Raw genomic sequence first — 55,208 nt, forward strand, 5'->3', positions numbered from 1 at the left:
AAAGGCCTGGTGCTGATTACCCAGGATGACCCAAGCCACGACAACGTCAGCCTGAAAGTGGGGCATGGTGAAGAACAGCCGTTCATTTACCAGGTGCAGATGCGTGGCTACTTCACGCCATCGTTCGCCCTGGGTGGGCTGGGCACGCAGGAGTTGAAGAACCGCCGCTACTACCGAGCGGAGGTGTACCTGAGCGAAGGCAGCCAGAACTACGACCTGGTTGGCTACAGCAAGGAGCAGATCATCAACGACATCCTCGACCAGTACGAGCGGCACATGCAGTTCCTGCATCTGGTCCGCTGACCAGGCGTTCCTGCTCTGGCCTCTTCGCGGGTAGGCCCGCTCCCACAGGTACATCACAGGTTTCGAAGCCGGTGCCGGACCTGTGGGAGCGGGCGTGCCCGCGAAGAGGCCAGAACAGGCAACAACTAAAAGGGCACATCCCCGAGGATCGTCGCCCGGTGCATCACCCGCCGATTGGGCCGGTAGTCATCCACGGCAAAATGCTGGGTCACGCGGTTGTCCCAGAACGCCACGTCATGCTCCTGCCAGCGCCAGCGAATGCTGAACTCCGGCCGTGTGGCATGGGCGAACAGCAGCTTCAGCAACGCCTCGCTCTCCAGCTCGCTCAGCTCATTGATGCGCGTGGTAAACCCCTCATTGACGAACAACGCCTTGCGCCCGCTCACCGGATGCGTACGCACCACCGGGTGCGACAGGGGCGGGTTGTTGCGCCGCGTGGCTTCCCAGCGCGCCAGGTCTTCAGCGGTGGTGCCAAAGCGTTCCAGCGGGAACGACTTGGTGAAGTCGTGAGTGGCGGTCAGCCCGTCGAGCATGCCCCGCAGCGGCGCCGACAAGGCTTCAAAGGCAGCGATGCCGCTGGCCCACAAGGTATCGCCACCGTAGGCCGGCAACTGCTTGGCACTGAGCACCGCACCCAGTGCCGGGGTTGGCAGGAAGGTCACGTCGGTGTGCCACACGGCGTTGTCGCGCACATCAGTGACCGCCGTGTCGAGCACCAGCACCTGCGGGGTGTCCGGCACATTGGGGTAGATCGGGTGAATGTGAAGGTCGCCGAAGCGGGCGGCAAAGCGCGCCTGTTGTTCCGGGTTGATCGGCTGGTCGCGGAAGAACAGCACCTGGTGCTGCAGCAGCGCCTGTTCAATGGCGTCGCGTTGTGCTGCGGTGATGTCGCGGCTGATGTCCACGCCGCTGATCTGGGCGCCGAGCGCCGGGCTGAGGGGAGTGATGGTCAGGCTCATGTCAGTCTCTTCAATCAGGCGCCAGTGTGCTGGCGTGGACAATGGGGTTCAGTGGCTTTGCCCGTGCCAGGGCACCAGCTTGCGTTGCAGGGCGCGCAGGCTCATTTCCAGTGCGAAGGCGATCAAGGCGATCAGCAGGATGCCCAGCACTACTACGTCGGTAACCAGAAACTGCGCCGCCGACTGCACCATGAAGCCCAGGCCACTGGTGGCGGCAATCAGCTCGGCGGCGACCAGCGTCGACCAGCCAACCCCCAGGCCGATGCGGATCCCGGTGAGGATGTCGGGTAGCGCGCTCGGCAGGATCACGTGCCGGATCAGCTGAGCCTTGCTTGCGCCCAGCGACTGCGCTGCACGCAACTTGGCCGGGTCGACGGTACGTACGCCGGTGGCGGTGGCAATGGCGATCGGCGCAAAGATCGCCAGGAAGATCAGCAACACCTTCGACAGCTCGCCGATGCCGCACCAAATGACAATCAGGGGCAGGTAGGCCAGCGGCGGGATCGGCCGGTAGAACTCGATCAGCGGGTCGAGGATGCCGCGTGCCACGCGGTTGTAGCCGATGGCGATGCCCACCGGGATGGCCGTCAGCGTGGCGGCCAGCAGGGCCACGCCGATGCGCCCCAGGCTGGCGCCCAGGTGCTGCCACAGGCTGGCATCCATGTAACCCTGGGTCAGCAAGGTCCAGCCCTTGGCCAGGATGTCGCCGGGCGAGGGCAGGAACAGCGGCTCGACCCAGCCGGCGGCAGTCACCAGCCACCACGCCAGCAACAGGCTGGCGAGGGTCAGGGTGCTGATCCAGCGGGTGGAACGCGGGCGGCGCAGCTTGATGGCTGGCCGGGGTTGGGCGTCGTGTTTGCCGGTAACCGGCAGGTCCAGGCTGCTCATGCGCGCTCCTGCAGGCTTTGGCGTTGGGAAAACACCCGCGCCAGTACGTGCTCGCGGGTTTCGATGAAGGCCGGGTCGGACTTGATCGCCCGGGCCGATTCGCCAGCGGCATAACGCTGGCCGAAGTCCAGTTGCAGGCGTTCCACCACGCGCCCCGGGTTGGGTGCCAGCAGAACCAGTTCGCTGGCCAGGAATACCGCTTCTTCGATGTCGTGGGTAATCAGGAACACCGGCTTGGCGGTGCGCTGCCATACCTGCAGCAGCAACGCCTGCATCTGCTCGCGGGTGAAGGCATCGAGGGCGCCGAACGGTTCGTCCATCAATAGCACCCGTGGGTCGGCTGCCAGCGCCCGGGCCAGGCCCACGCGTTGCTTCTGGCCGCCGGACAACTGCCAGATGCGCCGCTCGCCGAAGCCGGCGAGGTCGACCAGGGCCAGCATCTCGCGGGCTTTGGCTTCACGCTCGGCGCGTGGTACGCCGGCCAGCTCCAGGCCGAATGCGACGTTGCCCAGCACGTTCTGCCATGGCAGCAGCGCGTCGTCCTGGAACACCACACCGCGCTCGGCTCCAGGCCCTTGCACCGGTACACCGTCGAGGGTGATGCGGCCGCCACTGGGGGTAACGAAGCCGGCGATCAGGTTGAGCAGCGAGGTTTTGCCGCTGCCGGATGGCCCCAGGGCCACCAGCAGTTGGCGCGGCCCCAGGCTCAGGTTGATGTCGGCCAGCACCGGGGTGGCGGCACCGGGGTACTGTGCGCTGATGCGCTCCAGTTCGAGCAAGGCCATGGCGGGCTCCGGTTCAGTTTGGAAGGAACTTGGCGCTGACGTACGGCGAGTAGTCCGGCAGTACGGCGTCAACCTTGCCTTGCTGCTTGAGGAAGTTGGCCGTGTCGGTCAGTGCCTGGGTGGTGGGTGCGCCCAGTGCGCTGGCCTGGTCGGCGGCCAGTGGGTAGACGTTGCCCTGCAGCAGCACGGGAATGTCGCTGGCCTTGGCGCCGGACAGCTCCACCAGTTTGTCTACGTTGCCCTTGTCAGCCAGCCAGGCTTGCGGGTCTTTGCGGTATTCGGCGTAGGCATCGAGGGTGACCTTGGCGAAAGCCTTGACCACGTCGGGGTGCTTCTCGGCGAAGTCCTTGCGCACGATCCAGGCATCGAAGGTGGGTGCGCCTTTTGCGGCCAGCTCGCCCGAGGTGATCAGCACCTTGCCGTTTTCCTTGGCCACGCCCAAGGCCGGGTCCCAGACGTAGGTGGCGTCGATGTCGCCGCGTTTCCAGGCGGCAATGATCGCAGGGGGCGCGAGGTTGAGTATCTGCACCTTGGAGGGGTCGATGTTCCAGGTCTTCAGGGCTGCCAGCAAGCTGTAGTGGCCAGTTGAAACGAAGGGCACGGCGACTTTCTTGCCGACCAGGTCTTGTGGCGTCTTGATGCTGTCGCGGGCGACCAGTGCCTCGCCTGCGCCAATCTGCGTTGCGATCAGAAACGTCTCGACCGGCAGCTTGCGGGTGGCGGCGGCGGCCAGTGGGCTGGAGCCCAGGTAGCCGATCTGCACGTCACCGCTGGCTACTGCGGTGATCACATCGGCGCCGTTATCGAACTTGCGCCAGTCAATGCTGGCCTTGCTGGCTTTTTCGTAGTCGCCATCCACCTGCGCCACCTTGGCGGGGTCGACGGTGGTCTGGTAGGCGACGGTCAGGTCGGCCGCCTGGGCCAGCCAGCTGGCGCTGGCGAGGGTCAGGGCGGCGAACAGGCGCAGCGGGGCATGCGGGATCATGGTGGACCTCTCGTCAGGCAAACTGGGGTATGGCGAGAAGGCTAAATGATCTAAGAAATTTAAAATAAATAACTTTTTTGCATTAGCTTAGGAGGTAAAGCTGTAGGAGCGGCCTTGCGTCGCGATGGGGCGCGAAGAAGCGGCCCTGACGATGGCTGCTGCGACGCTGAGCGTTTAGGGCCGCTTCGCGCCCCATCGCGACACAAGGCCGCTCCTAAAAAGCCTGCGAAGGGTCATAACCTGGGTCAATGGCGAAATCAGATCAGGCTGCTAGGCTTCTCCGTCCCTATAGAACATTAAGGAATTAGGTTATTAGCAAACGTTTGCAAATAGCTAAATGCTATTAGAACCCGTATAGCTACAACGATTGGTTGCAAAGGTTCGTTACATATTCCCTAAAAATCTTAGAAATTCACAAAACGGTCATTTTGGATTTATAGGATTGTCATTATCCTGTAGCGCAGGTGGCGCCTTAGACCAAAGTCGAGAAACGTTTAGAAACGTTTGACTTACCAGTCACACTTTGGGACTAAATCGCCAATCCACGGTGAGCGGGGCACAAGACCCTGCCGCCAGAGATACACAAAAATTAGAACGTAGAGGAGCACAACATGTACAAGTCCAGCCTGGCCGTGGCCGTGGCACTGGGGGTTTTTGCCCAAACAGCAGGCGCTGCCGGTTTCGTGGAAGACAGCAAACTGTCCCTCAGCTCGCGCACCATGTATTACGACAACGATAACCGTGATGCCCATGCAAGCAGCTCCACTAACTTCAAGCGTCCAGATCAGCGTGAAACTGGCCAGGGTTTCAAGCTCGACTATATCTCAGGCTTCACCGAGGGTACCGTTGGCTTTGGTGTTGACGCCCAGGCCCTATGGGGTATCCACCTGGATGGCGGCCGCGGCTATCACAAAAGCGGCTTCATGCCAGACGCCAGCAATGGCTCGTCGGTTAATCAGTGGGCCCGCGTTGGCGCTAACGCCAAGGCGCGTTTTTCTAAGACCGAAGCCCATTTTGGTAGCGCTCTGGCGCCGAACCTGCCGATCTTAGTCGCGAACGATGGCCGTGTGCTGCCGCAAACCTTCGAGGGTGGCACTATCCAGTCGAAGGAAATCGACAACCTGACCATCAACGCCGGTCAGCTGACTCACGCCATGGGCCGTGCGTCGAGCAACCGTACTGGCCTGTCGGTCGCTGGCGCCACTGCCGACAGCAACAAGTTCCGCTACGGCGGCCTGGACTACAAGCTCACTCCAGACCTGACCCTGCAGTACTACTACTCGAACCTGGAAGACTTCTACAAGCAGCACTTCCTGGGTGCCACCCACGTCTTCAAGATCGCCGACGACCAGTCGTTCAAGACCGACCTGCGCTACTTCGACAGCAGCAGCGACGGCAACAACGGTCACGGCGGCGGCTACAACTTCAGCAACAACGGTGGTTACGCCAAGAACACTGGCAAGGTCGACAACAAGACCTGGTCGGCCATGTTCACCTACACCCTGGGTGGCCACGCGCTGATGCTCGGTCGTCAGCAAGTCAGCGATGACGGCGGTTTCGTCTGGCTGAACCAGGGCAACGTGGTTGACGGTAACGGTCGCCCTGAAGGTGCTGGCGGTGCCAGTTTCTACCTGTTCACCGACAGCATGATCAACCAGTTCGCCCGTGCCGGTGAGAACACCAACTTCGGCCAGTACTCGTATGACTTCGCTTCGCTGGGCGTTCCGGGCCTGAAGGCTTCGGTTTCCTACCTGCGTGGTGACGACATTCGCTACAAGAGCGGCCACGGCACCTACAACGAATGGGAACGTGACGCCCGCGTCGACTACACCATTCAGCAAGGTACCCTCAAAGGTCTGGGCTTCAGCCTGCGCCAGGGTGTGTACCGCGGTGGCAGCAACGAAGCCAGCGCGGACCAGGACCAGACTCGCTTCATCGTGAACTACACTTACAGCTTCCTGTAAGCCGTAGCGACACCAAAGAGCCTCGCCTAGTGCGAGGCTTTTTTACGTCAGAAACTTTGTATGCTTTATGGTTATAAATAAATTGTTATTTATTCTTTTTGTTTTTGGATCATTGCAGGCAAAGTTCATTCACACGCTGACCAGAACCCAGCCCAGGAGCCGCAGCCCATGAGCCTAAAACTCGGCGATATCGCCCCCGATTTCGAACAGGATTCCAGCGAAGGCAAGATCCGTTTCCACGAGTGGCTGGGTAACAGCTGGGGGGTGCTGTTCTCCCACCCGGCTGACTTCACCCCGGTATGCACCACTGAGCTGGGCCTGACTGCCAAGCTCAAGGACGAATTCGCCAAACGCGGAGTCAAGGCCATTGCCTTGTCGGTCGACCCGGTCGATTCGCACCACAAATGGATCGCCGACATCAACGAAACCCAGAACACCGTGGTCAATTTCCCGATCATCGCCGACGCCGACCGCAAGGTTTCAGACCTTTATGACCTGATCCATCCGAACGCCAGCGACACCCTGACCGTGCGCTCGCTGTTCGTGATCGACCCGAACAAGAAGGTGCGGCTGACCATCACCTACCCGGCCAGTACCGGGCGCAATTTCAATGAAATCCTGCGGGTGATCGACTCGCTGCAGCTGACTGACAACCACAAGGTGGCCACGCCAGGTAACTGGCAAGACGGCGACGACGTGGTGATTGTGCCTTCGCTCAAGGACGAAGAAGAGATCAAGCAGCGCTTCCCCAAAGGGTACCGGGCCGTCAAACCCTATCTGCGCCTGACCCCCCAGCCCAATCGTTAACGCATTCCTCGTTGCATCGCTCTTAGCCTCACAGGGATTTTCGGGCCGTTTCGACGGCCTTTTTTTTGCATTTTTACCGTTACCCGCCCCCTGTAGGAGCGGCCTTGTGTCGCGATGGGCCGCAAAGCGGCCCCAAGATCGCGACGCCAATAAATAACGATAAGGAATAAATAAATAAAAAAATATGATTTCTAGATATATAAACTGACTGCTAATGTCACCCCCAACAGAACACAAGGAAGCGCTGCAATGTTGGTCGTCTCAATCGGTGGTAGCCCAAGTCCACGTTCACGCTCCGGCGTGCTGCTGGAGCGTTCGCGCCAGTGGCTGCAGCATCGCGGCGTCGAAGTGGTGACGTTCCAGGTACGTGACTTCCCTGCCGAAGACCTGCTGCATGCCCGTTTCGACAGCCCGCAGGTACAGCACTTCCAGCAACTGGTGGCCCAGGCCGATGGCCTGATCGTCGCCACACCGGTGTACAAGGCATCGTTTGCCGGTGCTCTGAAAACCTTGCTCGACCTGCTGCCGGAACGCGCTTTGGCACACAAGATCGTGTTGCCGATCGCCACCGGCGGCAGCATCGCCCACATGCTGGCGGTGGATTACGCACTCAAGCCCGTGCTGTCTGCACTCAAGGCGCAAGAGACCCTGCAAGGGATCTTCGCTGACGACAGCCAGGTCGCTTATGCAGAGGGCAGCAAGCCCGCGCAACTGCTACCCGCGCTGGAAGAACGCCTGCAGGACTCGCTGGAAACCTTCCACGTTGCCCTGGCCCGTCGGCCGCGCCCCGTGGCCCCCGGTGTACTGAACGAACGCCTGCTCAGTGCTCGCTGGAGCATCTGACCGGTTTTATCCGCTTTACCACCTTACTCGCCCGCCAACGAGGCAAGCAGGTGCAACCCGAACCCTATCGCACAGGAGAGCGCCATGCGCACAGTCTTCTTGCGTCGCGGTCTGGTCGCCCTGTTCGCGGCGGCTGTGTCCTTCGGCGCCATCACCCAAGCCCAGGCCGAGAGCCTGCGGATCGGTTATCAGAAATACGGCACCCTGGTGCTGCTCAAGGCCAAGGGCACGCTGGAGAAGCGCCTGGCCGAGCAGGGCGTACAGGTGCAGTGGACCGAGTTTCCCGGCGGCCCGCAGCTGCTTGAAGGGCTGAACGTCGGCTCAATCGATTTTGGCGTCACCGGTGAAACACCACCGGTATTCGCCCAGGCCGCCGGCGCCGACCTGCTCTATGTGGCCTACGAACCGCCCGCGCCGCACAGCGAAGCGATTCTCGTGCCCAAGGGTTCGCCGGTACAGTCGGTGAAGGATCTCAAAGGCAAGAAAGTTGCCCTCAACAAAGGCTCCAATGTGCACTACCTGCTGGTGCGTGCACTGCAAGACGCGGGCCTGCAGTACAGCGACATCCAGCCGGTTTACCTGCCGCCGGCCGACGCCCGAGCAGCCTTCGAGCGCGGCAGTGTCGACGCCTGGGTGATCTGGGACCCGTACCAGGCCGCCGCCGAGCAACAGTTGCAGGCGCGCACCCTGCGTGACGGCAAGGGCCTGGTCGACAACCATCAGTTCTATCTCGCTACCCGCAACTACGCGACCGAGCACCCAGCGGTGATCAACACCGTTATCGAGCAAGTGCGCGCCGTGGGCGAGTGGTCGCAGGCCAACCCGCAGGAAGTCACCGACCAGGTGGCGCCGCTACTCGGCTTGCCTGCCGACATCACACTTACCTCGGTCAAACGCCAAGGCTACGGCGCCGCGCCCCTCAACCCGGAGGTAGTGGCGGCGCAGCAGAAGATCGCCGACACCTTCCAGGCGCTCAAGCTGATACCCAAGCCGTTGAGCATCAAGGATGTGATCTGGACACCCCCGGCCAAGGTCGCTAGCGCGCCTTGAATGATGCGCCCATGCCGGGGCACCGCCCCGGCTCGTGCCCCCCTTGAGGAGACAACTCCAATGAGTCTGAACATTTTCTGGTTCCTGCCCACCCACGGTGACGGCAAGTACCTGGGCACTGCCGATGGCGCCCGCGCGGTCGACCACGGTTACCTGCAACAGATCGCGCAAGCTGCCGACCGGCTTGGTTTTGGTGGGGTATTGATCCCGACCGGGCGCTCCTGCGAGGACTCCTGGCTGGTCGCGGCCTCGCTGATCCCCGTGACCCAGCGCTTGAAGTTTCTGGTGGCCCTGCGCCCCGGCATCATCTCGCCAACCGTGGCGGCTCGGCAGGCAGCCACCCTCGATCGCCTGTCCAACGGCCGGGCGCTGTTCAACCTGGTCACCGGCGGCGACCCTGACGAGCTGGCCGGTGACGGCCTGCACCTGAACCACCAGCAGCGCTACGAGGCGTCGGTCGAGTTCACCCGTATCTGGCGCAAGGTGCTGGAAGGCGAAAACGTCGATTATGACGGCAAGCACATTCAGGTGAAGGGCGCCAAGCTGCTCTATCCGCCGATTCAGCAGCCCCGCCCACCGCTGTATTTCGGCGGTTCTTCAGAAGCTGCCCAAGACCTGGCGGCTGAACAGGTCGAGTTGTACCTGACGTGGGGTGAGCCACCGGCAGCCGTGGCCGAGAAGATCGCCCAAGTGCGCAAAAAGGCCGCTGCTCAAGGCCGCGAAGTACGTTTCGGTATCCGCCTGCACGTGATCGTGCGCGAAACCAACGAAGAAGCCTGGGCCGCCGCCGACCGCCTGATTTCGCACCTGGACGATGACACCATTGTCCGTGCGCAGGCCTCGCTGGCGCGCTTCGACTCGGTGGGCCAGCAGCGCATGGCCGCCCTGCACGGCGGTAACCGCGACAACCTGGAAGTCAGCCCCAACCTGTGGGCTGGTGTTGGCCTGGTGCGTGGCGGTGCGGGTACCGCGCTGGTCGGTGATGGCCCGACCGTGGCCGCGCGGGTCAAAGAGTACGCCGAGCTGGGCATCGATACCTTCATCTTCTCCGGCTACCCGCACCTGGAAGAGTCGTACCGAGTGGCCGAGCTGCTGTTCCCGCACATTGACGTGAACCGCCCGGAACAACCCAAGGCGGGTGGCTACGTGAGCCCGTTCGGCGAGATGGTAGCCAACGACATCCTGCCCAAGTCCGTCGCGCAGAGCTGAGGGCCAGGCCATGAGTCGTGCAACTTCCAACAACCTTGCCCAGCGGCTGGCGCCATGGGCGCTGCCGGTGCTGCTGCTGGCCGCCTGGCAGCTGGCGGTCAGTGCTGGCTGGCTGTCGACGCGCATCTTGCCGGCGCCTAGCGCCGTGGTCAGTGCTGGCGTCGAGCTGGTGCGTAGCGGTGATATCTGGACCCACCTGGCCATCAGTGGCTGGCGTGCCGGGCTGGGCTTCGTCATCGGCGGCAGCATCGGCCTGGTGCTGGGCTTCATCACGGGCCTTTCGAACTGGGGCGAGCGACTGCTCGACAGCTCGGTGCAGATGATACGCAACGTGCCGCACCTGGCGCTGATCCCGCTGGTGATCCTGTGGTTTGGTATCGATGAGTCGGCGAAGATCTTCCTGGTCGCGCTGGGCACGTTGTTCCCGATCTACCTGAACACCTACCACGGCATTCGCAATGTGGACCCGGCGCTGGTGGAAATGGCCCGCAGTTATGGGTTGTCCGGCTTCAGCCTGTTCCGCCAGGTGATCCTGCCGGGGGCGCTGCCGTCGATCCTGGTGGGCGTGCGCTTTGCCCTGGGCTTCATGTGGCTGACCCTGATCGTTGCCGAAACCATCTCGGCCAACGCGGGCATCGGCTACCTGGCCATGAACGCCCGTGAATTCCTGCAGACCGACGTGGTGGTGCTGGCCATCGTTTTGTACGCCGTGCTCGGCAAGCTCGCCGACCTCGCCGCCCGTGGCCTGGAGCGTGTGTGGTTGCGCTGGCACCCAGCCTATCAAGTGGCGAAGAAGGGGGGCGCATGACCGTGCTCAAGGAACGGCCGCCACGCCTGCTGCGTGGCATCCCGCTGGCCGCCAACGGCGTGCGCAAGGCCTTTGGCCAGCGCGAAGTTTTGAAAGGTATCGACCTGCACATTCCGGCCGGCCAGTTCGTGGCCATTGTTGGCCGCAGCGGCTGCGGCAAGAGCACCTTGCTGCGTTTGCTGGCCGGGCTCGACCAGCCCACTGCCGGGCAGTTGCTGGCCGGGGCCGCGCCGCTGGACGAAGCGCGCGAAGAAACCCGCCTGATGTTCCAGGACGCACGCCTGCTGCCTTGGAAGAAGGTGATCGACAACGTGGGCCTGGGTCTGTCTGGCGACTGGCGCTCGCGAGCGCTGGATGCCCTGGAGGCGGTTGGCCTGGCCGACCGCGCCAATGAGTGGCCGGCGGCGCTTTCAGGTGGCCAGAAGCAGCGCGTGGCGCTGGCCCGGGCACTGATCCATCAGCCGCGCCTGCTGTTGCTGGACGAGCCGTTGGGCGCGCTGGATGCCCTGACCCGTATCGAGATGCAGCAACTGATCGAACGCCTGTGGCGTCAGCACGGCTTTACCGTGCTGCTGGTTACCCACGATGTCAGCGAGGCCGTTGCCGTGGCTGACCGGGTGATCCTGATCGAAGACGGCGAGGTCGGGCTCGACCTCACTGTCGACCTGGCACGGCCTCGGGCGCGTGGTTCGCACCGCCTGGCTGCGCTGGAAAGCGAAGTGCTCAACCGTGTGCTGTCGGCCCCGGGCGCTGCGCCCGAGCCGGATCCTGTAGCCCCTCTGCCCACGCAACTGCGTTGGGCGCACTGAACCCCCAGAAGCCAAAAGGAAGCCAATCATGACTATCAAAGCCATCAACGTTCGCAACCAATTCAAAGGCACTGTGAAAGAAATCCTCGAAGGGCCGGTACTGTCGGAAATCGACGTGCAGACGGCTTCGGGCATCGTCACTTCGGTGATCACTACCCGCTCCGTGCGTGAGCTGGAGCTGCAGGTGGGCAGTGAAGTGATTGCCTTTGTGAAGTCGACGGAAGTGTCTATCGCCAAGCTGTGATGAAAGTGGCCCGCGGGCCGCTTTGCGACCCTTCGCGGGCACGCCCGCTCCCACAGGGGATCGCGCATTTCTTGAGTGTGGGAGCGGGCGAGCCCGCGAAGGGCTGCAAAGCAGCCCCAATACCGCTTAACTCGCGGGGCTGCTTTGCAGCCCGATCGCGACACAAGGCCGCTCCTACAGGTACTGCACAGGTTTTCGGCCTTGTGCCTTTCCCTGTGGGCGCCGGCGTGCCGGCGGTGAGGCCACCAACTTCAACGCTTGATTAGAAACGGCGGCAGATACAACCCCAGATACGCCTCGAATACCCGCTTGCCTTCCTCGGCCATACGCGGGGTGATCGCCTCATGCAGCTGCACCGAGCGCGCATACACCCGGTCGCTGAGCTCCATGGCCAGGGCAAACACATCCACATCCAGCGGCATCACCGGCAGGTGAAAATGCTGGTCGAACAACTTGTACATCAGGTCGCCCAGTTCCATGTCGTGCTGCCGATCGGCTTGCACCACTTCACTCAGCCCGTGCTGGGCCAGAATCAGTTGCCGCGCTGCTGCATCCTGGTTGTAGATATCCAGCATGCGCTGCTCGATCAGCCGTGACAGCTCATGCCAGGTACTGAACGCCTGGCTGTCGATCGGTGCCCTCAGAGCCTCACGGAAAGCCCGGTGCACGTCGGCGGTCAACGCCTCGAGCAACGCCGGCACGCTGGCGAAGAAGTGATAGACCGACGACGGCGGAATCTGCGCACGCTCGGCCACGCTGTAGATCGACATTGCCGCCACCCCCACCTCGGCCAGTAGTTCGCGGGCAGCCGCCAGGATCGCTTCGATCCTGGCCTGGCTGCTGGCGCGCGGTTTGCGCGGGGTAGCGGTACGCGTCATCAGTTGCTGATCGCCAGGATGCTGGCTTGATAGGCACCCACGAACAGGTCGAAATCACCGACTTCTTCCTGCTCCAGCTCGGCCTGCCTGGCCAGCGACTCGCGGGCCAGCGTCTCGTAGGTTTGTTGCTGCTCCTGGCTCAGCGGCTGTTCACGGAAGGTCTCGGCGTGAATACGGCTCTGGCGCAGCGAAAACTGCACGAAGCTTTCGTCATGCTCGGTCATGCGCGCCAGCACCTGGGCCGAAGGCGTCAGCGAGGCGTCATCGACCTTGGCCTGTTGCGCATCCAGCGCCTTGCTGTGGGCGTCGGTATCTTCGGCCTGGTCCAGTAGCTCGGCCAACTGTCGAATACGCTCGATCAGCTCGCCGGCCCACACCTTCAGGCTGACCGGCTGGCCGTTGCGCTGCAATTCCAGGCCCGGGCGGCGACCTTCCTTGACCACGGCCAGGAAGTTGCTGGTGCACTGGCCACACTCGGCATTGCCCAGTTGCGGGCTTTCTTCCAGGGCACAGAACAGCAGGAATGCATCGAGGAAGCGCGCCTCGGTCAGGTCGATGCCAACGGGCAGGAACGGGTTGATGTCCAGGCAGCGCACTTCCACATACTGCACCCCGCGCGAAGTCAGGGCCTGGATCGGCCGCTCGCCGGTATAGGTGACGCGCTTGGGGCGTATGCTCGAGTAGTACTCGTTTTCGATCTGCAGGATGTTGGTATTCAGTTGTACCCACTCACCGTCGACGTGCGTGCCGACCTCGACATAGGGCGGGTAGGGCGTGCCCACCGCCTTGCGCAGGCTGTCGGTGTAGCTGGCCAGGTTGTTGTAGCAAGGCGTGAGGCCCGCCTGGGCGTTGCTCTGGTAGCCCAGGTCGCTCATGCGCAGGCTGGTGGCGTAGGGCAGGTACAGGGTTTCGGCGTCCAGCTCTTCGAGCTGGTGCGGGCGGCCACGCATGAAGCCTTTGTCCAGGGCCGGCGAGGCGCCAAACAGGTACATCAACAACCAGCTGTAGCGGCGGAAGTTGCGGATCAGCGCAATGTAGGCCGACGACTGATAGTCGCGGTCGGGCTCGCTGCTGCCTTCGGCAGCACGCAGCAAAGGCCACAGAGCCTCTGGCAGCGAGAAATTGTAATGGATGCCGGCGATGCACTGCATGGTGCGGCCATAGCGCAAGGCCAGGCCTTTGCGGTAGACGTGCTTGAGCTTGCCGATGTTCGAGCTGCCGTACTCGGCGATCGGGATGTCCTCTTCGGCCGGCAACGTGCATGGCATCGATGGGCTCCACAGGTACTCGTCGCCCAGCTTGCTGTAGACGAAACGGTGGGTCTGTTCGAGGCTTTCGAGCACTTTAGCCGGGTCGGCCAACGCGGGGGTGATGAATTCCAGCAGCGACTCGGAATAGTCAGTGGTGATCTGCTCGTTGGTCAGCGCCGATCCCAGTGCATCCGGGTGCGGGGTCTGGGCCAGGCGACCTTCGTCGGTCACGCGCAGGCATTCGCGCTCAATACCGTGCAGGCACTGCTTGAGCAGGGGAAGATTGGCGCCGAGCAGGCTCAGGCGGCGGTTGAGGAGTTCGCTCAAGATGTATTCCTTCACGCGTCAGTCGCCCCAATATGGGGGTAGAGATAACGGTCTACAAGGGTAGGGAGAAAGGAACTGGCGTTGTCGCCTGGTTTACGCGGATCCAGCAGTGCCAGCGCACTGCTGAAAATACCGCAGATACTGCTTGGTGAGCTAGAGAACCGCAAAGGTTCCTTGCGCCTTGGCCACCAGTTTGTCGCCCTGGACTACGTCGGCGTCGACCACCAGGGTACGCCGCCCGGCATGCAGCACGCGGGCGGTGCACAGGACCTCGCCGTCACTGACGGCGCGCATGTAGTTGATCTTGCATTCGATGGTGACGCTTTGCTGGTCAAAGCCATGGTTGGCCGAACAGGCCAGGCCCATGGCGATGTCCACCAGGCTGAAAATAGCCCCGCCGTGCAGCTTCTGGCCACGGTTGCGCAACTGCGGCTGCAGCGCCAGGGCGACCTCGGCAACGCCGGGCTCCAGGCGTTGCAGGCGGCAGCCAAGGAGCTGGCTGAAGGCGCTTTCGACATATTCGCGTGGAATGTCCATCACTTCTTCTTCAGCTGCTTGGCGTTGGCGAACAGCGCGGCCATGGCGTTGTTGGCCGGGGCCGCGGTAGCGGTTTCACGTTGGCGCGGCGCCTGTTGCTGGCGGTTGCCTGCCGGTCCACGGTTACCGCCGCGGTTGCCTTCGACCTTTTCGCCCGGGGTGTCGCTCATGCGCATCGACAAGCCTACGCGCTTGCGCGGGATGTCCACCTCCATGACCTTGACCTTGACCACGTCGCCGGCCTTGACCGCCTCGCGCGGGTCCTTGACGAACTTCTCCGACAGCGCCGAGATATGCACCAGGCCGTCTTGGTGTACGCCGATATCGACGAAGGCACCGAAGTTGGTGACGTTGGTCACCACGCCTTCGAGGATCATGCCTGGCTCCAGGTCCTTGAGGTCTTCGACGCCATCCTGGAAGGTGGCGGTCTTGAATTCCGGGCGTGGGTCGCGGCCGGGCTTGTCCAGCTCCTGCAGGATGTCGGTCACGGTCGGCAGGCCGAAGGTTTCGTCGGTGAAACGCTTGGGGTCCAGGCGCTTGAGGAAGCTGCTGTCGCCGATCAGCGAGCGAATGTCGCGGTCGGTATCGGCGGCGATGCGCTGTACCAGGGGGTAGGCTTCGGGGTGAACCGCCGAGGCGTCCAGCGGGTTGTCGCCGTTCATCACCCGCAGGAAGCCGGCAGCCTGCTCGAAGGTTTTCTCGCCCAGGCGGCTGACCTTTTTCAGCGCCGCGCGGGTGGCGAACGGGCCGTTGGCGTCGCGGTGCGCGACAATGTTCTGTGCCAGCGTGGCGTTAAGCCCGGAGATGCGCGTCAGCAGCGCCACCGAGGCGGTATTCACATCCACGCCCACGGCGTTCACGCAGTCCTCGACCACGGCGTCCAGGCCACGGGCCAGCTTCAACTGCGAGACGTCGTGCTGGTACTGGCCAACGCCGATGGATTTCGGGTCGATCTTCACCAGTTCAGCCAACGGATCCTGCAGGCGGCGGGCAATCGATACGGCGCCGCGGATCGATACGTCCAGGTCCGGGAATTCGCGGGCGGCCAGTTCCGATGCCGAGTACACCGACGCGCCGGCTTCGGAAACCATGACCTTGGTGATTTTCAGGGCTGGATATTTCTTGACCAGTTCGGCGACCAGCTTGTCGCTTTCGCGGCTGGCGGTACCGTTGCCGATGGCAATCAGCTCTACCGAGTGTTTGGCGCACAGCGCGGCCATGATGGCGATGGTCCGGTCCCAGTCGTTTTTCGGGGCGTGCGGGTAGACCGTGGTGTGGTCCAGCAGCTTGCCGGTGGCGTCGACCACGGCGATCTTGCAGCCAGTGCGCAGGCCAGGGTCGAAGCCCAGTGTGGCGCGCGGGCCGGCCGGGGCCGCCAGCAGCAGGTCGTGCAGGTTGTGGGCGAACACGTTGATCGCCTCGCCTTCGGCGTTGTCGCGCAGTTCGCCGAACAGGTCGGTTTCCAGGTGGGTGTAGAGCTTGACCTTCCAGGTCCAGCGCACCACTTCAGCCAGCCATTTGTCGGCCGGGCGGCTGCGGTTCTCGATGCCGACGTGGTTGCTGATCATCAGCTCGCACGGGTGCAGGGTACCGGGCAGTTCTTCGCCGACTTTCAGCGAAGCGCTCAGCACGCCCTCGTTGCGCCCGCGGAAAATTGCCAGGGCGCGGTGCGAAGGGGCGGTGCGCAACAGCTCGTCATGGGCGAAGTAGTCGCGGAACTTGGCGCCTTCCTCTTCCTTGCCGGCCACCACGCGGGCACTGAGCACGGCTTCCTGCTTGAGGAAGCTGCGCAGTTTGTCGAGCAACGCGGCGTCTTCGGCAAAGCGCTCCATGAGGATGTATTTGGCGCCTTCCAGGGCGGCCTTCACGTCGGCCACGCCCTTGTCGGCATCGACGAAGCGTGCCGCTTCGCTTTCCGGGGTTAGTGACGGGTCGTTGAACAGGCCGTCGGCCAGCTCGCCGAGGCCGGCTTCGAGGGCGATCTGGCCCTTGGTGCGGCGCTTCTGCTTGTACGGCAGGTACAGGTCTTCGAGGCGGGTCTTGGTGTCGGCCAGCTTGATTTCGCGGGCCAGTTCCGGGGTCAGCTTGCCCTGCTCCTCGATGCTGGAGAGGATGCTGGCGCGGCGTTCGTCGAGTTCGCGCAGGTAGCGCAGGCGCTCTTCCAGATGGCGCAGCTGGGTGTCGTCCAGGCTACCGGTCACTTCCTTGCGGTAACGGGCGATGAAAGGCACGGTCGAGCCTTCGTCCAACAGGCCCACGGCCGCCTCGACCTGCTGGGGGCGTACGCCCAGTTCCTCGGCGATACGGCTGTTGATGCTGTCCATGTAAACCACCTGACATTTGTGAATACGGGGGTCGCCTATGGGCTTTCGCCCGGCGGCGCAGGATGAAAGCGGCGCATTATACCCATCGCAAACCGCTTGCGGTGATGGCGCCCGGCCAGTCGGAACTGGCGCCCGGGGAAAAATCTGCTAACAATGCTCACGGCACGCGTTGCAATGGCTACGCCATAATGCGCGGCGATCTCAGAGGAGTTATTCATGACCGGCACGCCGAACACCGCAGAAGGTGAAAAGATTCTCATCGTCGACGACGATCCAGGGCTGAGCAGCCTGCTGGAACGTTTCTTCACCAGCAAAGGCTACCGAGCCCGCGCGGTGCCCAACACCGAACAGATGGACCGCCTGCTGTCCCGCGAGGTCTTCAACCTGGTGGTGCTGGACCTGATGCTGCCAGGCGAAGACGGCCTGTCGGCGTGCAAGCGCCTGCGCCAGCACAACAACCAGATCCCGATCATCATGCTCACTGCCAAGGGTGACGAGCTCAGCCGCATCAAGGGCCTGGAGCTGGGTGCCGATGACTACCTGGGCAAGCCGTTCAACCCGGACGAGCTGATGGCCCGGGTCAAGGCCGTGCTGCGCCGCCAGGCACCCACCGTGCCAGGGGCACCGGGTAGCGAAGACGAGTCGGTCACCTTCGGCGACTACGAGTTGTCGCTGGCCACCCGCGAACTCAAGCGTGGCGACGAAGTGCACATGCTCACCACCGGTGAGTTCGCCGTGCTCAAGGCGCTGGTCATGCATGCCCGTGAGCCGCTGACCCGCGACAAGCTGATGAACCTGGCCCGTGGCCGTGAATGGGATGCCCTGGAGCGCTCCATCGACGTTCAGATTTCGCGCCTGCGGCGCATGATCGAGCCCGACCCGTCCAAGCCCCGCTACATTCAGACCGTGTGGGGCGTGGGCTACGTGTTCGTGCCGGACGGAAACGCCGGAAAGTGATGCCTGACCGTCGATGAAAACACCGCTCTGGTTTCCGCAAAGCTTCTTCGCCCGCACCCTGTGGCTGGTGTTGATCGTTGTCCTGTTCTCCAAGGCCCTGACCCTGGTCTACCTGCTGATGAACGAGGACGTACTGGTCGACCGGCAGTACAGCCACGGTGTGGCGCTGACTTTGCGCGCGTATTGGGCTGCCGACGAAGAAAACCGCGACAAGATCGCCGAGGCGGCAGGCCTCATTCGTGTGACCGGCTCGGGCGTGCCCGAAGGCGAGCAGCACTGGCCCTACAGCGAAATCTACCAACGCCAGATGCAGGCCGAGCTGGGCGATGACACCGAAGTACGCCTGCGCATTCATGCGCCGCCGGCGCTGTGGGTAAATGCGCCGAGCCTGGGCCCGGGCTGGTTGAAGGTGCCGTTGTACCCGCACCCGCTACGCGGGCAGAAAATCTGGAACGTGCTGGGCTGGTTCCTGGCCATTGGCCTGTTGTCCACCGCTTCGGCGTGGATCTTCGTGCGGCAGTTGAACCAGCCGCTCAAGCGTCTGGTGTTCGCCGCCCGCCAGCTGGGCCAGGGGCGCAGCGTGCGGTTGCCGATCAGCGACACCCCCAGCGAGATGACCGAGGTGTACAGGGCCTTCAACCAGATGGCCGAAGACGTCGAGCAGGCCGGGCGTGAACGCGAGCTGATGCTGGCCGGGGTTTCGCATGACTTGCGTACACCGCTCACGCGCTTGCGTTTGTCGTTGTCGTTGCTCAACAGCGACAACGACCTGAGCGACGATATGGTCCGTGATATCGAAGACATGGACGCGATTCTCGACCAGTTCCTGGCGTTTATCCGTGATGGCCGGGACGAGCCGGTCGAAGAGGTCGACCTGGCGGACCTGGTGCGTGAGGTGGTCGCCCCCTACAACCAGCCGGAAGAACGTGTGCGCCTGTGCCTGGAGCCGATCCCGCCGTTCCCGCTGCGCCGCGTGTCGCTCAAGCGCATGTTGGGCAACCTGATCGGCAACGCCTTGCACCACGCGGGCAAAGGGGTCGAGGTGGCAGCCTATGTCTCGGGTGACGAAAGTGCGCCGTACGTGGTGCTGAGCGTGCTGGACCGCGGTACCGGCATTGACGAGTCGGAGCTGGAAACCATCTTCAACCCGTTCATCCGGGGTGACCGGGCGCGGGGTGGCAAGGGGACCGGGTTGGGGTTGGCCATCGTCAAGCGTATTGCGGCGCAGCATGGCGGCAATGTCGAGCTACGCAACCGGTCCGGGGGCGGTATCGAGGCGCGGGTGCGGTTGCCGTTGGGGCTGTTGCTGCCGCGTAACGCCGTTTGAGTTTGGTTGGCTGTGCCGGCCCTGTCGCCGGCAAGCCAGCCCCCACAGGTCATGCACAAGGTCTGAAAACTGTGCAGTACCTGTGGGCTTGTCGGCGCTAGGGCCGGGTGAATCAGCCTTTCCCTTTGGTCCGGGTCTGATTCGGCCCGCCATTCTTCTCCAGGTGCTCGATGATCATCCCGGCCACGTTCTTGCCAGTGGTCACTTCAATGCCTTCCAGGCCTGGCGATGAGTTCACCTCCATCACCAACGGCCCATGGTTGGAGCGCAGGATATCCACGCCCGCGACACTCAAACCCATCACCTTGGCTGCGCGAATCGCGGTGATGCGCTCTTCGGGGGTGATCTTGATCAGGCTGGCGACCCCGCCACGGTGCAGATTGGAACGAAACTCACCGGGCTTGGCCTGGCGCTTCATCGAGGCAATCACCTTGTCCCCCACCACGAAGCAGCGGATGTCCGCACCGCCGGCCTCCTTGATGTACTCCTGCACCATGATGTTCTGCTTCAGGCCCATGAACGCCTCGATCACCGACTCGGCTGCCTGCGGGGTTTCGCACAGCACCACGCCGATACCCTGCGTGCCTTCCAGCACCTTGATCACCAGGGGGGCACCGTTGACCATGCGGATCAGGTCGGGAATATCGTCGGGCGAGTGGGCGAAACCGGTGATCGGCAGGCCAATACCGCGCCGTGACAACAGCTGCAGCGAGCGCAACTTGTCGCGCGAGCGGGCGATAGCCACCGACTCGTTGAGCGGGTACACGCCCATCATTTCGAACTGGCGCAGCACCGCACAGCCGTAGAAGGTTACCGAGGCGCCAATACGCGGGATCACGGCATCGAAACCTTCCAGCGGCTTGCCGCGGTAGTGGATCTGCGGCTTGTGGCTGGCAATGTTCATGTAGGCCCGCAAGGTATCGATCACCACCATTTCGTGGCCACGCTGAGTACCGGCTTCGACCAGGCGGCGGGTGGAATACAGACGCGGATTGCGCGACAGCACAGCGATCTTCATGCAGCACCTGTGACAGGGGAAAGGGTGGCCGGGAAGGCCGGTTTGTCTTGCACGTACTTTACGCCTGGGTTGACCACCAGCTGGCCCTGCACCAGGGCCTTCGAGCCGAGCAGCAGGCGGTAGCGCATGCTCTTGCGGCAGGCCAGGGTGAATTCGACCTCCCACACACGGTCACCCAACGCCAGTGGCGTGCGAATGACATAACGGGTCTGGGCATGCCCGTTAGAGCTGCGGATGATCTTTCTGTTCACCAAAGGTGCTTCGCAGCGGCGATGGCGCAACTGCACTACTGTGCCCAGGTGGGCGGTGAAGCGCACCCAGGGTTGGCCATTACGCTCGAAGGGTTCGATATCGGTGGCGTGCAGGCTGGAGGTGCTGGCGCCGGTGTCGATCTTGGCGCGCAGCCCGGCCACACCGAGGTCGGGCAAGGCGACCCACTCACGCAGGCCGATTACAGTCAAATGGTCAAATGTCTTCACTAAGCACACCCTGCGAATGAGGTGGTGAACTGTAAGCACGGCGGGGACTTTTTGCATCCGTAAGTGAAGGTAGTACAGTTCAATGAAAGACAGAATCCGAGGTAACGCAATGGCACAAAAAGCCGAAGAAGACGATAAGGTGCGCCTGGACAAATGGCTGTGGGCGGCTCGTTTCTACAAGACGCGGGCGTTGGCCAAGGCCGCGATCGAGAGCGGCAAGGTGCATTGCCGGGGCGAGCGTTGCAAGCCGGGCAAGGAGCCGCGCGTGGGCGACGAATTCGTGCTGCGTACCGGCTTCGATGAGCGCACCGTGGTGGTGAAGGCGTTGTCGGTGGTGCGGCGTGGGGCGCCCGAGGCGCAGACGCTGTATGAAGAGACTGAAGAGAGTGTGCGGCGCAGGGAGCAGGCAGCCGAAATGCGCAAGGCAGGGGCGATGGGGGTAACTACCGATGGCCGGCCGAACAAGAAGCAGCGGCGGCAGATTCACCAGCTGCATGGGAACTTCGAATAGCCGAGGCCGCTTCTACAAGGGTGCAGGCAGTGCTGTAGGAGCGGCCTCGTGTCGCGATGGGCTGCGCAGCAGCCCCCAGGGGTCTAGCGGACTACCGCCAACCGCCCGACCAACGGCAATTTCGCAGCAATCGAGAACAACGGCGCCGTCCAGCGCATCAGTGCCGCGCTACCCTTGGCCGCCAACGGCGTGTAATAGCTCCAGCCCAACGCCAGCACTGCCATCAGCAGCCCGCCGATGTAGTCATCCTGCCCCCAGTGCGCGCCGGCCACCAGGCGCGGCAGCATGAACAGCACCGCCAGCGCCCAGATCACCACGAACTGCATCAGGCGGCGGCTGAACACGCTCATGAACAATGCCCAGATCAACAACACCGAGGCGTGGTCGCCGGGGAAACTCTTGCTGGAGCGGTCCTTCAGCTCCCACTTGGCTTCCAGGTGGGGGTAGTAGTCGCTCAGGTGCACCACGTCGTCGAACATCATCGAGGGGCTCTTGTGTTGCCAGCCCGCGGCATCCACCCACTTGGAAAACAGCGCGCGAATCACCACTAAGAGAAGCAGCGTGACCAGAAAGCCGAAAAACGCCTGGCGAACCTGCGCTGCCTTGAACACCCAATCACCGCGGATCAGCAGTGCCAGCAGGATCAGGCCGACCACGATGTCGAACGGGCGCATGCTGCCCACGGTCCAGATATAGCGCCAGGTGGTGTTGTCAGCCAACGGTGCATTGAGGCTGTGGAACAGCCACTCGTCGAAAGTCAGGCACAGGATCTGGCCAAAAGGCCATAACCAGAAACACAGTAGAGCGATCGGCAGCAGCGTGCAGGCTGCCAGCGGTCCCCAGGACCACCTTGCTTGGAACAGTGGTCGATTATCCATAAGATACCTCTATCTCCTATAAGGGAAACGAGCGCCTGAAGGCGCTCTGCGATGGGATTACTGATTCCCTTTCATTATTTTGTCATCATTTTCAGATAGCCAGACAACCATGAGCGACTTGCCAGAAAAAGATTTCACCCAACGTTTCATCTTCGACGAGCGCGATGTGCGCGGCGAGTGGGTGTCTCTCGATGACAGCTACGCTGCAGTGCTGGCGCGTCATGAATACCCACAGCCGGTGCAAACCCTGCTTGGCGAGCTGATGGCCGCCACCGCTTTGCTGGTCGGTGCCTTGAAGTTCGACGGCCTGCTGATACTGCAGGCGCGCTCCGCCGGGCCGATCCCGCTGCTGATGGTCGAGTGCTCCGGTGACCGTGATATCCGCGGCATGGCCCGATACGAGGCGGATCAGATCCCGGCCGACGCCAGCCTGGCGCAGCTGATGCCCGACGGCCACCTGACCCTGACCATCGACCCGGTCAAGGGCCAGCGTTATCAGGGGACCGTCGACCTCGATGGTGCCAACCTCTCGGAGTGCTTCACCAACTACTTCGTTCAGTCCCAGCAGTTGAACACGCGGTTCTGGCTGAATGCCGAAGCTGGCAAGGCGCGCGGCCTGCTGCTGCAGCAACTGCCACGCGATCGCCAGCCGGACGATGAAGAGCGCGAAGACAGCTGGCAGCACGTGGTTGCCCTGGCCCAGACCCTCAAGCCGCAAGAGTGGGCAGAAGCCAATGAAACCCTGCTGCACCGCCTGTACCACGAAGATGCCGTGCGCCTGTTCGATGAACAGCCGCTGCGCTTCAAATGCAGCTGCTCACGCGAACGTTCCGGCAATGCCCTGGTCAGCCTGGGTGAGCATGACGCCAAGGCACTGGTGCAAGAGTGCGGTGGGCAGGTAGAGATCGATTGCCAGTTCTGCAACCAACGCTATTTCTTCGACGCCAGCGATGTGGCGCAACTGTTTGCCGGCGGCGGCACGGACGTAGCCTCAGAAACTCGCCACTGAAACGTTTAAGCTCAGGAAAATCTCCTGTCGAATTGCGCAAAAACGCAGTTCTGACAGGAGGGGCCTACTTTTTTTGGGCTTTTCTGGCATAATCCGGCCACTTTTTTCGCTGTAGTAGTTTTTTCGGAACAACTACAAAACGTTTGGAGCACTCGGCCTCGGGCCGGATGGGGTATCTCATGACGCAAGCCAATAACACCGTGTACACCGACCTGAGCGTCGATGAGCTGGTAAAAGAAGCGCTGCAACGCGGTGAAGGTGTACTAGCCGATACCGGCGCGCTGGTCGTGGAGACCGGTCACCGTACTGGCCGTTCGCCGGCTGACCGTTTCATCGTCGAAGAGCCTTCCACCCAGGACGCCATCGCCTGGGGCCCGATCAACCGCAAGTTCCCGGCCGACAAGTTCGATGCCCTGTGGGACCGCGTCGAGGCGTTCAACAACGCCCAGGATCACTTCGTTTCCTACGTTCACGTAGGGGCTGCCGCCGAGCACTACCTGCCGGTGAAAATGACCACCCAGACTGCCTGGCAGAACCTGTTCGGCCGTTGCCTGTTCATCAACCCTGAGCAGTACAACCCGGCGGGTCGCGGCGAGTGGCAGGTGCTCAACGTCGCCAACTTCGAGTGCGTACCTGAGCGTGATGGTACCAACTCCGACGGTTGCGTGATCATCAACTTCGCGCAGAAGAAAGTGCTGATCGCCGGCATGCGCTACGCCGGTGAAATGAAGAAAGCCATGTTCTCGGTGCAGAACTTCCTGCTGCCGGCTGCCGATGTGCTGCCAATGCACTGCGCGGCCAACATCGGCGAAGCAGGCGATGTGACCCTGTTCTTCGGCCTGTCCGGCACCGGCAAAACCACCCTGTCGGCCGACGAAAGCCGTTACCTGATCGGTGACGACGAGCACGGTTGGGGCGAAGGCGTTGTCTTCAACATCGAAGGCGGCTGCTATGCCAAGTGCATCGACCTGTCCGAGAAGAACGAGCCGGTCATCTGGAAAGCCATCAAGCACGGTGCTGTGCTGGAAAACGTCGTTCTCGACGCCAACAAGCACGCTGACTACACCGATGTCAGCTTGACCCAGAACAGCCGTGCGGCCTACCCGCTGGAGCACGTTGCCAAGCGTTCGGAAAAGAACCTGGGCGGTGAGCCAAACGCAGTGATCTTCCTGACCTGCGACCTGACCGGTGTTCTGCCTCCGGTGTCGATCCTGAACAACGAACAGGCTGCCTACCACTTCCTGTCCGGTTACACCGCGCTGGTCGGTTCCACCGAAATGGGCTCGGGCGGCGGCATCAAGTCGACCTTCTCGACCTGCTTCGGTGCACCGTTCTTCCCACGCCCGGCTGGCGAGTACGCCGAGCTGCTGATCAAGCGTATCAACGGCTTCAACTCCAAGGTCTACCTGGTCAACACCGGCTGGACCGGTGGTGGCTACGGCGTTGGCAAGCGCTTCAGCATTCCGACCACCCGCGCGGTGATCGCTGCCATCCAGAGCGGCGCGCTGGTCGGTGCCGAAACCGAGCACCTGGACATCATCAACCTGGACGTACCGAAGGCCGTCCCAGGCGTTGATACCGAACTGCTCAACCCGCGTACCAACTGGGCTGACAAAGCTGCCTACGACGAGGCCGCCAAAGGCCTGGCCAAGCTGTTCATCGAGAACTTCAAGAAGTTTGAAGTTTCCGACGCCATCAAGGCCGCTGGTCCGCAGCTGTAAGCTGCAACCAGCCGCAATGAGAAAGCCGCCAGCATTGGCGGCTTTTTTGTTATCCGGCTGATGCAATGCCTTGTAGGAGCGGCCTTGTGTCGCGATGGGCCGCATAGCGGCCCCGGGGTTTTGGCGTCACTGCATAAATTGTCGGGGCCGCTTTGCGGCCCATCGCGACACAAGGCCGCTCCTACAGGGTAAGGTGCAGGCAGCGGGAACCTGGTTTTTCTGTTTCACTGTCAGCATCCATTGCGAAGACAAGAGTCAGCCAGATGACCGAATCCCCTCAGCGCACTGCCTTCTCCCACTTTCACCCGATTCTCACCCGCCCGCAGGACAACGACCTCAATGGCCATATCGCCGGGGCCACGGTGCACGGCTTCTTCGAAACGGCGATCCAGGCGTTTCTCGTCGAGCAGGCCGAGCTGGACCTGCGTGACGGCGAGCTGGCGGCTTTCGTGGTCAGTTCGGCAGCAGATTTCTATGCATTGCCGGGCTTCCCGGACGTGCTGGAAGTTGGGCTGGGCGTAACGCGCCTGGCGGGCAGTACGGTGGAGTACCGCCTGGCGTTGTATCGCCCAGGTGAGCCCGAGGCCTGCGCGGCCGGCACGGTGGTGCAAGTCTTCATCGAGCGTGTCAGTGGCCGGCCTGTGGCGTTGCCAGAGGCGCTTCAGGTGATTCTTTCCGGCTTGGTGCTGGAACAACACGCATAAAAAACCCCGCCGGAAGGGGCGGGGTTCTTGTTGCCGGGGCAGGGCCCTCAGGCGTTAGTCGCGCCAGTGGCGCTTGTGCTTGCGGTGGCCGTAGTGATGGCCACGGTCGTAGTGGCGACGGTCATCGTAGCCACGGCGGTAGCGACGGTCGTCATGGCGCTCATCGGCGTCGGCCTTGTTGCCCAGGTAGTTACCCAGCGCACCACCAGCACCGCCGCCGGCAGCCGCGCCGATGTAGCTACCGGTAGTACCGCCTACCGAGCGACCCACCACGTTACCGCCTGCCGCGCCCAGGGCACCGCCAATAGCGGCTTCACCGCGCTGGCGCTTGTCGGCACCCAGCGCACCGCCGGCCGCACCGCCCAGGCCGGCACCAATGGCGCCGCCGGTGCTACCGCCGATGGAGTTACCGACAACGGAGCCCAGTACCCCACCCAATGCGCCGCCAATGCCGGCCTCGGTGGTGCCGCCTGCCATGGCAACGCCGCTGAGCAAGCTGAAAGACAACAACAAAATCGAGGAGTACTTCTTCATCAAGAGAGCCTCATAAGGATGACGAGGCGAATTTGAGGCTAAGCGAGGTGGCTGGCAACGGAAATCCGACGAGTAACACGAGTTGTACACAATTCTCTAAGTGACTGTATTTGTTGTGAAACTTAAACCGTTTTCGGCTGTCTGAGGTCTTTATGGCAAAAGCCCTGAACCTTGCGGAACAGGGCTTTTTGGTTTTTAGCGTTGGGGCTTCTGGCCCTCTTCGCGGCAACTTTATTACAGAATACGCCCGTCGTCCCGCGCCCGCTCCAGCTTGATGGCGATGAACTTCGAGGTTGGCGTATGGCTGCCATCGCCAATGCTCTCCAGCGGCACCAGCGGGTTCACCTCCGGGTAATACGCCGCCGCCTGCCCGGCCGGAATATCGAACGCCAGCAAGGTAAAGCCGTGCACCCGGCGGACGTGTTCATCCCCCCACAACGATACGATGTCGACCTTCTGCCCCGGCTGGAAGCCCAGGCGGATGATGTCGGCTTCGTTGGCGAACAGCACCTCGCGTTGGCCGCGCACGCCACGGTAGCGGTCGTCCAGGCCGTAGATGGTGGTGTTGTACTGATCGTGCGAACGCATCGACTGCATGATCAGGTCCGGTAACTGGCCGCTGGCACGCACACGGTCGTCAAGCAGCGTATCGGGCAGCAGGTTGGCCTTGAAGTTGGCGCGGCCGGTGTTGGTCTTCCATGTGCGGCTGGCGGCGTTATTGCCCAGGTAGAAGCCGCCTGGGTGTTGCAGGCGTTGGTTGAAGCCGCTGAAGCCTGTGATGGTGTCGGCGATCAGGTCGCGAATGCGCGCATAGTCGGCGACCAGCCAGTGCCAGTCCACGGGTTTCTTGCCCAGCGTAGCGGCGGCGATGCCAGCAATGACCGCCGGCTCCGAGCGCATCTGCGAAGACAGCGGTTTGAGCTGGCCGTTGGATGCGTGCACCATGCTGAACGAGTCTTCGACCGTTACCGCTTGTGGCCCGTCGGCCTGCAGGTCGATGTCGGTACGGCCCAGGCACGGCAAAATCAGCGCTTGCTTGCCATGAACCAGGTGGCTGCGGTTGAGCTTGGTGCTGATGTGCACGGTCAGCTCGCAGTTGCGCAGCGCCTGCGCCGTGCGCTCGGTGTCCGGCGTGGCCTGGGCGAAATTGCCGCCCAGGCCGATGAACACCTTGGCCCGGCCGTCGAGCATGGCGTGAATCGCTTCGACCGTGTTGTGGCCGTTGTGCCGTGGCACGGGGAAGCCGAAGCGCTTTTCCATGGCCTCGAGCAGTGCCATGGGTGGGCGCTCGTTGATGCCCATGGTGCGGTCGCCCTGCACGTTGCTGTGGCCACGTACCGGGCACAGGCCTGCGCCTGGTGCGCCGATATTGCCGCGCAGCATCTGCAGGTTGACGATTTCCTGAATGGTCGGCACCGAGTGGCGGTGTTGGGTGATACCCATCGCCCAGCACATGATGACCCGCTCGGCGCGGCAGTACATGCGCGCCGCCAGTTCGATGTCGGCCATGGGCAGGCCGGATTGCGCCTGGATGTGGTCCCATGGCGTGGCATCTACCACGGCCAGGTAATCGTCCACGCCATGGCCGTGCTCGGCGATGAAGGCATGGTCGAACACCGCCGGTTCACCCTTGGCCTGGGCTTCACGCTCCCACTGCAGGGCGAACTTGGCCATGCCACGCAGCAGCGCCATGTCGCCACCCAGCGCCGGGCGGAAGAATGCCGTGTTGGTTGGGCGGTCGCTGTTGGTCAGCATTTCCAGCGGGTTCTGCGGGTGCTGGAAGCGCTCCAGGCCCCGCTCCTTGAGCGGGTTGATGCAAACCACCTGAGCGCCACGTTTCACCGCGTCGCGCAGCGGGTCGAGCATGCGCGGGTGGTTGGTGCCGGGGTTCTGGCCCCAGACAAAAATCGCGTCGGCATGTTCGAAGTCGTCGAACGTGACCGTGCCTTTGCCCACCCCGATGCTTTGCCCCAACGCCACGCCGCTGGCTTCGTGGCACATGTTCGAGCAGTCGGGAAAGTTGTTGGTACCGAAGGCGCGCACGAACAGCTGGTACAGGTAGGCTGCTTCGTTGCTGGCCCGCCCCGAGGTATAGAACTCGGCCTGGTCAGGTGTGGCCAACTTGTTCAGCTCGCGAGCGACCAGGGCAAAAGCGGCGTCCCAGCTGATCGGCTGATAGCGGTCGCTGGTCGCGTCGTAGACCATCGGCTCGGTGAGGCGGCCCTGGTACTCCAGCCAGTAGTCGCTTTGCTGCAGCAGGGCGGTGACGCTGTAACGGGCGAAGAAGGCAGCGTCGACACGGCGCTTGGTGGCCTCCCAGTTCACGGCCTTGGCGCCGTTCTCGCAGAACTTGACCATGCCGCTTTCTGGCGAATCGCCCCAGGCGCAGCCTGGGCAGTCGAAACCGCCGTTCTGGTTGGTCTTGAGCAGGGCGCGAATGTTCTTCAGCGCGTTATCGCTGCCGACCCAGGCCTTGGCCACGCTGCGCAGCGCACCCCAGCCACCGGCAGGGCCGTGGTAGGGCTTGTAGCGAGGGGTTGAGGCTGGGGCATTGTCCGGTAGGTGCTGGTACGAGGTCACGACTGTTACGACTCCGCCGCCGGGCTGTAGACCCGCGGTGCGCTGTGCTTGGGTAGATGAATGAGGTTGAGGTTGTGCTTGCGCGCCCACTGCAGGGCAAGCCCGGTGGGGGCGGACAGGCTGACCAAGGTCTGGATGCCGGCGCGCAGCACCTTCTGGATCAGTTCCAGGCTGCAGCGGCTGGTGACGATCGCAAGGCCGCCCTGGCTGTCGATGCCCTGGCGCAGCAGCGCGCCGATCAGCTTGTCGAGGGCGTTGTGCCGGCCAATGTCTTCACGGCCCAGCAGCAGTTCGCCGTGGCGGTCCATGAACAGCGCGGCATGCACCGCCCCGCAGTGCTGGCCCAGCGGCTGAAATGCATCGATGCGCTCGCGCAGGCCCACCAGCCACGCTGCCGGTGGCAGCGGCGCACCGGGCAGCACGGCCAGTTCTGGCAACGCCTGCTCCAGCGCCTCGACCCCGCACAGGCCGCAGCCGCTGGTGCCGGCCAGCTGCCGGCGCTGGTTTTTCAGGTTCCAGAAGGCTCGGCTGGATATTTCCAGGTCTGCATACAGGGCAGAGCCACTGCCCGAGAGCTTCAGGTCGTAGATTTCCGAGGTGCCTTCGACGATGCCGCTGCCCACGCTGAAACCGACGGCGAAATCTTCCAGGTCGGTCGGGCTGACCAGCATCACTGCCTGGTTGAGGCCGTTGTAGACGATGGCCAACGCAACCTCTTCGGCCAGCGGCGTGCTGTCACCTTTACCGTCGCTGAGCTGGACGTATGCGTAGGTGTTGCTGGCGGCCGGCAGGGACAAGGGCGATGAGGCCGTGCAGACCGGAGGTTTGCTGTTCATCGGGGCAGGCTGTTCATTCGGCGGCTTGGTGTAGCACAAGCCTAGGCGCGTGGGCCTGTGGCGTCTAATCGCTAGCCTCTATCCATTGATAGAGCGCGTCGATTGGTCGCAGGCGGGCGGCATGAGCAAAGCTGGCCTAGACTGCTGGTTTCGAGGTTTCGTGAACAAGGAGAGTGCTATGAGCTTGATCAGTTTCGTGAAGGAAGCAGGCGAGAAGTTGATCGACCTGCTGACTCCGGGCAATGCCAAAGCCGAAGAGCAGTTGAAGAAACACGTGGAGAATGTCGGCCTCGGCAACCCGAACATCACGGCGACCGTGGAGGGCGACAAAGTGATCCTCAAGGGTGAAGTCGCCAGCCAGGAAGAGAAGGAGAAGATTGTGCTGGCGGCGGGCAACATCGAGGGTGTGGCCAGCGTCGATGACCAGATCACTGTGACCGGCCCGGTCGTGACAGCCGCACGCCTGGTCACGGTCAAGAAGGGTGACACGCTGTCGGCGATTGCCCTGGTGGTGTATGGCAATGCCAATCAGTTCAACAAGATATTCGAGGCCAACAAGCCAATGCTCAAGCACCCGGACAAGATCTATCCGGGGCAGGTACTGCGTATTCCTGACTGATTTTTGCAGGCTTTATCGGCCCTATCGCCGGCAAGCCGGCTCCCACAAGGTTGCTGCAAAGCTGAGGCCGGTGGTCGCCTGTGGGAGCGGGCGTGCCCGCGAACACCGGCGTAGCCGGTGCCAGGGCGCTTACAGGCCAATCAATAGCTCCCGGTAATCCTCGACCGCAGCAAACTCTTCAGTATCGCGCGGCTGCGCCTGGCTATCGGGCTGGCGTACAGCCAGCAGGTGCGCCACACCAAAGCGCCGTGCGCTGCGCAGTATCGCCAGGGTGTCATCGATGAACAGGCTACGCCCCGGCTCAAAACCGATGTCCGCCTGCAAGGCGTCCCAGAACTGTGGGCTTTCCTTAGGGTAACCATAATCATGCGAGCTGATCAGCCGCTCGAAATACGGTGCCAGTTCCACCCGTTCCAGCTTCAGCGACAGCGAATCACGGTGGGCATTGGTGATCATCACCACGCGCTTGCCGGCATTTCGAATCGCCGCCAGGAACGTGTCGGCATCCGGGCGCAACGCGATCAGGTCGGCAATTTCCCGTTTCAGCTCCCGGATCGGCAGGCGCAGCTCCCGGCTCCAGAAGTCCAGGCAGTACCAGTTCAGCGTGCCGGCATTGCGCTCGAACAGCGGCTGCAGCTCCATTTCCGCCATGGCCCGGCTCACGCCATGCAGCTCTGCATAGCGCTGGGGCAGGTGGTCGAGCCAGAAGCGGTTGTCGTAATGCAGGTCGAGCAGGGTGCCGTCCATATCCAGCAGGACGGTATCGATGGCAGACCAGGGAAGAACAGGCATGGGAAACTCTCGATCAGTCGGCAAGCCACGGTATAGTAACCCGTTCACGCCAAGGAGCCGCCCCATGCGCCAGAAACCCACCGTCCTCAGCCGCGAAATCGTCGCCAGCAGCCGCCTGTTCCGCGTAGAGGCTGTGCAATTGCGCTTCAGCAATGGTGCCGAGCGCACCTATGAGCGCCTGGTAGGCCGGGGTAACGGCTATGGCGCGGTGATGATCGTGGCCATGCTCGACGCCGAGCACGCCGTGCTGGTGGAAGAGTATTGCGGTGGTACCGACGAGTACGAGCTGTCGCTGCCCAAGGGCCTGATCGAGCCCGGCGAAGATGTGCTGGCAGCCGCCAACCGCGAGCTCAAGGAAGAGGCCGGGCTTGGCGCGCGCCAGCTTGAGCACCTGACCGAGCTGTCGCTTTCGCCGGGCTACATGAGCCAGAAAATCCAGGTGGTGCTCGCCACCGACCTGTACGAAGAGCGCCTTGAGGGCGATGAGCCGGAGCCGATGCGGGTCGACAAGGTCAACCTGCGCGAGCTGTCGGCCTTGGCCATGCACCCGCAGTTCACCGAAGGCCGCGCCCTGGCGGCCCTGTACCTGGCGCGTGACCTGATGATTCAGCGGGGGCTGCTGGCGCCATGAACGACAATCAACTGATGCGTGAAGTGGTCAAGTTGGCGTTGACTGCGGGCGAGGCGATCCTGCCGTTCTGGCGTGCCGATGTGGCAGTGACCAACAAGGCCGATGATTCGCCGGTGACTGCCGCCGACCTGGCAGCGCACCGGGTGATTGCCGATGGCCTGCTGGCGCTGGCGCCGCAGATTCCGGTGTTGTCCGAAGAGGACTGCAACATTGCGCTGGCCGAGCGCCAGGGCTGGAGCCGCTGGTGGCTGGTGGACCCGCTGGATGGCACCAAGGAATTCATTGCCGGCAGCGAGGAATTCACAGTCAATATCGCCTTGATCGAAAAAGGCGAGGTGGTGTTTGGCGTGGTATCGATGCCCACGAATGGCCGCTGCTACTTTGGGGGCCGCGAATTGGGGGCTTGGCGGGCAGACGGGGGTGAGGCGGCCCGGCCGATCCAGGTGCGCAACGCTCCGCCAGTGGGTGAGCGGTTTACCGTGGTTGCCAGCCGCCGGCACTCCAGCCCCGAACAGGAAGCATTGTTGGCGGGCCTGGGTGCGGCAGTGGGTGAACTGGAGCTGGCCAACATTGGTAGCTCGTTGAAGTTCTGCCTGTTGGCTGAGGGCAGCGCCGATTGTTATCCACGCCTGGCGCCGACTTCGCAGTGGGATACGGCGGCGGCCCAGGGTGTGGTGGAAGGGGCGGGTGGTGAAGTGATCGGGCTGGACGGTTTGCCGTTCCGTTACCCGGCGCGCGAGTCTTTGCTCAACCCGTACTTCCTGGCGTTGCCGGCCAAGGCAGCGTGGCGCCAGGCCTTTCTTGAGCTGATCTAGCGGGCCTGGCCTTGTAGGAGCGGCCTTGTGTCGCGATGGGCTGCAAAGCAGCCCCGGCAATTTGTGCACCATGCCCAAACCCTGGGGCTGCTTTGCAGCCCATCGCGACACAAGGCCGCTCCTACAGGGGGCGCGACAGCCTTCGTTCTTAGCGGTGCAGCACGTACTGGCCGCTGAAGGTGACGGCCGGCTCATCAGTCCCGGTATTGCTTACCGTGGTCTGCAGCGTCAACCGCGCCCGGCCACGACGCTGGTACATGTTGAGGAAGCGTTCCCAGGCTTTCTCTTCCGGCGCCGGGCAACGGGCTATTGCCGCCCCGGTAACCGGCAGCGGGTAACTGATTTGCCCTTCCTGGATGACGATATGCCCGTCATCTATCCCCAGTTCGCGCAGCCGCATGTGCAACCAGCCCCAGCCCACCAGCACCGCTGCACAGTACAGGCTGCCGCCGAACATGGTGCTCTTGTGGTTGACGTTGGCCGCCAGCGGCAATTGCAGGCGCAGGGTGTGGTGTTGCCAATCAATGACCTCCAGGCCCATTTCGCGGGTCAGCGGGATGTCGCCATGCAGTACGGACTGCAGGTACTGGCTATCGGTGCTCATCAACGGTTGTCCTCATGGTCGTCGTGCCCGCCGCTACCGCCCTCGAAGCTCAAGCCATGCTTGCGCAGCTTGTCGTGCAAGGTTTTGCGGGGGATGCCCAGCGCCTCTGCCAGGCTGCGCATGGAGCTGTGGGGCTGGGCCAGCTCGGCGGCGATCAGCGAGCGCTCGAATTGCTCTACCTGTTCGCTCAGGTTGCCACTCAACACCGAAGGCGCCGCAGCCGCAGCCGCTGGCAGCTGGCCATCCAGCGCCAGTTCAAGGCCCAGGGCGAAACGCTCGGCGGCGTTCTGCAATTCACGCACGTTACCTGGCCAGGTGTGGCGCAGCAGCATCGCCCGCTGCGCCGGCAGCAAGGCGTGTGGCGCCAGGCTGTGGCGCTGGCTGGCAGCGTCGGCAAAATGCTGGAACAGCACCAGGATGTCGTCGCCGCGGTCCCGCAGCGGCGGGATACGCAGTGGCGCTACGTTCAGCCGGTAGTACAGGTCGGCACGGAAGCGGCCTTGGTCGGCGGCCTGGCGCAGGTCTTCCTTGGTGGCGGCGATAATGCGGATATCCAGCGGGATCAACTGGTTGCCGCCCAGGCGTTCCACCACCCGCTCCTGCAACATGCGCAGCAGCTTGACCTGCACGTCCAGGCTCATACTCTCGATTTCGTCGAGGAACAGCGTGCCGCCGTTGGCGAACTCGAATTTGCCGATGCGCCGTTTTTGCGCCCCGGTGAACGCCCCGGGCTCATGGCCGAACAGTTCGCTTTCGACCACCGATTCGGCCAGTGCCCCGGCGTTGATCGCCACGAACGGCCCATCACGGCGGCTGGACAGGTCATGCAGCGCACGGGCGACCACCTCCTTGCCGGCACCGGTTTCACCCAGGATCAGCACATCGGCGCGGGTTGCGGCCAAGGCGCCGATCTGCTCGCGCAGGCGCTGCATGGCCGGCGAATGGCCGACCAGGCGCGTGGCCAGTTGCTGGCGGTCGCTCAGCGCCAGGCGCAGGCTGCGGTTGTCCAGCACCAGGCGGCGCAGGGCCAAGGCACGGCGCACGCTGTCGAGCAGGGCGTCGCTGGCGAAAGGCTTTTCCAGAAAGTCATAGGCACCGGCGCGCATTGCCTGTACCGCCAGGGGCACATCCCCATGGCCGGTAATCAACAGCACGGGCAGTTCGCTGTCGCGGCCGTGCAGTTGCTCCAGCAGCTGCAGGCCATCGATGCCGGGCATGCGGATGTCGCTGACCACCACGCCGGGCCAGTCGCTCTCGATACGCTCAGCCAGGCCTTGGGCATCGCCCAGCGCGACCACTTTCAGCCCGGCCAGGTCCAAGGTCTGGCTCAGGGCCTGGCGCAGGTGTGGGTCATCGTCGACCAGGATGACCTGGGCTTGGCTGTCGATCTGTGTCTCGGGGGTCATGCCGAGGGGTCCTCCGAATTGGGCAAGGTCGCGCCAGGCGCAGCCTTGCGTAGCTGCAGGGTCAGCAGAGCACCACCTTCCGGGTGGTTGGCCAGCAGCAGTTCACCCCCCAGGGCGCGCATCAGGCTTTCGCAGATGGCCAACCCCAGGCCCAGGCCCTGGGTGCGGGTCTTGGTGGTGAAGAACGGCTCCTTGGCATGCTCCAGGGCCTGGCGGCTGAAGCCGGGGCCATTGTCGCGGATGTACAGGTAGACGCAGTCATCACGCTGTTCGGCACTTAGCCACAGGCGGCGCGGGTTGGCTTTTTCGGTCAGGGCGTCCAGGGCATTGGCCAGCAGGTTGCCCAGCACCTGGCGCAGGCGGGTTTCACCGGCCTGTACCCACAAGGTGGCTTCCGGCAGGTCGCGGATCAGCTCCACGGCCATTGCCCGGCGGCGCTTGGCCAGCAGCGCCAGGGCATCGTCCAGGGCTGGCTGCAGGGCCACGCTTTCCGGGGCGTGCCGATCACGGCGGGCGAAGGCCCGCAAGTGGGCGATGATCGACGCCATGCGCCCGGTCAGCTCGCCAATCAGCTTGAGGTTGCCGCGGGCGTCCTCGGTGCGTTGGTGGTCGAGCAGGATCTCGGCATTTTCTGCGTAGCTGCGAATCGCCGCCAGCGGCTGGTTGAGTTCGTGGCTGATACTGGCCGACATGGTGCCAAGCACCGACAGCTTGCCGGCCTGCACCAGCTCGTCCTGGGCGCGCACCGCCTCTTGCTGGGCATTTTCGCGCTCCAGTACGGCGCGCTTGAGGCGGGTGTTGAGGCCCTCGAGGTCGGCGGTGCGTTCGGCTACGCGCTTTTCCAGCTCCTGACGGGCGCGGGCTTCGAAGTCGATGCGGTCGATGTAGTGGCGGCGCCGTTGCATCACCAGCCCGGCCAGCAGCATTGCTACTAGCAGGGTGCCGGCGCCAATGGCCATTACGGTTTGCACCGAACGGTCTACCAGCATGCGCGGGGCGAGGATGCTGACTTGCCAGCCGGTCTCCTTGATGTCGCGGGTCTGGGTGATCCAGGCGTCCGGGGCGAGCACCAGCGGTTGCGGTGCCTGGGTAGGGTAGGGCTGGATGGCGATGATGGCCTGGCGCTCGGCATCGCTCAGTGCGCGGGTGGCACGGAAGCGCCAATCGGGCCGCGAAGTGAGGATGACCACGCCATTGTGATCGGTCAGCAACAGCTGCTCCGGCGTGCGGCCCCACAGGGTTTCGGTGTGGTCGAGGTCGACCTTGACCACCAGCACGCCCACGATGCGCTCGCGATCACGCACGGCGGCGGCAAAGAAGTAGCCGCGTTTGGCCGACGTTGTGCCCTGGCCGAAGAAGCGGCCCAGGTGGCCCGCCATGGCTTCGTTGAAGTACGGGCGGAAGGCGAAGTTGCGGCCCACGAAGCTGTCGTGCTTGTCCCAGTTGGAGGCCGCCAGGGTGTTGCCGCTGACGTCCATCAGGTACATCACCTCGGCGCCGGTCTGCTGCACGATGCCCTTGAGCAGGCGGTTGGCGTTGGTCACCGCCTCCAGGCGGAAGGGGTCGGCCAGTACGCTGCGCAGTGCCGGCAGGTCGCCGAGGATCTGCGGCAAGGTTTCGTAGCGGTGCAGGGTGCCGAGCAGGTTGGCCACGTACAGGTCCAGGGTCTGGCGGTTCTGCGAGGCCAATTCCTGCTGGTAGTAACGTTCGGCCAGGTGGTGCAAGGGCCACAGTAACGGCGCCAGGCACAGGGCCAGCAAGGCCAGGCTGCGCCAGCGGGGACGGCGTGGAGGCGTGGGGTTAGCAATCATCACGTAAATGCGCCAGAAAGGTCTGGCGCAATTATGCGCTAGTTACGGCAGCAGTTCCGCCTCTGCCCATGCCCGGCCAAGCTTGTCCTTGTCTGACAGCAGCGGTGGTTGCTGCAGCCCCCAGTCGATGGCCAAGTGCGGATCGTCCCAGCGGATGCAGCGGTCGGCGCCGGGGTTGTAGTAATCGGTGGTCTTGTAGAGGAACTCGGCCGACTCGCTCAGCACCGCAAAGCCGTGGGCGAAGCCTGCCGGTATCCACAACTGGCGATGGTTGGCTGCGGACAGATCCACCGCGACCCACTGGCCGAAGGTTGGCGAGCTTTTGCGCACATCCAAGGCGACATCGCGGATTTCGCCCTGAACCACGCGCACCAACTTGCCCTGGGTGTTCTCCACCTGAAAATGCAGCCCGCGGAGCACGCCCTTGACCGAGCTCGAGTGGTTATCCTGGACGAATTCGACATTCACCCCGGTCTGCCTTGCGAACTCGCGGGCGTTGAACGCTTCGAAGAAAAAGCCACGGCTGTCACCGTAAACCGTGGGCTCGATGATCAGTACATCGGGGATTTCAGTCGGGATGATGTTCATGGCGGTTCGCTTGCCGTTCGTTAACTATTGACCCTAGTCGCCCTTCCTGGAAATTTCCGCATGCAGCAGTGACAGGATGCGTACGATATGGCCAGGGTAGGCGGCCAAGCGACGGGTGCTAGCGGGCGAACACGCATTAAATTCGATTTCTATCGATATTAGGATGAAGGTTCTCCTTAAAATCCGACGTATAAGGCTTTAAATATCGATATGTATCGGTTATAAATAGATCAACGTCTCACCGCAATCCGGCCCAGGGCCATCACAGAGGTCAACCATGAAAACCCTCAACTCCACGCCACGTGCCGATGGTTTCCACATGCCCGCCGAGTGGGCCCCGCAAACCCAGGTATGGATGGTTTGGCCGGAGCGTTCGGACAACTGGCGCCTGGGCGGCAAACCGGCGCAGGCAGCCCATGTAGCCCTGGCCAAGGCCATTGCCCGTTTTGAGCCGGTTACCGTGGCGGTTTCCGCTGGCCAGTACGAGAACGCGCGTCGCCAGCTCGACCAGCCGAACATTCGGGTGGTCGAAATCAGCAACGACGACGCCTGGGTGCGTGACACCGGCCCGACCTTCGTCATCAACGACCAAGGCGAAGTGCGCGGTGTGGACTGGGGCTTCAACGCCTGGGGCGGCTTCGATGGTGGCCTGTATGCGCCATGGAACCGCGACGAGGAGCTGGCGGCCAAGGTGCTGGAAATGGAGCGCTGCCAGCGCTACCACACCGAAGGCTTCGTGCTCGAGGGCGGCTCGATCCACGTGGACGGTGAAGGCACGCTGATCACCACCGAGGAATGCCTGCTCAACCGCAACCGCAACCCGCACCTGACCCGCGAGCAGATCGAAGCGGTGCTGCGCGACCACCTGGCGGTGGATACCGTGGTGTGGTTGCCCGATGGCCTGTACAACGATGAAACCGACGGCCACGTCGACAACTTCTGCTGTTACGTGCGCCCGGGCGAAGTGTTACTGGCCTGGACCGATGATTCCAACGACCCCAATTACGCCCGTTGCCATGCCGCCATGGAGGTGTTGCAGAACACCCGTGACGCCAAGGGCCGAGCACTAATCGTGCACAAAATGCCCATCCCCGGGCCGCTGTACGCCACGGCTGAAGAATGTGCCGGTGTCGACCACGTTGCCGGCAGCCAGGAGCGTGACCCATCGGTGCGCCTGGCCGGCTCCTACGTGAACTTCCTGATCGTCAACGGCGGCATTATTGCGCCAAGCTTCGATGACCCGGCAGATGCCGAAGCCAGAGCGATCCTTGCGCGGATATTCCCCGACCACGAAGTGGTGATGATTCCCGGGCGCGAGCTGCTGTTGGGCGGTGGCAACATCCACTGCCTGACCCAGCAGCAGCCGGCACCGGTGACGCGCTGAGTGCCAGCCCGGTGACCAAGAGGCCCGTCAGTAGATGGGCCTTTTTTTCGCACGACGCCCGGCGGCTGGTTTGGCATAGGTTTTGTATTGTTTTTCAAGGAGATAGCTTGGGTCTGCCAGGTTATCCGAGCTGTAACATTACCTACGTAGATTAGCCGCTCACGGGTTAGGGAGTACGTGTAGACATGAACGCAGCAAGTGAGTCGGCTTTGCGCCCATCGGCAGTTGGTCACCCATCGCTCAAGCGGGTCGCGGCGTGGTTGAAACACCATGGAAGCATCAGGGTCAGGACGACCGACCCACGACGTCTGCTTGCCGGACGCTACCCGCAAGGTTTGCTCAGCGATGCTGAAATGCAGGCGCTGATGGCGGTGTGGCACTAATCGACTACAGCTGTGCCGACCTCTTGGCGGCGATAGCCGCGAAGAGGCCGGTACCTGCCACACGCCCCTCCCCGCACGCACCCGGTAAATTGTCGGAGCAGTCAAGATGCCGTTTCTGACAAAAAGATAAAATCCCCGCCTACAGCGCCGACATGCATTGAAATGCCTCGTATCACGGGATGATCTTGGTTATATCAACCTGCATTTCACGACTTTTTGACATTTGTAATCGCACACGGCTAGGATTCGGCCCAACGCCTGCTGGCCACTTCCGTTGGCCATGCTGCTGCCAGAGGCCGCCCGTGCAATTGCCGGCCGGCCTTCAAGTCTGGATCCGCATAGCGTCGAACCTACGTAAGGGGCGTTGGTTCCTGGCGTTGTATTGCAGCGCGTTTTTGATTAAGCGATAAGGAAAATAACATGTTGAAAACCAGGATCAGCCTGGTCGCCCTGGCGATGATCGCCGCGACCCAGGCACAGGCCAATGATCAGGCCGAGAGCAAGGGCTTCATCGAGGACAGCCACGCCAACGTCCTTCTGCGCAACGCTTATATCAACCGTGACAAGAAGCACGGCACCGACGACCAGATCGAATGGGGCCAGGCAGTTATCGGCAACTTCTCCTCCGGTTTCACCCAAGGCACTGTCGGTGTCGGCGTCGACGCATTCGGTCTGTATGCCCTGCGCCTCGATGGCGGCAAAGGCCATAACGGTGGCGCGGGTGTCGACTTCTTCAAGCCGCACGAAACCACCAACGCCGACGGCAACGCCAGCTCGCCGCACAACCTGGCGCGTGGTGGCGCAGCCGTGAAGTTCCGCATTTCCAATACCGTGCTCAAGTACGGTGACCAGATGCCAGCACTGCCAGTGCTGCAGTACGACGACGCACGTCTGCTGCCAGAAAGCTTCACCGGCACCCTGATCACCTCCAAGGAAATCAAGGGCCTGGAGCTGAACGCCGGCCGCTTCACCCAGGAAGCGCGCAAAAGCGCCGAGCGTCGTGATGGTGGTGGCCTGAAGTCGATCAACGTGCTGGGTGGTAGCTACAAGTTCAGCGACAACTTCACCGGCTCGCTGTACACCGCAGACAACGAAGACGTGATGCGCAAGCACTACCTGGGCTTGAACTACGTCTTCCCGATCGCCAGCGACCAGTCCCTGACCCTGGACTTCAACGGCTACAAGTCGGACATCAACAACAAGTACGTCAAGGCCGCCGGCCTGAACGGCGACTCCAACACCATCTGGAGCCTGGCGGCCACCTACGCGTATGGTGCGCACTCGTTCACTCTCGCCCACCAGCGCAGCACTGGCAGCACCGGCTACAACTACGGCTGGTACCAAAACCAGGGCGGCGTGGGTGACGGTGGTTCGACCATCTACCTGGCCAACTCGTACTGGTCCGACTTCAACGCCGAGGACGAGCGTTCCTGGCAGCTGGGCTACGGTCTGGACTTCGGTGCCTACGGCATCCCTGGCCTGACCTACAAGCTGGCCTACGTAGTGGGTGACAACATCAACACCCGCAACAACGCCAACCCGCAGGGCTTCGGCGAAGGCAAGGAACGCGAGATCTTCAACCAGGTCCGTTACGTGGTGCAGGACGGCCCGGCCAAAGACCTGTCCATCAAGTTGCGTAGCTCGTTCGTGCGTACCAACAACGCCGTACAGCAGAACGGCTACAACGACGATGGCAACGAAGTACGCGTATTCGTCGAGTACCCGATCAGCATCTTCTGATGCTGAGCTGAGGGTGCTGGGGGCTGCTTTGCAGCCCATCGCGACGCAAGGCCGCTCCTACAGGCATGCCCCGAACCGGGCCCCTTGTGGGAACGGCCTTGTGTCGCAAAAGGGCCGTATCGCGGCCCCGGCGATCTGCGCCCCAACCCCAAAAAACGAGCTGCCACGCCCCCTCGGGATTCGGCTCAACCCGGTAGCAACACGCTAACCCGCAATCCACCCCCTTCGCGGTTCATCAGCAGCAGCTCACCGCCATGGCTGCCAGCGATGCGTTGCGCAATGCTCAACCCCAACCCGTATCCCCCGGAGGACTGGTTGCGCGACCCTTCGCCGCGTACGAACGGGTCGGTAATGGTCGCCAGCAGCCCCGGCGCAATCCCCGGGCCACGGTCGTCGATATGGATCAGCACCCCGCTGTTCGCCCGTTCCAGTGTGACCGAAACCTCCTTGGCATAACGCAGTGCATTGACCAGCAGGTTCTGCAGGCAACGCTGCAACAGCAACGCATCCACACGCACGCCGCCTGCCTGGCCATGCACTGGCAATGGCTCTTTTTCGGTCGCCAGGTCGGCGCACAGGCGTGCCACCAGTCGGTCCAGGTCCACCTGCTGCAAGTTCTGCTGTTCCCCGGCGCGCAGGTAGTCGAGCACCTGGCCGATCATGTCGTCCATCTGCCTGATGTTCTGCCGCAGGCGCTGGTGGTGTTCATCCTCCGGCAAGCGCTCCAGGCGCAGGCGCATGCGGGTCAAGGGGGTGCGCAGGTCATGGGACACAGCGGCGAGGAAGTATGCCTTGTCGTTGACCATGGCAATCAGGCGCTGCTGCATGGCGTTGAACGCCTGGGCAGCCTGGCGTACCTCCTGCGGGCCATCCAGTACCAAGGGCGGCTGCTCAAGATTGGTGCCCAGGCCACGGGCAGCATCGGCCAGGCGCTGCAACGGGCGCAGGCACAGGCGCACGGCAATCAGGCAGACCAGCAGCACCGCGACAATGCGCAGTGCATACACCCGCAACAGGTAATCGCTGATCAGCACCCAGGCCGACTCGCCGCTCCAGCCCTGCAGCTCCTGGCCCTCGATGATAAGCCAGTGCCCATCGGCCAATGGCACCGCAAACTGCATATGGGCCTGGGCCGTGCGCAAACCGAACAGGCTGCGCCAGACTATCGGTTGGCCCGACGCGTCGGTCAGTTGCACATTCATCAGGCGTACCGCCTGAGCATGCCCCAGCTCGTAATTGAGGGCCTGGCGCAGCAGCAATTCGATCCGCCGGCGCTCACGGCGCTGATCATGCGTTGGCTCGGGCAGGTGCTCGGCACAGCGCACCTGGTAATGAGCCGGCACTGGCAGCGCGGCATCGTGGCAGTCGGCCCGGGCGATCAGGGGCGCACTGCGCGCGGCGATCAGCCGCACGGGGGCTTCGAACACCTGGGCGAAGCGCACATCGAACCAGATGCTGCTCGACATCAGCTGCACCACCAGCGTGCCGCTGACCATGATCAGCAATAGCTGGCCGAACAGGGTGCGCGGCCACAGCCGGCGAAGCCAGCGCACCTCAGGCATCGGCCTGGTGCTGGCCCATGGTCAGCAAGTAGCCTTCGTTGCGGATGGTGAGGATCTGCGCGGCCCCGTCCGGTGCGCGCCGCAGGTGCTGGCGCAGGCGGCTGACGCACATGTCCACCGAGCGGTCATCAGGCAGGTGGTCGCGGCCAAATGCGCTGCGCGTCAGCTGGTCGCGGGAGACCACGCGGTTGTTAGCCTCCAGCAACTCGCGCAGCACCCGGTAGTCGGAGCGTGGCAGGGGCAGGGTCTGGCCATCGGGGCGCGTGAGCAGGCGCTTGACGTGCTCCAGGCGGAAGCCGGCGAACAGTTGTGCGTCGGCCCCTGCAGTGCCCTGCGCCTGGGTTTCCAGGCGTTGCGGGCGACGCAGCACCGCCTTGATCCGGGCAATCAGCTCGCGTGGCTCGAAGGGTTTGGCCAGGTAATCGTCGGCACCCACCTCCAGGCCTATGATGCGGTCCAGCGTGCTGCCTTTGGCCGACAACATGATCACCGCCAGCCCGGGTGTGGCCTGCAATTGGCGACAAAGGCTGAGCCCGTCTTCGCCGGGCAGCATCAAGTCGAGTACCACCAGATCCACCGTGTGCCTGGCCATTTGCGCGCGCATCTGCTCGCCGTCGGCCGCCTCCAGCACGTTGTAACCGGCGTCGGCCAGGTAATCACAAAGAAGTTCGCGGATCTCGTCGTCATCGTCGACGACCAGCAGGGTCGTGCTCATGCGGAAAACACCTGTCGGGTGAGGCCCAGGGGCGCTCATTACATTCAATTACATCCCCGTACATGTCGGGTCTGGCGCCGGGAGGGCCGATCCCTAGAATCCTAACAAAAAATCATCTGCAAATACGAAGCCTTCCCAAATGAATCCCTACAGCATTCCGAACGCGCTCACCCCCACCCTTGCAAACGGCAACCGCCTCAAGCCACTGGCGTTCTGCATTGCCGTGGCTATCAGTGGTGGTGCCATGGCCGCCGACAGCCAACCCCTGGAGCTGGACGCCACGCAAATCGAAGACAGCGCGCTGCTGCCCACCGACGCTGCAGGCCAGCTGGGTTACACCGTCGAGAGCACCCGCAGCTCCACCGGCCTGAACCTGACGCCACGGCAGACCCCGCAGTCAGTCACCACCATCACCCGCCAGCAGATGGAAGACCGGGGCATCCACACCATCGAACAGGCCCTGGAAACCACCCCAGGTGTAACGGCCAACAAGTCCGAAGTGGGCGGGCGTACCGATTACCGCGCCCGTGGCTATTCGATCAGCAACTGGAAGGTCGATGGCCTGCAGACCCAAGGCGGTTCTGACTTCAGCGGCAGCGGCAATGCTCTGAACATGGACCTGTACGAGCGCATCGACATCGTGCGCGGGGCCAACGGCCTGCTTGGCGGCACCGGTGACCCTTCGGCCACCGTCAACCTGATCCGCAAGGCGCCGACCAAGACCTTTGGCGGTAGCGCCTACGCCACCTACGGCAGCTGGGACAAACGCCGCCTGGGTGCCGACCTCAACCTGCCGCTGTCCGAGGACGGGCGCCTGCGCTCGCGTTTCGTGATGACCCAGCAGGACGCCAACTCGTTCCGCGACAACCAGTCCGACCGCTCCCGCGCGGCGCTAGCCAATTTCGAATTTGACCTGGACGACGCCACCACCCTCGGTGCCGGTTACCAGTACGAGTACAACAAGGTGGTGGGTGGCGGCTGGGGCGCGAACATTCCGCTGTGGTACCGCGACGGCAGCAAGACCGACCTGCCACGCAGCACCAACGTGGTGCCCAGCTGGAGCTTTGGCGAGTACACCACCCGCACCGCTTTCGGCTCGTTGCAGCACCGCTTCGACAACGACTGGACGCTGGACCTGAAGGCCTCCCAGGCCACCACCGAAGCCCTCAACCACCGCGGTTTGGCCAAGGTGAACTCAGCAGGGCGCGGTACCTATGGCGGCTACTGGGACCAGGATGGCAGCGGCGCCGTACTGAACGGCCTGCACAGCTCCACCGACACCACCCAGCAGTCGGCGCAGATCGACCTGTCTGGCCCATTCCAGCTGTTCGGCCGCACCCACCAGGCCATGGTGGGCTATAACGACAGCCGCACCGTGGGTTGGTCGCCGCAGTACACCTGCACCATGGTGGGCGACGGCATGGCCAGTGCACCGGCGTTGGGGTGCCAGTTCCGCGCCAACAACGGTTTCCCGGTCACCGATTGGCACAACGGCGTGGATGACGACTACGGCCTCATCGCCTCGCGCACCGGCCTGCACAGCAAGACCACCACGCGCTTGCAGGGCATGTACGCCGCTACCCGCCTGAGCATTACCGACCCGCTGTCGGTGATTGTCGGCGTGCGCACCAGCAACTACGCGTCGGTGACCCGTAGCGTGGCCGGCGAGCGCAGCAGCCAGGAAGAGAACGGCATCGTCACCCCATACCTGGGCGCGGTGTACGACCTCAACGAGACCTACTCGCTGTACGCCAGCTACACCGACATCTTTACCCCGCAAACATCGGAAACCGTGAGCGGCAGCAAAGTCGAGCCGATTCGTGGGCAAAGCTATGAAACGGGTATCAAGGGTGAATGGTTCGACGGCCGCCTGAACGCCTCGGCAGCGTACTTCCGCACCAAGCAGGAAAACAAAGCCGTGCTCGATGGCGACCTGACCACCCCGACCGGTGCCAGCGCCTACAAGGCCGGCTCGGGTGTGGAAACCGACGGTATCGACCTGGAAGTGGCAGGCGCGTTGACGCCTGAATGGAACGTGTACGCCGGCTACACCTACCTGCACTTCCGCCGTGTCGACAGCGACGGCCGCAGCGACCCTTCGCACCTGTTCAAAGCCTCCACCACCTACCGCCTGAGCGGCCCGCTCGACCGCTTGACCGTAGGTGCCGGTGTAACAGCGCAGAGCAACATCCGCGCTATTTCCAGCCCTGCAGGCCAGCCGGTCAACGGCGTGAGCAGCGGTGCAACCGATGTGAACTGGTCGGGTTATGCCATCTGGAACGCCATGGCCAAGTACCAGGTAACCGATGCCACCAGCGTTACCCTCAACGCCAACAACCTGTTCGACAAGCACTACTACACCCAGTACGGGTTCTATGCCGGCGGCATCTACGGTGACCCGCGCAACCTGTCGCTGACGGTAAGCACTGCCTTCTGACATGCAGGGGCGGCCTTGCGTCGCAGCCCTACGAGTTGCGCTGTCGCGCAGAGAACTCAATTCGTAAGCGCGACGCGGCCGGTGTGGGAGCGGGCGTGCCCGCGAAGAATCCAACGCTGTGGCTGGCACCGGCTACGCCGGTGTTCGCGGGCGCGCCCGCTCCCACAAGGGCCCTGCTAAATCAAGCAGTTATGTATCGTTCTATGAGAGCTTCAACCACGACAGAGGAAAATCCGTAGGCAAACGCTCTATTTCAGGGGGGGCGGCTTGAAGCCCGGCTTGCCAAGGTCGCTATCGTGGCCTGCATGCGGATCTTCCTGGTGCGACTAAATGCCATGCTCAGGAATGGCGAGCCTTGGCTGGATCTGGTGTTGCCTCAGCCGAAGAGGGCGTAGATCAACAGCCAAAATGCAGGACTCGACGATTACACGGTTCCTGTGGGAGCGGGCGTGCCCGCGAACACCGGCGCAGCCGGTGCCAGACACCGCGTCGCCTGCTTCGCGGGCAAGCCCGCTCCCACAATAAATCGCACAGGCTTTTCAAATTTTGAGAAAGACAGTTGCTCCTGCATCAAGCGAGTTGAGCGGGGCTCTGGGGCGTGGGCTGGAAACAAAAAAGGCCCACCTTGCGGTGGGCCTTTTGAGTACTGCGTATGGTGCGGCACCAGGAGTCGAATATTAATATATGTCATTGAAAATCTATGATTTATTTGTAGTGGTTAATCGAAATATCTCTAAAGCTATCGTTTTATATATAGCCGTCCGTTTAAGGTGACGAGAGATCTTTGCGTCTCTCATTATAGTGCGTGAAGGTTGGGGATTTTGAGTTTTAATCGTGACGTTCTCGCCTATCTGCTTGGCAAACTCATGCGGCGTCACATGGTCCTCGCGGTTCGCCCCCAGAAACCGGCTCCACCAGGTCATGATCATCCGGCGCTTTTCGAGGAACTCGGCCTTGTGGGTATAGGCGGCGCGCACGTTGTTGCGTTCCTTGTGGCTCATCTGCCGTTCGATAGCCTTCTCCCACAGCCCGGACTCGACCAGCGCACTGCACGCCATGGCTCGGAACCCGTGGCCGCAGATATCCACTTAGGTGTCGTAGTCCATCGCCCCGTATGCCGCATTCACCCGGTTCGCGGAAATCGTTTTCACAGTTTGGCATCCTATACGAACGCCACATTCAGGCCACCTCAAGTTGCCGAGTTACAGATCGAACTCGTTTCAGCAGGTAGGACGCAACACGATATTTCAAGCTTAAACCGCGCAACATTTCTATTCCCACCAACTGCAAGCGACTGCGCTAATTTCCCCACCCTCTGGCAACGATGCCGCCCCCCAAACTCACTATCTCGCCGTGGGTAGACCATTGAAAAAATTTGCCTTTGTAAGTGCAGCCGCGGAGCGTGAGTACAAAGAACTGCCCAAGGACGTTCAGGACGATTTCGGCAAGGACCTGCGGCGCATTCAGTATGGCCAGGACCCTGTTCGGCCGTTCAAGTCATTGACGGAATCAGTAGGAGCGGGGGCGATCGAGCTCATCATAAACGGCAGCCCGGCATTCCGATCGTGTATGTGGCCAAGTTCGCGGACATGGTCGTTGTGCTGTATTCGTTCGTAAAAACGACCAACAGGTCCGACCGGCACGCGATGCAGGTCGCCCAAGAGCGAATGAAGGAGCTCAAGCACGAGTTGCGCAAGATGGGGTACAGGATTTAGCCGCCCGGCGCTTGAGTGATCACGATCTGGGGAGGTGAACTGCCATCGTCTGTGGGAAGGTTCAGGCTGGTGCGAAAGCCAAGCTTGTCGAGCATGTCCATCATGGCGTCCAGGGTGAATTTCTCGATTTTGCCATTCGCCAACTCCGATACCCGGGACTGGGTTACGTTCAGCCTGGCGGCCGCCTCGTGTTGTTTGAGGCCCATTTTTTTGATGCAGTCGGTGATGAAGATGGAAAGGTCCATTTTCAAGGCCATTTTGCTGGCCGTTTCTGCATCGTGGATGGCGTGGAAGGGGCTTTCGTGGAATTGAAGCGGCATGGGCTTGCCTCACCAGGGATATCTAAAATTTACGATAAAATCTTAGGTGGGCTCGATGGGCAAGTCAAAGCGTTTGTGTGTGGGGGCTTTTCTTGATGGTCAGACAATGCGCCACTTGAGATTGCTGGGGATGCTGCGCAGCCCATCGCGAGGCAAGGGTCATACATTGGTGGGTGGTGGGCACATATCTGCGGCTCGGTACCGCCCGATATACACCGCCCGAAGGAGCGGCCCGCGAACACCGGCGGAGCCGGTGCCAGACGCCGCGTCGCCTGCTTCGCGGGCAAGCCCGCTCCCACAATGAATCGCACAGGCTTTTCAAATTTTGAGAAAGACAGTTGCTCCTGCATCAAGCGAGTTGAGCGGGGCTCTGGGGCGTGGGCTGGAAACAAAAAAGGCCCACCTGCGGTGAGCCTTTTGAGTACTGCGTATGGTGCCGGCACCAGGAATCGAACCCGGGACCTACTGATTACAAGTCAGTTGCTCTACCATCTGAGCTATACCGGCAATGGGGCGTCATTATAGCGATCGGTTGGCGCCTGTAAACCACTTCGTTGCGATTGTTCGTAAAAGAGCTAAGTCACCGACCTAAAAGAAGAAATTTCTTACCAGCCGCGGTGCAGGGTGGTGACGCTTGGCTCGCTTTTACCTGGGTTGAAAAACAGCTTGTCGTTGTCGCAGCCGCGCTTGCGGCAGGGGCTTTCGGTGCGCATGGGCAGACCGTTGTCACCGCCCAGCTGCATGCCGGGGTGGTTCCAGCCCAGGTTGTCGCTGGGGTGCGACGCTGGGTGTTGGGAGCAGGCCGTCAGGGCCAGGGCGAAGCTGAGCAGGGCGAGGGGCTTGGTTAGTGGCATGGGGTGGGTCCAATGTCGAATCTGGCGCAATGCCAGAAGATCGCAGGGCCGCTGGGCAGCGCGCGATTCACTTTTTAATGATTTGGGGCGCGGATGATACACCGATGTAGGTGGATTTAGCATGGGATTGCCTGGGAGGGCCTCTTCGCGGGTGAACCCGCTCCTACAGTTATCGATCAGCCTGCAGGTACGAAAATTCTGAACCTGGGACCTGAAGGCTTCAGGATCTGTAGGCTTCAGACGTATCCTACGCGCGCCGCCGAAGTATCGCTGTTGTCGGGGAAATGGCTCACGGATAACGTTTCCGGGTCGCTCAGGCGACCGGGTGTGGGAACCCGATTACGAATCTAGCGGCCCGTAATGGCGACCGTGCGCGGGCAGACTTCGGTCTGGCCGAGGCTTCCTATATTCACTCGGTTTCTCACCCTGCGCACGGTTGCCGCCTTTCAATCCGTGAGAAAGACTGAAGGCGGTAACTCCTTGAGGAATATAGGAGTTTGAAACTTGAAAATTATCACCACCGCAGGCATAGAAACCTTCCTCCCCGCCGGCAACCCCTCCCTCAATCTGCTCCGCGTCGAGCCCGGTATCCCGGTCGATGCCGCCTACGAGCATGTCTCCATCCTGATGGGCTACATCAAGCACTTGGTCCGTGAGGGCGATATGGAAGACGACCATAAATTCCTGGGTGCTGCCGATTACCTGTGCGACATGGCCAAGGCGCTGATGAACGATATCGAGATCGCCAAGAACAAGGCGCACTAGGGCCCCGCAAACGCTCCCTGCGCTAACCACAAGAAATGTTTATGCACAAGTGGCATTCGCAGCTTTAGCGAAAGCCATGCCGCATCGCTACACCGCCTGTCTTTGCGCAAATGCCTGTTTTTGCTGGGCTGCAGGAGCGCCGCGGAATAAGCCAGGTGTTTGAAATAGCGCTTGGCTCCAACAGGTAATCACAAGCTTGTTCACAGAGTTATCCACAGGTTGTGCTGCGGCTAACGGTCGCGTTCAGCGAGGATCAACAGGTTGCGTGGGGTCAGTGGATAGTCGCAGAAAAGCCCCAGCCGCACGTCGAAACCCTGCTCTTTCAGGAAGAGGGCGCGATCAAGCACCAGCCACAGCTCCAACGGCCGGCGGAACAGGTTACGCACCCGCTCCAGGTTGCGTACCTCGGCCAGGCGTTGCCAGCCTGCGGCTTCCAGCGCTGCCCAATCAGGGTTGCCGCTTAGCGGCAGGCTTTTGAGCTGCGCCAGGTCACGGCAGTAGTGCTCGAAGGGTTTCTCCAGCCAGGCCACTGGCAGGGAAGGTGTGGGCAGGTATTCGTCATGTTGCCGCTGCTGGCGTTGCAGCAGGTCGAAACCGAGGCGGCGGGCCATGGAGGCGTCGCGCTGGCGCCGCACGCGGGCGCCGGCTGTCACGGTTTCGCTCAGGGGCAGGGCAAGGTCGTCCAGCGACAGTTGCAGGCGGGAGGCTTGCGCGGCTGTGGATAACGCCTGGTACTGCTGCAGCGCGATCCGGTTGTAGCAGCACGGCGCCACGGCCAGTTGCCGGCAGCCTAGCTGGCTGGCCAGCTGCAGCAGGCGTACATGCAGGTCGCCACAGGCGTGCAGGGCAACCACGCTTTTTGCACCATCAAGATGGCGGGCGCTGTCGTCGGCCATCACGTCTTGGTGTACGTGCACGGCTGGCAGGTGATGGTGCGCACTCACGGCATGGCCAGCGGCGACCAGTTCGGCATCGTATTCCAGGCAGGTCAGCTGCTGGCCAGGTTGCAGCAGGCGGCGGCCGAGGTGGCCTTTGCCCGAGCACCAGTCCAGCCAGTGGCGGGGCTGGTTGCGGAAGGCCAGGTGGCTGGCGAAGGCTTCGATCTGCTGCCACTTGCGGCCGGGGACCGCTACGTCCAAGCGGTGGGCGGCGGGGGGCAGGTCGGTTGCCGGGAGGTTGCCCAGGGCGGATAGCTGTTCGGCTTGCCGGGCCAGTTGCGGGATCGGGGCCGGCAACAAATCGGCAGCGTCGGGGTGTTCTGCATCTGCCAGAGAGGACTTGCGCAAGTGGGCGGCGAGCTCGGGGTGGGTGGTTTCCCAGTCCAGTTGCAGGGTGGTGAAGGGGCGCGGTTTCCACAGCTGTTGGTGCTCGATCAGGAACTGGTCGAGGGCCTGGAAGCGGGTGCTTAGCTGGTCGCTGTGGAGGTAGTTGGCCATGGGTAGATGTGTGTAGGTTTTAAGGGCCTTCGCGGGCACGCCCGCTCCCACAAGTACAGCGCCAGCCTTGAATATGGCGCTATACCTTGTGGGAGCGGGCGTGCCCGCGAAGCAGTCAGTGAGCGATCAGCGGCCCTGGCTGGCATCCACGCGCAGCCAGCGCTCCAGCAGCTTGAAGCCCTGCACCAGCAAGAACGAGATCGCCAGGTAGAACACCCCGGCCGCGAAGAATATCTCCACTGGCAGGTAGGTGCGCGCGATGATGGTGCGGGCCATGCCGGTCAGTTCCAGCAGGGTCACGGTACTGGCCAGGGCACTGGCCTTGAGCATCAGGATCACTTCGTTGCTGTACGCCGGCAGGCCGATGCGCGCAGCGCGCGGCAGCATGATGTAGAACAGCGTTTTGCCCCGCGACATGCCCAGGGCCCGTGCCGCCTCGATCTCGCCCTTGGGTATCGATTGCAGGGCGCCACGCAGGATCTCGGCAATATAGGCCGCCGTGTGCAGGGTCATGGTCAGCACCGTGCACCAGAACGGATCGCGCAGGTACGGCCACAGCGCGCTGGAGCGCACGGCATCGAACTGCGCCAGGCCGTAGTACACCAGGAACAGCTGTACCAGCAGCGGCGTGCCACGGAAGAAGAAGATATAGCTGAACGGCACTGCGCGCACATACCAGTGGCGCGAGGAACGGGCGATGCCCAGGGGGATGGCCAGGATCAACCCGGCAACCACCGCAATGGCCACCAGCTCCAGGGTCAGCACGGCGCCTTCAGCCAGGCGTGGCAGCCATTTGAAGATGACTTCCCAGTTCATTATTCGGCCCTCGCAAAGCCGCGAGCGGCGCGTTTTTCCAGGAAGTACATGCCAGTCATGGCGATGACCGTCAAGCTCAGGTAGATGCAGGCCGCGACCATGTAGAAGGTGAACGGTGCCTTGGTCACGGTCACGCCGATTTGCGCGTGGCGCATGATTTCTTCCAGGCCGATCACCGACACCAGGGCGGTGTCTTTCATCAGGATCATGAACAGGTTGCCGAGGCCGGGCAGGGCGATGCGCCACATCTGCGGCAGAATGATCCGCGACAGGATGCGGCTTTTGGACAGGCCCAGCGCCAGGCCGGCTTCACGGTGGCCCTTGGGGATCGCCAGGATCGCCCCGCGGAACACTTCGGTGGCGTAGGCGCCGAAGCACAGGCCCAGGGCAATCACCCCCGCAGCGAAGGCGCTGAGCTCAAGGCCGGGCATGTTCAGGGCTTCGCCGAGGGTGTTCATAAGCCCGACGGTGCCGAAATAGATAAGCAGTACCCACAGCAGCTCGGGCACGCCGCGCACCAGGGTCGAGTAGAAACCGCCAAGCCATTGCAGCGGCTTGATCGAAGAGGTCTTGGCCAGGGCGCCAAGCAGGCCCAAAACCAGGCCCAGCAGCAAGGCGCATAGCGCCAGTTTTACGGTCATCAGGGTGCCGGCCATCATGGCCGGACCGAATCCGTGCAGGTCGATATTCATGGGCAGGTCATTCTAGGGACTTGCGCGCCGCGGGGGCGCGCAGGTCAGGGCGGATCATTCGATGCTGAACGGGAAGTACTTGTCGTTGATCTTCTTGTACGTGCCGTCGGCCTTGATTTCTGCCAGGGCCTTGTTCAGGTTGTCGCGCAGCTGGGTGTCACCCTTGCGCACGGCAATGCCGATCTTGTCGCTGTCCATCACCGGCTCGCCCTTGAACTCGAAGTTGGAGCCGTCTTTGCTTTTCAGCCACTCGTACTGCACGTACTTGTCGGCCAGGATGCCGTCGATGCGGCCGGACACCAGGTCCAGGTAGGCGTTTTCCTGGGTGTCGTAGAGTTTGACGTCTACGCCCGGGTAGTTGTCTTCAAGGTAGGTGCCGGCCAGGGTGGCGCGCTGGGTGCCGATGACCTTGCCCTTGAGCGAGGCCTTGTCGGTCTTGAAGTCGACGTTCTTCGGTGCGATGAACTGCAGCTTGTTGGAGTAGTACGGGTCGGTGAAATCGACAGCCTGCTTGCGCTCGTCGGTAATCGACAACGACGACACCAGGAAGTCGAACTTCTTGGCGTTCAGGGCCGGAATGATACCGTCCCAGTCGGAGGTCACGACCGAGCACTCGACCTTCATCTTGGCGCACAGGGCGTCGCCGATGTCCTTGTCGAAGCCGACCACATTACCGCTGGCATCCTTGTTGTTGAACGGTGGGTAGGCGGCTTCGATACCCATGCGCAGTTTTTCTGCGGCCATGGCGTTCGCCGACATCACCAGCGTGGCAGCAGCTGCCAGGAGAAACTTCTTGTAGGTGTGCATGTATTGCTCCGTTAGCGGTGGCTGGACATGAATTGCTTGCAACGCGCCGAGGTCGGGTTTTCGAAGACCTGTTGCGGCGATCCCTGCTCTTCTACCAGGCCCTGGTGCAGGAAGACGACTTCACTGGACACATGGCGGGCGAAGCTCATCTCGTGCGTCACCAGCAGCATGGTACGGCCTTCTTCGGCCAATGCGCGGATAACGTTAAGCACTTCCTGGACCATTTCCGGATCGAGCGCCGAGGTTGGCTCGTCGAACAGGATGACCTTGGGCTTCATGGCCAGGGTACGGGCAATGGCGGCGCGCTGTTGCTGGCCACCGGAAAGCTGGGCGGGGTAGCTGTGGCGTTTGTCGTATATGCCGACCTTGTTCAGCAGCGCTTCGGCGGCTTCTACAGCCTCGGCCTTGCTTTGGCCGAGTACACGGCGTGGCGCCTCGATGATGTTGTCGAGGATCGACATGTGCGGCCACAGGTTGAAGTTCTGGAAGACAAAGCCGATTTCGCTGCGCAGGCGGTTGATCTGGCGGTTGTCGGCGGCGATCAGGTCGCCGTTTTTGGCGGCCTTGAGCTTGAGGCTTTCGCCAGCGACCAGGATTTCGCCCTGGTGCGGGTTTTCGAGCAGGTTGATGCAGCGCAGCAGGGTGGACTTGCCGGAGCCTGACGACCCCAGGATGGAGATCACGTCACCGTCGCGAGCGGTCAGCGAAATACCCTTGAGAATTTCCTGCTCGCCGTAGCGTTTGTGCAGATTGCGGATTTCCAGCGCGGGCGTGGCCTGAGCCATGTGCGGTCCTCATGTGTACGGGTGCGTTCCCAGCTGTTGGCGGCCTTCCTGGCGTGCGCCAAGCTAGCATAGCGGCATTATGACGGCCAACAGGGTCGCCGGGGACTGTGGGCGCTGGTGGGGCAGTTTGTCGCATCGCTACAGCGTAACGTCGCGCAGATGTCTGCGAAGGTGTCGCCCAGCACCAGTGCCTTGATGAAAAAAGGCGCGATGGTGCCAGCTTTGGGCAGCTCATGGAAGCGGTTTTAGACCATTCGCCAGTAAACCCGACGTTCCAGGTTCCGCGCCCCTCGCAGCAGCGGGTTTGACCGCGAAGGCCTGTCCGGCGTTTCTGGTTGTACCTGTGGGTTGCACTTTTTTGCATTGCAGCGGTGCACGGGTGTTACCGAGGGGCACCTTTGGTGCGTTTGTAAGTGGGTATTTCAGTAATCTGCCTTATTAACGGCCTTTTGGTCACTTCCTGGCCGAATGCCCTCCAAACCACGCCGTGCAAGGCCCTGCGAGCATTCTGACGAATGCAGTGCGCACCTGGCGCGCTTATTGCCAGCAGGAAACCGCCGATTGCAGCGACGCCTAGTCCAACCCCAGGCGCGCTCCGTAACCGCAGTCGGAGTGGTCCACTCCTTACAAAGGTAGTTTCAATGAGCGGTAACAATACCAATGACCTCGCTCAGGGGCTCAAACAACGGCATGTGACCATGCTGTCCATCGCTGGCGTCATCGGTGCCGGCCTGTTCGTAGGCTCTGGCCACGCCATCGCGGCCGCCGGCCCGGCCGTGCTGCTGGCCTATGCCGCCGCCGGTACGCTGGTGGTGCTGGTAATGCGCATGTTGGGCGAAATGGCAGTCGCCTCGCCTGACACCGGTTCGTTCTCTACTTATGCCGACCGTGCCATCGGGCGCTGGGCCGGCTTCACCATCGGCTGGTTGTACTGGTGGTTCTGGGTGCTGGTGATCCCGCTTGAGGCCAACGCCGCTGCGGCCATTCTGCATGCCTGGTTCCCGGCTGTAGACCTGTGGGCCTTCTCCCTGGTCATCACCCTGGCGCTGACCCTGACCAACCTATGCAGCGTGAAGAACTACGGTGAGTTCGAGTTCTGGTTCGCCCTGTTGAAAGTGCTGGCCATCATCGGCTTCATTGCTGTGGGTTGCGCGGCCATGTTCGGCCTTGTGCCCAATAGCCAGGTCAGCGGTGCCAGCCACCTGTTCGATACCCAAGGCTTCATGCCGAACGGCCTGGGTGCGGTGCTGGCGGCCATGCTCACCACCATGTTCTCGTTCATGGGTACGGAAATCGTCACTATCGCCGCTGCCGAATCTAAAGACCCAGGCAAGCAGATCAGCCGCGCGACCAATTCGGTGATCTGGCGTATCTGCCTGTTCTACCTGGTTTCGATCTTCCTGGTGGTGGCTCTGGTGCCGTGGAACGACCCGGCGCTGGCCGAAACCGGTTCCTACCAGACCGTGCTCAGCCGCATCGGCGTGCCGAATGCCAAGTTGATCGTCGACATCGTGGTGCTGGTTGCGGTGACCAGTTGCCTGAACTCGGCGCTGTACACCTCTTCGCGCATGCTGTTCTCGCTGAGCAAGCGCGGTGATGCCCCGGCTGTTGCCCAGCGCACCACCAAGGCCGCTACGCCGCATGTGGCGGTATTGCTGTCCACGGCTGCAGCGTTCCTGTGCGTGTTCGCCAACTTCGTGGCCCCGGCCCAGGTGTTCGAGTTCCTGCTGGCAAGTTCGGGTGCGATTGCGCTGCTGGTGTACTTGGTGATTGCCGTGTCGCAACTGCGCATGCGCGCACAGCGTGAGGCCCGTGGTGAGAAGATCACCTTCAAGATGTGGCTGTTCCCGGGCCTGACCTGGGCGACCATTGCCTTCATCGTGGCGATTCTGGTGGTGATGGCCCTGCGCGAGGACCACCGTGCCGAGATTATCGCAACGGCGCTGCTGAGCATTGGTGTGGTAGCGGCTGGCTTGCTGGTGCACCGCAAGCGTGAAGCTGCCGGGC

General features: G+C 62.5%; 53 protein-coding genes, 1 tRNA gene and 2 pseudogenes (2 of these 56 only partly in view). 26 read left to right on the forward strand and 30 right to left on the reverse strand.

Annotation, left to right across the window (positions count from 1 at the left end):
• Nucleotides 1-303 carry the final stretch of a choline transporter BetT gene (betT, locus tag AACG97_RS01560; RefSeq protein ID WP_009682232.1) on the forward strand. It extends 1,701 nt beyond the left edge of the window, so the window shows 303 of its 2,004 coding nt (coding positions 1,702-2,004); its start codon lies off the left edge, out of view; the stop codon is at nt 301-303.
• Between the two features lie 125 nt (nt 304-428).
• Here betT and tauD read toward each other — a convergent pair whose 3' ends face one another.
• The 4 genes from tauD to tauA are packed head-to-tail and all read right to left on the reverse strand — an operon-like array spanning nt 429 to nt 3,920.
• Nucleotides 429-1,262 (reverse strand): taurine dioxygenase, encoded by an 834-nt coding sequence (gene tauD, locus AACG97_RS01565; protein ID WP_009682233.1) that lies wholly within the window; start codon nt 1,260-1,262, stop codon nt 429-431.
• A gap of 48 nt (nt 1,263-1,310) precedes the next feature.
• Nucleotides 1,311-2,150 (reverse strand): taurine ABC transporter permease TauC, encoded by an 840-nt coding sequence (tauC, locus tag AACG97_RS01570; RefSeq protein WP_047150042.1) that lies wholly within the window; start codon nt 2,148-2,150, stop codon nt 1,311-1,313.
• Nucleotides 2,147-2,935 carry a taurine ABC transporter ATP-binding subunit gene (gene tauB / locus AACG97_RS01575; protein ID WP_029884770.1) on the reverse strand — a complete coding sequence of 263 codons (789 nt, stop codon included), beginning with the start codon at nt 2,933-2,935 and terminating at the stop codon, nt 2,147-2,149. Before tauB ends, tauC begins: the two co-directional genes overlap by 4 nt.
• Before the next feature lie 13 nt (nt 2,936-2,948).
• On the reverse strand, nt 2,949-3,920 hold the full coding sequence (tauA, locus tag AACG97_RS01580; protein ID WP_197886232.1) for a taurine ABC transporter substrate-binding protein: 972 nt from the start codon (nt 3,918-3,920) through the stop codon (nt 2,949-2,951).
• A gap of 611 nt (nt 3,921-4,531) precedes the next feature.
• On the opposite strand from tauA, the gene AACG97_RS01585 reads away from it, so the two are divergent.
• The 8 genes from AACG97_RS01585 to AACG97_RS01620 all read left to right on the forward strand — a co-directional run bounded on the left by AACG97_RS01585 (nt 4,532) and on the right by AACG97_RS01620 (nt 11,654).
• Complete coding sequence (locus tag AACG97_RS01585) at nt 4,532-5,884, forward strand: OprD family porin (RefSeq protein WP_197886231.1); 1,353 nt, start codon at nt 4,532-4,534, stop codon at nt 5,882-5,884.
• A 168-nt stretch (nt 5,885-6,052) separates the two neighbouring features.
• Entirely contained in the window at nt 6,053-6,691 is a 639-nt protein-coding gene (locus tag AACG97_RS01590; RefSeq protein ID WP_009682239.1) for a peroxiredoxin, read from the forward strand.
• 249 nt (nt 6,692-6,940) lie between these two features.
• The gene (gene ssuE / locus AACG97_RS01595; RefSeq protein WP_029884767.1) at nt 6,941-7,534 is read left to right on the forward strand and encodes an NADPH-dependent FMN reductase; all 594 of its coding nucleotides are present in this window, start codon (nt 6,941-6,943) and stop codon (nt 7,532-7,534) included.
• Nucleotides 7,535-7,618: 84 nt separating this feature from the next.
• The gene (locus AACG97_RS01600; protein WP_047150041.1) at nt 7,619-8,584 is read left to right on the forward strand and encodes a sulfonate ABC transporter substrate-binding protein; all 966 of its coding nucleotides are present in this window, start codon (nt 7,619-7,621) and stop codon (nt 8,582-8,584) included.
• 60 nt (nt 8,585-8,644) lie between these two features.
• On the forward strand, nt 8,645-9,793 hold the full coding sequence (gene ssuD / locus AACG97_RS01605; RefSeq protein WP_197886230.1) for an FMNH2-dependent alkanesulfonate monooxygenase: 1,149 nt from the start codon (nt 8,645-8,647) through the stop codon (nt 9,791-9,793).
• Between the two features lie 10 nt (nt 9,794-9,803).
• Nucleotides 9,804-10,601: an aliphatic sulfonate ABC transporter permease SsuC gene (gene ssuC, locus AACG97_RS01610; protein WP_115293243.1), complete on the forward strand. Its 798-nt coding sequence runs from the start codon at nt 9,804-9,806 to the stop codon at nt 10,599-10,601.
• A complete protein-coding gene (gene ssuB, locus AACG97_RS01615) occupies nt 10,598-11,410 on the forward strand; it encodes an aliphatic sulfonates ABC transporter ATP-binding protein (RefSeq protein WP_110678897.1) in 813 nt (270 codons plus the stop codon). Before ssuC ends, ssuB begins: the two co-directional genes overlap by 4 nt.
• 28 nt (nt 11,411-11,438) lie before the next feature.
• Nucleotides 11,439-11,654, forward strand: a complete 216-nt coding sequence (locus AACG97_RS01620) for a TOBE domain-containing protein (protein ID WP_003255829.1) — start codon at nt 11,439-11,441, stop codon at nt 11,652-11,654.
• A gap of 251 nt (nt 11,655-11,905) precedes the next feature.
• Here AACG97_RS01620 and AACG97_RS01625 read toward each other — a convergent pair whose 3' ends face one another.
• The 4 genes from AACG97_RS01625 to AACG97_RS01640 form a co-directional block, all read right to left on the reverse strand.
• Nucleotides 11,906-12,532, reverse strand: a complete 627-nt coding sequence (locus tag AACG97_RS01625; RefSeq protein ID WP_009682245.1) for a TetR/AcrR family transcriptional regulator — start codon at nt 12,530-12,532, stop codon at nt 11,906-11,908.
• Nucleotides 12,532-14,109 carry a glutamate--cysteine ligase gene (gshA, locus tag AACG97_RS01630; protein ID WP_232555119.1) on the reverse strand — a complete coding sequence of 526 codons (1,578 nt, stop codon included), beginning with the start codon at nt 14,107-14,109 and terminating at the stop codon, nt 12,532-12,534. Before gshA ends, AACG97_RS01625 begins: the two co-directional genes overlap by 1 nt.
• Before the next feature lie 153 nt (nt 14,110-14,262).
• Nucleotides 14,263-14,646 carry a PaaI family thioesterase gene (locus AACG97_RS01635; protein WP_009682247.1) on the reverse strand — a complete coding sequence of 128 codons (384 nt, stop codon included), beginning with the start codon at nt 14,644-14,646 and terminating at the stop codon, nt 14,263-14,265.
• A complete protein-coding gene (locus tag AACG97_RS01640) occupies nt 14,646-16,970 on the reverse strand; it encodes a Tex family protein (protein WP_009682248.1) in 2,325 nt (774 codons plus the stop codon). The genes AACG97_RS01635 and AACG97_RS01640 overlap by 1 nt, the downstream gene beginning before the upstream one ends.
• A gap of 216 nt (nt 16,971-17,186) precedes the next feature.
• On the opposite strand from AACG97_RS01640, the gene ompR reads away from it, so the two are divergent.
• Nucleotides 17,187-17,927, forward strand: coding sequence for an osmolarity response regulator transcription factor OmpR (gene ompR / locus AACG97_RS01645; protein ID WP_009682249.1), 741 nt, complete (start codon nt 17,187-17,189; stop codon nt 17,925-17,927).
• A 13-nt stretch (nt 17,928-17,940) separates the two neighbouring features.
• Nucleotides 17,941-19,254, forward strand: coding sequence for an ATP-binding protein (locus tag AACG97_RS01650; RefSeq protein ID WP_115293245.1), 1,314 nt, complete (start codon nt 17,941-17,943; stop codon nt 19,252-19,254).
• Between the two features lie 112 nt (nt 19,255-19,366).
• Here AACG97_RS01650 and rimK read toward each other — a convergent pair whose 3' ends face one another.
• Together rimK and rimB are read right to left on the reverse strand one after the other, a co-directional pair.
• Nucleotides 19,367-20,272: a 30S ribosomal protein S6--L-glutamate ligase gene (gene rimK, locus AACG97_RS01655; protein WP_009681234.1), complete on the reverse strand. Its 906-nt coding sequence runs from the start codon at nt 20,270-20,272 to the stop codon at nt 19,367-19,369.
• Nucleotides 20,269-20,751, reverse strand: coding sequence for a retropepsin-like aspartic endopeptidase RimB (gene rimB, locus AACG97_RS01660; RefSeq protein ID WP_009681235.1), 483 nt, complete (start codon nt 20,749-20,751; stop codon nt 20,269-20,271). The genes rimK and rimB overlap by 4 nt, the downstream gene beginning before the upstream one ends.
• 109 nt (nt 20,752-20,860) lie before the next feature.
• Between rimB and AACG97_RS01665 the strand changes: the two genes are divergently transcribed.
• Nucleotides 20,861-21,262 carry an RNA-binding S4 domain-containing protein gene (locus AACG97_RS01665; RefSeq protein ID WP_197885520.1) on the forward strand — a complete coding sequence of 134 codons (402 nt, stop codon included), beginning with the start codon at nt 20,861-20,863 and terminating at the stop codon, nt 21,260-21,262.
• Nucleotides 21,263-21,345: 83 nt separating this feature from the next.
• On the opposite strand, the gene AACG97_RS01670 is transcribed toward AACG97_RS01665, so the two are convergent.
• Nucleotides 21,346-22,140 carry a phosphatase PAP2 family protein gene (locus AACG97_RS01670; RefSeq protein WP_009681237.1) on the reverse strand — a complete coding sequence of 265 codons (795 nt, stop codon included), beginning with the start codon at nt 22,138-22,140 and terminating at the stop codon, nt 21,346-21,348.
• Between the two features lie 109 nt (nt 22,141-22,249).
• Between AACG97_RS01670 and hslO the strand changes: the two genes are divergently transcribed.
• The 3 genes from hslO (at nt 22,250) to AACG97_RS01685 (ending at nt 25,574) form a co-directional block, all read left to right on the forward strand.
• A complete protein-coding gene (gene hslO / locus AACG97_RS01675; RefSeq protein ID WP_054905720.1) occupies nt 22,250-23,149 on the forward strand; it encodes an Hsp33 family molecular chaperone HslO in 900 nt (299 codons plus the stop codon).
• 179 nt (nt 23,150-23,328) lie between these two features.
• Entirely contained in the window at nt 23,329-24,870 is a 1,542-nt protein-coding gene (locus AACG97_RS01680; protein WP_009681239.1) for a phosphoenolpyruvate carboxykinase, read from the forward strand.
• Between the two features lie 263 nt (nt 24,871-25,133).
• The gene (locus AACG97_RS01685) at nt 25,134-25,574 is read left to right on the forward strand and encodes an acyl-CoA thioesterase (RefSeq protein WP_054890281.1); all 441 of its coding nucleotides are present in this window, start codon (nt 25,134-25,136) and stop codon (nt 25,572-25,574) included.
• 54 nt (nt 25,575-25,628) lie between these two features.
• On the opposite strand, the gene AACG97_RS01690 is transcribed toward AACG97_RS01685, so the two are convergent.
• The 3 genes from AACG97_RS01690 to fdhD form a co-directional block, all read right to left on the reverse strand.
• A complete protein-coding gene (locus AACG97_RS01690; protein ID WP_054890280.1) occupies nt 25,629-26,108 on the reverse strand; it encodes a glycine zipper domain-containing protein in 480 nt (159 codons plus the stop codon).
• A 234-nt stretch (nt 26,109-26,342) separates the two neighbouring features.
• Nucleotides 26,343-28,688 (reverse strand): FdhF/YdeP family oxidoreductase, encoded by a 2,346-nt coding sequence (locus AACG97_RS01695; protein ID WP_054913528.1) that lies wholly within the window; start codon nt 28,686-28,688, stop codon nt 26,343-26,345.
• 5 nt (nt 28,689-28,693) lie between these two features.
• Entirely contained in the window at nt 28,694-29,524 is an 831-nt protein-coding gene (fdhD, locus tag AACG97_RS01700) for a formate dehydrogenase accessory sulfurtransferase FdhD (RefSeq protein ID WP_047150096.1), read from the reverse strand.
• Nucleotides 29,525-29,702: 178 nt separating this feature from the next.
• On the opposite strand from fdhD, the gene lysM reads away from it, so the two are divergent.
• The gene (gene lysM / locus AACG97_RS01705) at nt 29,703-30,143 is read left to right on the forward strand and encodes a peptidoglycan-binding protein LysM (RefSeq protein ID WP_009683781.1); all 441 of its coding nucleotides are present in this window, start codon (nt 29,703-29,705) and stop codon (nt 30,141-30,143) included.
• Nucleotides 30,144-30,272: 129 nt separating this feature from the next.
• On the opposite strand, the gene yrfG is transcribed toward lysM, so the two are convergent.
• Nucleotides 30,273-30,935 carry a GMP/IMP nucleotidase gene (yrfG, locus tag AACG97_RS01710; RefSeq protein ID WP_009683782.1) on the reverse strand — a complete coding sequence of 221 codons (663 nt, stop codon included), beginning with the start codon at nt 30,933-30,935 and terminating at the stop codon, nt 30,273-30,275.
• A gap of 64 nt (nt 30,936-30,999) precedes the next feature.
• Between yrfG and nudE the strand changes: the two genes are divergently transcribed.
• Both nudE and cysQ read left to right on the forward strand, forming a co-directional pair.
• Complete coding sequence (gene nudE / locus AACG97_RS01715) at nt 31,000-31,566, forward strand: ADP compounds hydrolase NudE (RefSeq protein ID WP_009683783.1); 567 nt, start codon at nt 31,000-31,002, stop codon at nt 31,564-31,566.
• Nucleotides 31,563-32,381: a 3'(2'),5'-bisphosphate nucleotidase CysQ gene (gene cysQ / locus AACG97_RS01720; protein WP_125854940.1), complete on the forward strand. Its 819-nt coding sequence runs from the start codon at nt 31,563-31,565 to the stop codon at nt 32,379-32,381. Before nudE ends, cysQ begins: the two co-directional genes overlap by 4 nt.
• 148 nt (nt 32,382-32,529) lie before the next feature.
• Here the strand turns inward: cysQ and AACG97_RS01725 are convergent, their stop codons facing one another.
• Genes AACG97_RS01725 through rfbC form a run of 4 tightly spaced genes read right to left on the reverse strand, consistent with a single transcriptional unit; the run spans nt 32,530 to nt 36,790 of the window.
• A complete protein-coding gene (locus AACG97_RS01725; RefSeq protein WP_029885606.1) occupies nt 32,530-32,985 on the reverse strand; it encodes a YiiD C-terminal domain-containing protein in 456 nt (151 codons plus the stop codon).
• Complete coding sequence (locus AACG97_RS01730) at nt 32,985-34,391, reverse strand: sigma-54-dependent transcriptional regulator (RefSeq protein ID WP_115293248.1); 1,407 nt, start codon at nt 34,389-34,391, stop codon at nt 32,985-32,987. Before AACG97_RS01730 ends, AACG97_RS01725 begins: the two co-directional genes overlap by 1 nt.
• Entirely contained in the window at nt 34,388-36,202 is a 1,815-nt protein-coding gene (locus AACG97_RS01735) for a sensor histidine kinase (protein WP_125854939.1), read from the reverse strand. Before AACG97_RS01735 ends, AACG97_RS01730 begins: the two co-directional genes overlap by 4 nt.
• 42 nt (nt 36,203-36,244) lie before the next feature.
• Nucleotides 36,245-36,790, reverse strand: coding sequence for a dTDP-4-dehydrorhamnose 3,5-epimerase (gene rfbC / locus AACG97_RS01740; RefSeq protein ID WP_009684782.1), 546 nt, complete (start codon nt 36,788-36,790; stop codon nt 36,245-36,247).
• 277 nt (nt 36,791-37,067) lie between these two features.
• Here rfbC and aguA point away from each other — a divergent pair, with 277 nt between their 5' ends.
• The 3 genes from aguA to AACG97_RS01755 all read left to right on the forward strand — a co-directional run bounded on the left by aguA (nt 37,068) and on the right by AACG97_RS01755 (nt 40,297).
• On the forward strand, nt 37,068-38,174 hold the full coding sequence (gene aguA / locus AACG97_RS01745) for an agmatine deiminase (protein WP_009684781.1): 1,107 nt from the start codon (nt 37,068-37,070) through the stop codon (nt 38,172-38,174).
• A gap of 185 nt (nt 38,175-38,359) precedes the next feature.
• The gene (locus tag AACG97_RS01750) at nt 38,360-38,557 is read left to right on the forward strand and encodes a hypothetical protein (protein WP_080709188.1); all 198 of its coding nucleotides are present in this window, start codon (nt 38,360-38,362) and stop codon (nt 38,555-38,557) included.
• 420 nt (nt 38,558-38,977) lie between these two features.
• Nucleotides 38,978-40,297, forward strand: coding sequence for an OprD family porin (locus tag AACG97_RS01755; RefSeq protein WP_029885603.1), 1,320 nt, complete (start codon nt 38,978-38,980; stop codon nt 40,295-40,297).
• 185 nt (nt 40,298-40,482) lie between these two features.
• Here the strand turns inward: AACG97_RS01755 and AACG97_RS01760 are convergent, their stop codons facing one another.
• Nucleotides 40,483-41,859 carry an ATP-binding protein gene (locus AACG97_RS01760; protein ID WP_197886445.1) on the reverse strand — a complete coding sequence of 459 codons (1,377 nt, stop codon included), beginning with the start codon at nt 41,857-41,859 and terminating at the stop codon, nt 40,483-40,485.
• Nucleotides 41,852-42,574, reverse strand: a complete 723-nt coding sequence (locus tag AACG97_RS01765; RefSeq protein WP_009684778.1) for a response regulator — start codon at nt 42,572-42,574, stop codon at nt 41,852-41,854. Before AACG97_RS01765 ends, AACG97_RS01760 begins: the two co-directional genes overlap by 8 nt.
• A 139-nt stretch (nt 42,575-42,713) precedes the next feature.
• Here AACG97_RS01765 and AACG97_RS01770 point away from each other — a divergent pair, with 139 nt between their 5' ends.
• On the forward strand, nt 42,714-45,011 hold the full coding sequence (locus AACG97_RS01770) for a TonB-dependent siderophore receptor (protein WP_115293251.1): 2,298 nt from the start codon (nt 42,714-42,716) through the stop codon (nt 45,009-45,011).
• Nucleotides 45,012-45,289: 278 nt separating this feature from the next.
• Nucleotides 45,290-45,406: pseudogene (locus AACG97_RS27925) on the forward strand (IS110 family transposase); the annotation flags it as partial.
• A gap of 438 nt (nt 45,407-45,844) precedes the next feature.
• On the opposite strand, the pseudogene AACG97_RS01775 reads toward AACG97_RS27925, so the two are convergent.
• A pseudogene (locus tag AACG97_RS01775) lies at nt 45,845-46,159 on the reverse strand (tyrosine-type recombinase/integrase); the annotation flags it as partial.
• A 441-nt stretch (nt 46,160-46,600) separates the two neighbouring features.
• Here AACG97_RS01775 and AACG97_RS01780 point away from each other — a divergent pair.
• Entirely contained in the window at nt 46,601-46,726 is a 126-nt protein-coding gene (locus AACG97_RS01780) for a hypothetical protein (protein WP_232109437.1), read from the forward strand.
• On the opposite strand, the gene AACG97_RS01785 is transcribed toward AACG97_RS01780, so the two are convergent.
• From AACG97_RS01785 to AACG97_RS01795, 3 genes are all read right to left on the reverse strand, one after another.
• The gene (locus tag AACG97_RS01785; protein ID WP_197885733.1) at nt 46,723-47,046 is read right to left on the reverse strand and encodes a helix-turn-helix domain-containing protein; all 324 of its coding nucleotides are present in this window, start codon (nt 47,044-47,046) and stop codon (nt 46,723-46,725) included. The two genes, AACG97_RS01780 and AACG97_RS01785, sit on opposite strands and share 4 nt — an antisense overlap.
• 431 nt (nt 47,047-47,477) lie before the next feature.
• A tRNA-Thr gene (locus tag AACG97_RS01790) sits at nt 47,478-47,553 on the reverse strand.
• A 98-nt stretch (nt 47,554-47,651) separates the two neighbouring features.
• Nucleotides 47,652-47,900, reverse strand: a complete 249-nt coding sequence (locus AACG97_RS01795; protein WP_009682865.1) for a hypothetical protein — start codon at nt 47,898-47,900, stop codon at nt 47,652-47,654.
• A 504-nt stretch (nt 47,901-48,404) separates the two neighbouring features.
• Here AACG97_RS01795 and AACG97_RS01800 point away from each other — a divergent pair.
• Entirely contained in the window at nt 48,405-48,665 is a 261-nt protein-coding gene (locus AACG97_RS01800) for a DUF3077 domain-containing protein (protein ID WP_009682866.1), read from the forward strand.
• 230 nt (nt 48,666-48,895) lie between these two features.
• On the opposite strand, the gene AACG97_RS01805 is transcribed toward AACG97_RS01800, so the two are convergent.
• The 5 genes from AACG97_RS01805 to AACG97_RS01825 all read right to left on the reverse strand — a co-directional run bounded on the left by AACG97_RS01805 (nt 48,896) and on the right by AACG97_RS01825 (nt 53,201).
• Nucleotides 48,896-50,101, reverse strand: a complete 1,206-nt coding sequence (locus tag AACG97_RS01805) for a methyltransferase (RefSeq protein WP_197885735.1) — start codon at nt 50,099-50,101, stop codon at nt 48,896-48,898.
• Between the two features lie 126 nt (nt 50,102-50,227).
• Nucleotides 50,228-50,917 (reverse strand): ABC transporter permease, encoded by a 690-nt coding sequence (locus AACG97_RS01810; protein ID WP_009682869.1) that lies wholly within the window; start codon nt 50,915-50,917, stop codon nt 50,228-50,230.
• A complete protein-coding gene (locus tag AACG97_RS01815) occupies nt 50,917-51,609 on the reverse strand; it encodes an ABC transporter permease (protein ID WP_115293254.1) in 693 nt (230 codons plus the stop codon). Before AACG97_RS01815 ends, AACG97_RS01810 begins: the two co-directional genes overlap by 1 nt.
• A 54-nt stretch (nt 51,610-51,663) precedes the next feature.
• Nucleotides 51,664-52,416, reverse strand: coding sequence for an ABC transporter substrate-binding protein (locus tag AACG97_RS01820; protein ID WP_009682871.1), 753 nt, complete (start codon nt 52,414-52,416; stop codon nt 51,664-51,666).
• Nucleotides 52,417-52,427: 11 nt separating this feature from the next.
• Nucleotides 52,428-53,201 (reverse strand): ABC transporter ATP-binding protein, encoded by a 774-nt coding sequence (locus AACG97_RS01825; RefSeq protein WP_009682872.1) that lies wholly within the window; start codon nt 53,199-53,201, stop codon nt 52,428-52,430.
• A gap of 641 nt (nt 53,202-53,842) precedes the next feature.
• Here AACG97_RS01825 and gabP point away from each other — a divergent pair.
• Nucleotides 53,843-55,208, forward strand: partial view of a GABA permease gene (gabP, locus tag AACG97_RS01830; protein ID WP_197885736.1) — the 5' portion only. 20 nt of this gene lie beyond the right edge of the window; the window shows 1,366 of its 1,386 coding nt (coding positions 1-1,366); its start codon is at nt 53,843-53,845; the stop codon falls past the right edge of the window.

The sequence above is a fragment of the Pseudomonas sp. Nvir genome (genome assembly GCF_963778085.1).
GTDB lineage: Bacteria > Pseudomonadota > Gammaproteobacteria > Pseudomonadales > Pseudomonadaceae > Aquipseudomonas > Aquipseudomonas juntendi.

Coding starts and splice junctions, on each gene's coding strand:
- AACG97_RS01730 (WP_115293248.1), bottom strand. CDS start 34,391: ATGACCCCCGAGACACAGATCGACAGCCAAGCCCAGGTCATCCTGGTC.
- AACG97_RS01585 (WP_197886231.1), top strand. CDS start 4,532: ATGTACAAGTCCAGCCTGGCCGTGGCCGTGGCACTGGGGGTTTTTGCC.
- fdhD (WP_047150096.1), bottom strand. CDS start 29,524: ATGAACAGCAAACCTCCGGTCTGCACGGCCTCATCGCCCTTGTCCCTG.
- AACG97_RS01680 (WP_009681239.1), top strand. CDS start 23,329: ATGACGCAAGCCAATAACACCGTGTACACCGACCTGAGCGTCGATGAG.
- AACG97_RS01810 (WP_009682869.1), bottom strand. CDS start 50,917: ATGAACTGGGAAGTCATCTTCAAATGGCTGCCACGCCTGGCTGAAGGC.
- AACG97_RS01760 (WP_197886445.1), bottom strand. CDS start 41,859: ATGCCTGAGGTGCGCTGGCTTCGCCGGCTGTGGCCGCGCACCCTGTTC.
- AACG97_RS01620 (WP_003255829.1), top strand. CDS start 11,439: ATGACTATCAAAGCCATCAACGTTCGCAACCAATTCAAAGGCACTGTG.
- AACG97_RS01600 (WP_047150041.1), top strand. CDS start 7,619: ATGCGCACAGTCTTCTTGCGTCGCGGTCTGGTCGCCCTGTTCGCGGCG.
- AACG97_RS01795 (WP_009682865.1), bottom strand. CDS start 47,900: ATGCCACTAACCAAGCCCCTCGCCCTGCTCAGCTTCGCCCTGGCCCTG.
- AACG97_RS01670 (WP_009681237.1), bottom strand. CDS start 22,140: ATGGATAATCGACCACTGTTCCAAGCAAGGTGGTCCTGGGGACCGCTG.
- AACG97_RS01815 (WP_115293254.1), bottom strand. CDS start 51,609: ATGAATATCGACCTGCACGGATTCGGTCCGGCCATGATGGCCGGCACC.
- rimK (WP_009681234.1), bottom strand. CDS start 20,272: ATGAAGATCGCTGTGCTGTCGCGCAATCCGCGTCTGTATTCCACCCGC.
- AACG97_RS01750 (WP_080709188.1), top strand. CDS start 38,360: ATGAACGCAGCAAGTGAGTCGGCTTTGCGCCCATCGGCAGTTGGTCAC.
- AACG97_RS01785 (WP_197885733.1), bottom strand. CDS start 47,046: ATGCCGCTTCAATTCCACGAAAGCCCCTTCCACGCCATCCACGATGCA.
- AACG97_RS01780 (WP_232109437.1), top strand. CDS start 46,601: ATGGTCGTTGTGCTGTATTCGTTCGTAAAAACGACCAACAGGTCCGAC.
- ssuB (WP_110678897.1), top strand. CDS start 10,598: ATGACCGTGCTCAAGGAACGGCCGCCACGCCTGCTGCGTGGCATCCCG.
- AACG97_RS01590 (WP_009682239.1), top strand. CDS start 6,053: ATGAGCCTAAAACTCGGCGATATCGCCCCCGATTTCGAACAGGATTCC.
- ssuD (WP_197886230.1), top strand. CDS start 8,645: ATGAGTCTGAACATTTTCTGGTTCCTGCCCACCCACGGTGACGGCAAG.
- hslO (WP_054905720.1), top strand. CDS start 22,250: ATGAGCGACTTGCCAGAAAAAGATTTCACCCAACGTTTCATCTTCGAC.
- AACG97_RS01825 (WP_009682872.1), bottom strand. CDS start 53,201: ATGGCTCAGGCCACGCCCGCGCTGGAAATCCGCAATCTGCACAAACGC.
- yrfG (WP_009683782.1), bottom strand. CDS start 30,935: ATGCCTGTTCTTCCCTGGTCTGCCATCGATACCGTCCTGCTGGATATG.
- ompR (WP_009682249.1), top strand. CDS start 17,187: ATGACCGGCACGCCGAACACCGCAGAAGGTGAAAAGATTCTCATCGTC.
- AACG97_RS01735 (WP_125854939.1), bottom strand. CDS start 36,202: ATGATTGCTAACCCCACGCCTCCACGCCGTCCCCGCTGGCGCAGCCTG.
- AACG97_RS01665 (WP_197885520.1), top strand. CDS start 20,861: ATGGCACAAAAAGCCGAAGAAGACGATAAGGTGCGCCTGGACAAATGG.
- AACG97_RS01765 (WP_009684778.1), bottom strand. CDS start 42,574: ATGAGCACGACCCTGCTGGTCGTCGACGATGACGACGAGATCCGCGAA.
- AACG97_RS01640 (WP_009682248.1), bottom strand. CDS start 16,970: ATGGACAGCATCAACAGCCGTATCGCCGAGGAACTGGGCGTACGCCCC.
- cysQ (WP_125854940.1), top strand. CDS start 31,563: ATGAACGACAATCAACTGATGCGTGAAGTGGTCAAGTTGGCGTTGACT.
- AACG97_RS01650 (WP_115293245.1), top strand. CDS start 17,941: ATGAAAACACCGCTCTGGTTTCCGCAAAGCTTCTTCGCCCGCACCCTG.
- AACG97_RS01725 (WP_029885606.1), bottom strand. CDS start 32,985: ATGAGCACCGATAGCCAGTACCTGCAGTCCGTACTGCATGGCGACATC.
- AACG97_RS01685 (WP_054890281.1), top strand. CDS start 25,134: ATGACCGAATCCCCTCAGCGCACTGCCTTCTCCCACTTTCACCCGATT.
- tauB (WP_029884770.1), bottom strand. CDS start 2,935: ATGGCCTTGCTCGAACTGGAGCGCATCAGCGCACAGTACCCCGGTGCC.
- AACG97_RS01635 (WP_009682247.1), bottom strand. CDS start 14,646: ATGGACATTCCACGCGAATATGTCGAAAGCGCCTTCAGCCAGCTCCTT.
- lysM (WP_009683781.1), top strand. CDS start 29,703: ATGAGCTTGATCAGTTTCGTGAAGGAAGCAGGCGAGAAGTTGATCGAC.
- AACG97_RS01755 (WP_029885603.1), top strand. CDS start 38,978: ATGTTGAAAACCAGGATCAGCCTGGTCGCCCTGGCGATGATCGCCGCG.
- tauC (WP_047150042.1), bottom strand. CDS start 2,150: ATGAGCAGCCTGGACCTGCCGGTTACCGGCAAACACGACGCCCAACCC.
- aguA (WP_009684781.1), top strand. CDS start 37,068: ATGAAAACCCTCAACTCCACGCCACGTGCCGATGGTTTCCACATGCCC.
- ssuE (WP_029884767.1), top strand. CDS start 6,941: ATGTTGGTCGTCTCAATCGGTGGTAGCCCAAGTCCACGTTCACGCTCC.
- AACG97_RS01805 (WP_197885735.1), bottom strand. CDS start 50,101: ATGGCCAACTACCTCCACAGCGACCAGCTAAGCACCCGCTTCCAGGCC.
- AACG97_RS01625 (WP_009682245.1), bottom strand. CDS start 12,532: ATGACGCGTACCGCTACCCCGCGCAAACCGCGCGCCAGCAGCCAGGCC.
- ssuC (WP_115293243.1), top strand. CDS start 9,804: ATGAGTCGTGCAACTTCCAACAACCTTGCCCAGCGGCTGGCGCCATGG.
- AACG97_RS01770 (WP_115293251.1), top strand. CDS start 42,714: ATGAATCCCTACAGCATTCCGAACGCGCTCACCCCCACCCTTGCAAAC.
- AACG97_RS01690 (WP_054890280.1), bottom strand. CDS start 26,108: ATGAAGAAGTACTCCTCGATTTTGTTGTTGTCTTTCAGCTTGCTCAGC.
- tauA (WP_197886232.1), bottom strand. CDS start 3,920: ATGATCCCGCATGCCCCGCTGCGCCTGTTCGCCGCCCTGACCCTCGCC.
- tauD (WP_009682233.1), bottom strand. CDS start 1,262: ATGAGCCTGACCATCACTCCCCTCAGCCCGGCGCTCGGCGCCCAGATC.
- rfbC (WP_009684782.1), bottom strand. CDS start 36,790: ATGAACATCATCCCGACTGAAATCCCCGATGTACTGATCATCGAGCCC.
- AACG97_RS01820 (WP_009682871.1), bottom strand. CDS start 52,416: ATGCACACCTACAAGAAGTTTCTCCTGGCAGCTGCTGCCACGCTGGTG.
- nudE (WP_009683783.1), top strand. CDS start 31,000: ATGCGCCAGAAACCCACCGTCCTCAGCCGCGAAATCGTCGCCAGCAGC.